This window comes from Lysinibacillus sp. CD3-6, assembly GCF_006351725.2.
Taxonomy (GTDB): domain Bacteria; phylum Bacillota; class Bacilli; order Bacillales_A; family Planococcaceae; genus Lysinibacillus.
Genome location: NZ_CP085880.1, coordinates 115,343 through 173,013, shown reverse-complemented (window position 1 = coordinate 173,013; position 57,671 = coordinate 115,343). Strand labels below are relative to the sequence as shown.

Here is a 57,671-nt window from a genome sequence, read left to right as displayed (position 1 = left end):
CAATTTGATAATTCTTCTTCCATTTAAAGCAAAAAACCCATTTAGTCTCTAACATCTAAGAGACTAAATGGGTTTTATACATTATAAAACTTTTTCTAAAAAGTCTTTTGCTCGTTGTGTAGAAGGCGAAGAGAAAAACTCTTCTGGTGTTGCATCTTCGATAAGCTTGCCACCATCAAGGAATAAAATGCGATCTGCCACTTCACGCGCAAAGCCCATTTCATGTGTGACGATTAACATCGTCATCCCTGAATCCGCTAGGTTTTTCATAACTGCTAAAACCTCTTTAACCATTTCTGGGTCAAGAGCAGAAGTAGGTTCATCAAACAATATCACTTTTGGGTCCATCGCAAGCGCTCTAGCAATGGCTACACGTTGCTTTTGACCACCTGAAAGGCGGCTTGGATACTCATTACGTTTCTCAAAAAGACCTACTTTCGTTAGCAACTCCTCAGCATTTTTAATGGCTGTTGCCTTGTCTATCCCTTTTACATTAATAGGCGCATAAGTTAAGTTTTCTAGTACCGTTTTATGTGGGAAAAGGTGGAAATGTTGAAATACCATGCCGACTTCTTCACGTATCTTCATAATATTTGTCCCCTTATCAGTAAGGACATCTCCAGCAATTGTAATCTTTCCATTCGTCGGTTCTTCTAATAAATTTAAGCAACGTAAGAATGTAGACTTCCCAGAACCTGATGGTCCGATTATAGCGATTACTTCTTTTTCTTTTATTTCAGTTGAAATACCTTTTAGTACTTCATTTTGCCCATATGATTTGTGTAAATCTTCAATTTTAATCACTTTTTCTCATTCCTTTCTCGATTCGTTTACCAAGGAACGTCAAGACAAGCGTCATAATATAGTAGATTACCCCAGCAAATAGTAATGGTTCAAGATAACGATACGTTGAACCACCCACAATGTAGGCACGGCGCATAATATCTAGTGCACTAATAACCGTTACAACAGCTGTTTCTTTATTTAATGTAATAAATTCATTTACTAAAGACGGTAAAATATTTTTTACTGCTTGTGGAATAATAATATCTTTCATCATTTTTGCATACGGTATACCTAATGCTTGCGCCGCTTCCATTTGACCTTTATCCACGGCATTGATTCCAGCACGGATAATTTCTGAAATATAAGCACCTGAGTTTAACCCGAATGCAATGATTGCTGTTGGAATTGGTTCAATTTGAATATCTAATAATTGTGGAACTGCGTAGTAAATAATTAGTAATTGTAGTACAAGTGGTGTTCCGCGGAAAATGGACGTATAGAAATCCGCAAGCCATCGTAGCACCTTTACATTCCCAATTTTACATAATGCTAATAATATACCAACGATAAAACCGATGATCGATGCACCGATTGCAATTTGAAGTGTAACACCTATTCCTTTTAATATATAAGGAATAGAGGGAATGATTGCTGTAAAATCTAAATTCACAGCGTCCCCTCCTTTCTCTTTTCCTTTTAGTGAAATGGACAAGCGATAGCCCTATATAGAGCTATCGCAGTTCAATTAAATTATTCAGCTTTTTCTAACCATTTTTCTTCAAGCTGTTGAATTTTACCTTCATCAGCTAGTTCTTTTAATGCTTTGTTAATTTTATCTTTTAAATCGCTATCTTTTTGAACAGCAATTGCTTTATGGTCTTCTGGCTGTACCTCTACAGGGAACGACGTTAACTTATCGTTTGTTTTTAAATAACCTTTAGCTACGCCGCCTTCCATGATTGCACCGTCTAAGCGTTTAGACATCATATCTTGTACGATTTCAGGAATACGTGTACGCCCTTCAATTGAAACATCTACTTTTTCAGCAATAGCTTTACCTAAATTTTCTTGAATTGAAGCAGTTTGTACACCGACTTTTTTACCAGCTAAGTCCGCTTCTTTTTTAATACCGCTATCTTTTTTAACTACGATAACTTGTTCTGTTTGATTGTATTTGTCTGAGAAATCTACGACCTTTTCTCGCTCTTCATTTGGTGTCATCCCAGAAATAACAACGTCTATTTTACCTGCTTGCAAAGCTGGAACTAAGCTGTTAAAGTCCATATCTTGAACTTGCATTTCTACACCAAGTTTTTCACCGACTAGTTTAATTAAATCAATATCAAAACCGATAATTTCTTCACCTTTAGCAGCGTCAACATACTCAAATGGTGCATAGTCTGCTGATGTCCCTACTTTTAGTACTTGTTTCTCTGCTGTATCTGAACCAGAATTTGAATTTGTTGCATTATCTTCTTTAGTGCCACATGCCGCAAGTACACCGATAACTAAAACGAGCATAAGCATGAAAATTTTATTCTTCATTTTCTAATTTCTCCTTTTTTTTCATTTTTTATTGTCTATGAGACATTTGCGTCTCGAAAATAGTCGATTGGATATTTATTCATAGAGCAGAATAAAAAATCTATCTGCTAATTAAGATATACTCTTTCAAAATAATTTTCAAGCTATACATGAAATTTTTTAACAAAATATTTTACACAGAATTTTCTAATAAATCAATGTTTTTGTATTTTTCCGTTTTTAAATTATTCTTTTTACATGTACCTTTACTATTTTCATTCTCATCCTCATTTATGCCTGTAAAACATAGGACATCTGTCAAAATGAATGCAATAATACATTTTGAAAAAGAAGTTGGACAAAATAAAAAAGTGTTAGATCGATTGCAGTCAATCTAACACTTTTTCACTTTGGAAGTTCTTCACTAAAATGAATGTAAAATTTATCTCCTCGTCGCCATACGAAAGATATAAATTTCACCACGAACTTTGCTAATTATTCGGCTTTGTCCATAAATAGCTTTGCTTTTAATTCATCCTCTCCCGAGCCCTCTGCTAAAGGTACACGAGATCGGTATGCGGCACGACATATTAAATGCCCTGCTACTGGTGCAGTTACAAATACAAAAAGTATCCCTAAAATCAATCGAACGCTAACATAGCCATCATGTATCCAAAAGTAGACAAATGCACCTAATAGACAGCTTAATACAGACAATGTCGAGCTTTTCGTCGCCGCATGTGATCGTGTATAGACATCTGGCAAGCGTATCATACCAAATGCGCTAATAACACTAACAATAGAACCAACAAGTATTAGGATGACTGCCGCCCACTCAATCATTTGATTTACGTTCAACAATCACACCTCTTTCAATATATTTTGTAAAGGCGATTGTACCGATAAACGCCAATATTCCTAAAATTAAAATGGCTTCTAAATAGGCCTTTGTTTTTAACACGATAGATACAATGGCTATCGCCGAAAGTAAGTTAATCCCTATCGTATCAAGCGCTATTGCACGATCAGGCATTGAAGGGCCTTTTATAACACGATATAGTGACAAGGCAATTGATATACTAAATAACGCAAGTGCTATTAGTAAAACTTTTTCTACCATTAGCGTGTCACCTCCATAATTGCTTTTTCAAATTTCCCTATGGAGCGAACTACGGCGTCTTTTGATTGCTCAATATCCATAGCATGAATATAGAACATATCTCCATCCTCTGAAACTTCCATCACAACTGAACCAGGGGTCAACGTTAACAATAGCGCAAGCGCTGTAATCTCCCAATCTCCATTAAGCTCCGTTTTATACGTAAATATTCCTGGTGTAATATTCAACTTAGGTGTTGTTATTTGTTTTAACACATTGTAGCTCGAGAGTAATAGCTCCCAGTTAAAAAGCCATAGTAGTTTAATAATAGAGAAAACACGGCGCAAATAAAATTGAGTACCGTAAAAGCGATGCATTGCATACAAAATTCCAATACCAACGATAAAACCCATTAAAAATGTGGAAAACTGTGGTGTAATTTCATCCTGCAACAATAACCATAAAGTGGCAATAAATAAATTTAATATAAACTGCATAGCCATTACTTATTCACCTCACCTTGCCAATTTTCGCCGTTCAACACTGCATCAATATAAATAGAGGGTGTGTGAAGCGTTTCTGCCGCATCCTTAACATATGGTGCCATGAATTCAGCGCCAATGCCTAAACCGATTGTGCAAACAGCTAGTAAAGTCAATGGCAACACTACTCGCTTAGGTAGTGGCTTTTCATCTTCAATACTAATAATAGTTTCACCAAAAAAGGATGAAAGAAAAATGCGTAGGAGTGAGTAGAGAACTATTAAGCTGGAAAAGAAACCTAATCCTAGAAGGACAAAATTTCCTCCCTCTATAGCTCCTTGTCCAATTAATACCTTGCCCATAAATCCACTTAATGGTGGAATTCCAGCGAGTGAGCACATCATGATAAAGAATAACCATCCGAAAAAGGGATAATTTCGAATAAGTCCACTCATTCTATCTATAATAGTTTCACCCGTTACATAAATCATCATTCCAACAGCTAAAAACAGCATAGCCTTTACGACCATGTCATGCATTAAATAGTATGTTACACCTTGCAAGGCAGATTCCGTACCGATAGCAAGTCCCGCAACTATAAAACCTACACCAATTAGCACGTTGTATGAAGCAATTGTTCTGACATCTCTTCCAGCAAGTGCCCCCATACAACCTGCAATTATCGTTAATCCTGCCATAATACTGAGGGTTGTATGTGTTACATCTGTATTCGTTGTAAATAATAGTGTAAATGTACGAACAAGCGCATATATACCAACTTTCGTTAATAACGCGGCAAATAATGTAGCAATAGCTGTTGGTGGTACACTATATGAACCTGGCAACCAGAAGAATAGAAGTAAACCAGCTTTTAAGCTGAAAACAATCAAGAACACAAGTCCTACTGTTGTAATGAGTGGATCAGCTCCAGCTTCCATAACACGTAAGGAAATATGGGCCATATTCAACGTCCCGACCGTTCCATATAAAAAAGCTAATGCCACTAAAAAAATCCATGAAGCAACAATATTAATAAGGACATATTTTAGCGCTTCTCGCAGCTGTATTTTGCCACCACCTAAGCTAATAAGTGCATAAGAGGCTAGTAGCATGACTTCAAAGCACACAAACAAATTAAATATATCGCCTGTTAAAAAGGAACCATTTACCCCAGCTACCATCAAAAGTACAAAAGGATAAAAGTACATTTTTTCGTAGTGCTCGCCAATTGTAAAGAAAGCGTATATTAGACAAATTGCTGCGACAATATTCGCTACTAAAACAAGCAGTACCGCAAAAGAATCGGCAACAAAGAGTATCCCAAATGGCGGTATCCAGCCACTAAAATCAATACGCATTACACCTTGTTGATGAACTTCAAGCAAAAGGACGACACTTATAATTACAACAAAGCCAAATGTACATAGACTCACAATGCGTTGTAACAAAACATTTTCTCTTAAAAACACTAGCAAAATGGCCGTAATAACCGGCACGATTAATGGTAAAACGATCATGTTACTCATCAGACGTACCTCTCAATTCATCGAATTCCCCAGTGCCGTTTGTTTTATAGGCACGATAGCCAAGAACTAGCACAAATGCTGTCACGGCAAAGCTAATCACGATAGCCGTTAAAATCAATGCTTGTGGAAGCGCATCTGCGTATGGACCTGGTGATTCACCAATGAGTGGTACATCCCCTTTTTTCAGACCGCCCATCGTTAAAATAAGTAAATGCGCAGCATGTGAAAGTACTGCTGTTCCTAGAATCACACGTAATAATTGCTTTGAGAGGATTAGGTACGTCGCTACAGCAACTAACACACCAATTAATATTAAAATTAAAGACTCCATTGGCTATTCATCCTCACTTATACTTAAAATAATCGTTACAACAACCCCTACAACTGTTAATGCCACACCAGCCTCAAAAATAGTAACAGTTGAAAAGCCCATTTTTCCAAATATAGGGACATCAATATACGTATATGTTTGAGATAAGAACGGCACATCAAAAAACAATGAACCGATGGCCGTACCTGTCGCTAATAATACCCCTAGCGCAGCTACCTTTTTAAAATCAAATGGCATCCCTTTGTGCACTGTTTCAATATCGTAAGCTAAATATAGCAGTACTATTGCGGAAGCAAGCACTAGACCCCCTATAAAGCCACCACCAGGAGCATGGTGCCCAGCAAAGAATAAGTAAATACCAAGCGTTAAAATAATAAATACGACAGCCTTTGTAATAGTACGTAAAATAACGTCATTAATTTTCATGGTCTGCCTCCTTTTTTCGCGGCTTGAGCTTTGTTAGCGTGTACACGCCTAAGCCAGCAATTAAAAGAACGACAACCTCTAGCATCGTATCAAACGCACGAAAATCCCCTAAAATTGTGTTAACAATATTCGATCCACCCGCTAAGTCATAAGCATCGTTAAAGTACAGCGCGACCGTCTCAAAACGGTCATAATGCACGACAGCTAAGCCAACTAAAGTCACTGTAGCCCCTACAAAAATGGCAATAACAGCATTTGATAACTTGACTCTTGTGCGTGACTTTTCAGGCATTAAATCTGGTAAATATTTAAAACATAACAGGAATAATGCTGTTGTCACGGATTCAACAACGAGTTGCGTAAGTGCTAAATCAGGTGCTCGGAAAATGACGAAGAAGAATGCGATTGAATAGCCAAGAACGCCGTTCAATAGCATAGCTGTGATACGTCCCTTTGCAAAGATCATCCATATTGCAGCAAACATCATCACAAATACTAATATGAGCTCATAGGACTCTACTGGGGAGTCCTTTGCAAATTCAAATGCCATTGCATCAGACCATATAAAATATCCTGCAATGAGCGCGACAAAAAATACATATATATAAACAAAATAGTGTGTTAAATTGCCTGACATATAACGATTAGTAAGCTTAATAGAGCTTTTTTCACTGAACTCTATAAGGCGATTATAGTAAGTATTGAATGTATAGTTTGGTGAAAAGACACGATATAGTGGCTTCCAGCTTTTTAATGTTTTAAATAAAATAATACCGATAATAATTACGCCAGCGGTCATTAACAATTCAGGATTAACACCGTGCCATGCAGAAATATGTGGTGTTAACTCACTAGCAGATGGGAATGTTGGGTAAATACTTGCCATTGCAGGCTCTAAAATATAATGGCCAAGGACGTTTGGAAAGAAGAAAATTGCCACTACTAATAAACAAAGTACGATTGGCGAAAGGAGCATCCCAATCGGTGCTTCATGTGGCTTTTTGTCCAACTTAGCAGGCTGTAATTTACCGAAAAAGGTATGAGCAATTAAAATCATGCTGTAAACAAACGTAAAAATACTTGCGACCCATGCCACAATAGGGAATAACACACCCCAACTATCCATAGAAAAGATACCGACCTCACGAATTTGCAATACTGCAGTAAAGAACATCTCCTTACTTAGGAAACCATTAAATGGTGGTAACCCCGCCATTGATAATCCGCCTATGACAGCTATAGTAAATGTCACGGGCATTAACGCCATTAAACCACCGAGACGACGGATATCGCGTGTTCCAACTTCATGATCGACAATACCGACCATCATGAATAATGCCCCTTTAAATGTGGAGTGATTAATAAGGTGGAACAATGCAGCAAAGCTCGCCTGTGTATAAATAATGGAACTTTCAGCATAACCAAAATAATGCCCTACGGAGCCAAGTCCAAATAAGCTCATAATTAAGCCGAGCTGACTAACTGTTGAAAATGCCAGTAATGCCTTTAAATCTGTTTGACGTACAGCATTGAACGATCCCCAGAACAATGTTAAAAGACCAATGCCACTAACGAGCCAGAACCAGATAGCCTCACCTCCAAATACTGGAGAAAAGCGAGCAACTAAATAAATCCCTGCTTTTACCATTGTAGCTGAGTGAAGGTAGGCACTAACAGGTGTTGGGGCCTCCATCGCATCTGGCAACCAAATATGAAAAGGAAATTGTGCTGATTTAGTAAACGCACCTACTAAAATTAACAAAAGCGCTGGAACGAATAATGAATGATCTCGAATTACCTCAACATTAGCTACGATGTCACGAATACTAAATGTTCCCGATGCTACATATAGCATTAGAAAACCCGCAAGCATAGATAGACCACCGAATACAGTAATAGTCATTGCTTTTCGTGCACCAGCACGTGAAGCTTTACGATGATGCCAAAATGCAATTAACAAAAATGAAGATACACTTGTTAATTCCCAAAATGTATACAGCACCATTAAATTATCTGAAAAGACGACGCCGAGCATAGCGCCCATGAAAAGTAATAAGTAGCAGTAAAAATGATGAAGAGATTCTTTCGTTGACAAATAAAAAATTGAATATAAAATAACTAAACTACCTACACCTGTAATCAGCAAACCAAAAATAATGCTGAGCCCGTCGAGATATGTCGTGAAGTTTATATCAAAAGAGGGAATCCACTCATATGTATGAATAAATGTTTTACCCTCGGCAATTTGAGGAATGTACCGTGCGAGTAAAATAAACAATATGATTGGAACGGATAAAACAAACCAGCCTAAATGTACAACACGCCTTAGTCGCCTATATAGCAAGGGGATTAGAGCGGCACATACAAATGGTAAAAGTATCGCAATGAGAACTGTAACCAAATGAAAACCTCCTACAATCAAATTCGTCCAGCGACTTCGCGTCCTAGATTTTGTAATTTTAGGTGTGCATGATACAGCTATTAGTTCATAGATGCATACTATAAACCAACTCCTAAATTATTCCTTACAAAATCTTTGACAACCGCCAGTGCTTTAATGTTGCTCAGTCAGCATTTGAATGCCTACTGAAAAATATAAGCCTGCTATGCCCTTCTTAAAGAAAGTAGATAGAAGACAAAAAGTTGAATGAACATATCAGAACTCTTCTAAATTTGGATGTTATCTGTACTAATTGATGTGCATACCGAACATTCAACATACCTTAGGCACTTAATAAATGTTTCAGTGCATCAACACTTGACTATCCATTTAACTCACTGCATAATAATGTGGCATATGGAAGCTATTCATTTAAATGCACACTATGCATAAACAAAACAATTTTAGAACATGGAGATAAGCCGAATTCCTTGAGGGTTTCCCGTATATCGTCATTAACTTTTTATTCACTTTAAAGTATACAATATAAATAAGCATAATGCACTGTAACAGCCTTCATTTTAGCTGTTTTAGGATATTTTTTTCATAATATGCAGTACAAATAACAAAATAACAATAGGATAAAGAGGTGTATATTTTTAATGAAGCATGTTAAAGGGAGATTAGACGAAAGTATTTTAGTTTGTGTCTACTATGGGCTAAATGGGGAACGCTTAATTCGCCGCGGTCATAAAATGGCCATGATGCTCGATTGCCCACTCTATATTCTTTCGGTCGATTCACAACCCATCGATGCCTTTGATGCTGAAAAATCTGGTTATATCGAACAGTGGAAAGACCTAGCGGAAGAACTTGATGTTGAAAAATTCATTTTACTAGATAACGAAAAACGTCCTATCCAAAAAGTCATTGCTGAAGTGGCAAAAAATTATGGCATTTCTCAAATCATTGTCGGTCAAAGTGCACAAAGTCGTTGGGAGGAAATAACAAAGGGCTCCTTCCTGAACGTCCTATTAAAAGAGGTTCCTTTTGTAGATTTCCACATTGTAGCTGTCCAACGTCCCACGGAAGATGACACCTATGATACATATGAAAAAGGTGTACGTGCCTATTTAATTAAAGATCAGGACAATTTTAAAGTAGCCTTTACTTGTCCGCGCCATGTTTCAATCGAAGGGATTTTCTTTAAGGAAATTGGCACTGATTTTGATAATGGGATATTCAAATTCACTTACAACGATAAAATGCATGAGATTCATATTACAGAGGGCTTGGTGAATGATAAAGAAAAGTTACCTGCTGAATTTACATCTCCATTACAACAATAGTTTGTAGTCACCTAGAAGGGCGACTTGGATTTTGTATTGCAGCGGCAAAGGGATTAAAGTGAAGGGCCAGAAAGAAGCCGTTTAACGGCATTCTTCCCAGTTTAATTATACACCTAGCTAACACGCCTCCTATAGCGAGGCGTGTTTTTTTACAAAGCAGATGCAGGTTTATCTTTCGGTAAGAAAAATGCTACTAATAATAACAAGGGCAATAATGAAACGATTAACATCGTGAAATCAATCCCTTTATGGTCCATTAATACTCCAATGACAATTGCTCCAATTGCCCCCATACCAAACGCAAAGCCAGTCGTTAATCCCGCCATTGTTCCAATTTTAGTTGGCACAAGTTCTTGTGCATAAACAACTGTTACAGAGAAGCTAATCATAATTAATGTGCCGATAATAATTAAAAAGATTGTCGCTGTCCATAATGGTACATAGGGCAATGCTAAACAGAATGGCATTGGCACAACAACAGAAAGTAAAATTACATTTTTTCTCCCAATACGGTCGGATAATGATCCCCCAAAAAATGTGCCAACAACTCCAAAAGCCATAAAAGTAAAAATTAAAATTTGTCCAAGACGCAAACTAACATTGTAGTGATCCATTAAATAAAAAACATAAAAACTTGTTATATTCGTTGTATAAAATGATCGTGCAAAAATAATAGTAAATAATAATGTTAAGGCGATTCCCACTTGTTTCTTTGTCAGTGGAGGCAAAGATGACACTAAAGTACGTTTTTTCTTGGATAGACGTTCTTGCTCCAATTGCTTTTTATACCAACTGGCTATCTTGCTCAATAACAGAATTCCTATCGTTGTTGCGACTAACACAAAAGCGGCTCCACGCTGTCCAAAAATGTCCAGGATGTAAGCACTAATTAATGGCGCAAGCGCTTGTCCAGAGTTTCCACCCACTTGGTAAATTGATTGTGAAAGACCTCTTTTAGAGCCTGCCGCCATAAATGAAACTCGTGAACCTTCTGGATGAAATATCGCTGAACCAAAGCCTAAAAATAATACGGCTATAATAATTACCCAGTACTGCGTTGTGAAAGCTAAAATGGCAATCCCTATAAATGAACTAATCATACCTATAGGCAATGCGTATGGCATTGGTTTCTTATCGCTGACATAACCTACAACTGGTTGCAGAGCTGAGGCAAACATGTTTAATACAAACGAAATAAGCCCGATTTGCGTAAAGGTCAAACCGAGCTCACTTTTCAAAATCGGAAACATCGCAGGTATAACAGATTGCATCGTATCATTGATAAGATGGGCAATGGCAATAGCAATCATAATCGGAAAAACAGGGTTGTTAGAATTCTCTATTTGTTTGTTCATGCTACTACCACACTTCCTAAATTTTTTGAAATCATTAATTAATAAATGATTGTCGCATACAATTCCACTTTTTGCACAAGCTAGTTCTCGATAGCAGTTCAAAGGAGTTGAATTTGTATGACATATGATGAATTTTTTCACGCGAATGTTTGGGAAATGGTTGTGAGGGCTTCCCTTTCCTTTTTTGCACTACTCATTGTTACACGATTGCTAGGCAAAAAACAGCTAGGTCAGCTTACATTTTTCCACTATACAACAGGTATCACATTTGGGTCCATCGCTTCAGAAATTGCGGCACAATCTGAGACACCATTTTTAGAAGGACTTATTGCGCTAATTTGGTGGAGCGTTTTGACGTATCTCATGACCGTTGTAACCATTAAATCTAAAAAAGCACGTGTGCTAATTGACGATAAGCCTACTATCCTTATTCAGAATGGCCTTATTTTAGAGTCGGGATTAAAGAAAAATCGCTTGCATATGGATGAGTTAACGATGATGTTACGAGAACAATCCGTATTTTCCGTTCAAGATGTCCAATATGCCCTATTAGAAACAACAGGTAATTTAAGCATATTGCTGAAGCCAACAGAACAGCCTTCAACAAAACAAGATATAAAAGCCGATGTCACACCACCAACTTATTTACCAACAGAAGTAATTTCCGATGGACAGCTTATTAAAGAAAATATTGTAGAACTTGAGTTGACTGAAGATTGGGTAATGAAAAAGCTGAAAAAACAAAATGTCCAATCCTATGAAGATGTTTACTTTGCACAAGTTCAAACGAATGGTTCCTTATACATTAGCCTGAAAGATAAAGCAAGACGATCAAGCCCTTAATAGCTTGTATCGTCTTGCCTATTCTATTTTCATAATATCTAATGGTGTAATTATGCCAATCAACTTTTGGTGTGATCTCCCATGCTCCGTAATCAATAACGCCTCAAAACGTTTTCCTCTTTCCACACCTTGTTTAAATATTTCTTCTGCTTCATAAATCGTTATGTATCTACTCACAAATTTGTAATTCACTCTATTTTTTTCGTGCAATAATATATCATGCAATGTGGGAACTTGTTTTGGCACATGGTTACCTCCCATTACTGATGCAAGCCAATTTGTAATACCCACAGTCGTGACAAGACCTTTAAATTGGGCTTTATTATATACAGGAAACTGTGTAAACTTCCGTTGACGAATAACTTTTAATACATGCTTTAAGGAATCGTTTTCTTGGAATACAAGCACCCTTTTTCGAAACATTTGTCCTACTAGAGTGGGCTTAGCAAGCGTCGCATCCATATATTCAATGCGCTCTACTACATCTACGTGAGGTTCTGCTATTACATACTCCATAGATGTACGATGATGGACGATTGCATTGCGTAAATCTGCATAGGAGCGCAAATCATCCTCATATTTACGTACTAAAACATCCTTTTTTTTCGCCTGATCCACGAGCCGATAAAAAGGCATAAAGTCTTTCGCACCAATAATATCTCTTAGCCGATGGTCAATTCGATTAAAGGCTGTGAGAAAGCGATCGGAATTTTGTATAGTCAATCTTATCACCTACTCTCATAGCAAGATTTTATATTTTTTAAGTTATTTGACAAATCAGAAGTTATAGCTACATTATATTCCTAAGTTATGGATATTCCAAGAAGAGTTCGTACATATCTGACATTCTAAAGCGTAAAAAATCCACTTCGTTTCTGTGGGCACACTGTAAGCCGCAACCCTCTCTTGCGCGCGGTTTGTTGCGTCTTCCATTGCGTGCGTTCCCACAGGAGTCTTCGTGGATTTTTACTTGGATATATAAAATAACCTACTCGCTGTGCCTTTTGGACACATATATGACCAGTTTCATATGTTGCTCTTTACTTTTTATCGGCTTCCTCATGCGTAAAAATCCACTTCGTTTTCTGCGGGCTCGTTGTAGGCCGCAGAAGTAAAGTGGATTTTTCTCGTTATATTTTCGCCATCGATGCATTCTTTTTCATAGAAAAGACACCTAAACAAATACAAATAATTATAAGAACTATTGTTATCGATAGGCTCCACCAATAATTAGACATCTCCATCGTTCCACGAATTAGCTCAACGCCATATAGTGGTAACTTCCACGGAGAAATTGTCCAAAATGTACCTACAAGCCCATCAATAATTTGACCTCCAAAAATTAAAATAAAGGCGCATGTTGTTGCTACTACTGTTTTAAACATCGCACTCATCATCAGTGTTATTGCTAAAACAAATAACACCCATATAAAATACGTGCAAACACTTGCTATAAGAGTCCCTACCTCAAATGTTCCATACAACACAACTGTGTAATAAACACTTGCCGTAAATCCTGCTACGATACTTACTAAGCCTACTGTACTGATAACTAAAAACTTACTCATAAAAAAGGCTCCAAATGAAATAGGTCGTACATACAATAGAGTTGCCAAACCATTTGAGCGTTCCTTGCTAATGGAGCCTACAAAAGAAGCCATAAGCACGAGTAAGCCGATTAATTGAAACTGACTTATTGTAGATAATATTAAATCAGCAGGTACTAATTCTGGCATCAACATTTCAAAACCTTCAGGCATATTGCCTACAGCATCTAGAATATCCTTCATATAATAATTGGCTAGCGGTTCACTCATCCCTAAAAATGCAAAAACAAGTGGAATCCATAAAAACTTTCTACTACGCCACGCTTCACGATATTCTTTTTGAAGTAGTACGGTAATTCCACTCATGCTCTTTTCGCCACCTTCATGAAAATTTCCTCAAGCGTCGCCGTTTGACGTGCTACGTTTCGCACTAAATAGGGATAAGCAGTAAGGCGTTCAAGTACTTGTTGCATGCTCGGTTCTTCATTTTGCATCGCTACGTATACATAGCAACCGTTAACTGTACACTTAAATGTAGAGTGATTCATAAAATGCTGTGCTTCTTCCACTGTACTAAATTCAACGACATACGCTGGCTCATCAAAACGTTGGCGCACTTCAAGTAATGTTCCCTGTTCCACAAGTTGACCATTACGCAAAAATAATAGCTGGTCAGTCATTTCCTCAGCATCATTCAAAATATGTGTTGAATATAAGATTGTCGTTTCCTGCTGTAAACCTTTTAATAAATCGAGCACTTCTCTACGACCAACAGGATCTAAAGCAGAGACAGGTTCATCTAGCAGCAGTAATTTAGGCTTATGAACAATTGCCTGGGAAATACCTAAACGTTGCTTCATACCGCCTGAAAACGTCGCAATCTTTTTATGAAGGTCATTTCCTAGGCCTACAAATTCTAATGTTTTTTGAGCTTCTTGTTTTGCCTTTTTTGTAGGAACACCACTTAACCTCGCCGCCATTTCAGTAAACTCTAGCGCACTTAGCCAAGGCTGAAACTGTGGATATTGAGGTAAAAACCCAATATTTGATCGCAAATCTCCGCCCAACATTTTAACACTACCTAAAGATGGCTTTAATAAGCCTGTTAACATCGATAAGGTCGTTGTCTTCCCTGCACCATTTGGTCCAATTAACGCTGTTGATGTATGTTCTTCTAACGTAAAATCAATGGCATCTACTACTGTTTTTTCAGCAAAACGCTTCGTCAAACCCGTTACTTGTAGTATTGTGGTCATGATTGTTTTCTCCCCGCGATAAAGTAAGCAACAGGTCCAAGTAGATTAATAAATAATATAATAAATACCCATAAAATTTTCGGTCCATTCGTTGCATGAATTTTTCGAAGATCAATTAAAGCAATAATCATTAAAATAATTTGCACCCCGATTATTGGCGCTATAACCGCCCAAGGGATTTTAGCTAACTCCTCCATGTATATACACCTCACCCTTTTGTTCTAATTTAACTATAACAATTTTGTTCTAATATGTATAGAACAAATTCAAGAGCCAAAGTTTTCAAAAGTATTTTGTTCCGAGTCATTCGCTTTCCATATAGCACTGACACTGCCAGTAAGCACACGTTGCTAACGCTAAATATACGTTTCGTATAAAATAAAAAATGCCCACCATGAAACATGGCAGGCTACATTTATACATATCGATTCGTTTCAATTGAACAAAAAGAGGTACCTTTTTATTCATAGCATTATTTTTCATATAACTTTTTTAAAGCAGTTGCCATATTTGGTCGTATCGTTACTTGTGGGCGTGCCTTTTTAACGGCTAATTGTGCTGACTCAAGCGAATTTGATAAGCCCAGTTCCATTAACACAGCAGTTGCTGCTACACCAGCTCGTCCACCGCCACTTCCACAGTGGAAATAAACCTTCTGTCCTGATTCATAAGCAGAGACTATTTTTTTCGCAACCTTTTCAATAGACTGAGCTACTTCTACTTCTTCATCAGCGATAGGCATATGGTTGTAATTATAGTGCGCTGCTTGCTGTTCTTGTGTTGTTAAACCATTTACTCGAACATCAATTACAACATCTACCTTCTCATTGATATAAGCAGCCTGTGCATCTTGCACACCGCCAAAAAATAATCGATCTTTTACTAACACATCATAGTTTTTTTCCATCATATGCACGCCCCGAACTTTTATTTCTCTAATAAATGTTTAATATCTTCATAATAAGGTAGCGCTGTTAGTGCTCCTGCCTTCGTCGCTGCAAGGGCACCTAGTCGATTGCCAAAGCTCACACAGCGTACAAGCTCTTCTACAGTTGTCGGTAAACCGTTGTAATGGACATCGCGTAATACACCCGCCATAAATGCATCACCCGCACCCGTAGTATCTACTGGGACAACTTTTTCTGTTGGTACGTGAATAACTTCACCGTTTAATACGGCATATGTCCCCTCTTCGCCAACTGTTACTAAAATAATCGGTACTAAGAAACTGTTTAGCTGCTCAATGCCATCTTCTAAATTAGTTGTCTCCGTTAAGAAAAATAATTCATCATCTGTTACTTTCAAAATATCTACATTTTCAAAAAATGAAGTAATGGTTTCCCTACAAACTTCTTCGCTGCTCCAACGTAATGGGCGAATATTAGCATCCATTGCAATAATAGCACCTTTTTCCTTTGCCTTTTCGACAGCGGCTCTCGTAGTTGCTAATGCAGTTGGATGAAACATTGTACCTGAGCACACAATTAATGCAGAAGCATGTTTAAAGGCAGCCTCATCTAATTGTGTAGCTTCAACTTGTAAATCTGGCGTCTCATCGACATAATCTTTGAAAATTCGCTCACAAGCTTCTGTTAAATGCACATAAACTCCACTTACACGTTTTGCAGGATCAAATACTGCAAAATCAAGGTTAACACCTTCTTGTGCAAGACCATCGCGAACAAATTGCGAACCTTCGTCATCACCAGTAATAGTAATAAGTGCAGATGGAGCACCAATACGGCTAATGCCAGCAGCAACATTTACCGTTGCGCCACCCATATATTTAGTAAAAGATCTATTCGTTACATCATCAGCAATATAGTCAATAAAAGCATCTCCATAGACTAAAATAAAATCCTTATCTTCCTTTGTCATTGTTGTCCCCCCGAGAATCTAGTCCTTATAGATTAACACGAAAGTTGATTTCCTATAAAGTTTTAAACTTTCGGAAAAATATCAAATGAATTAGTCCATACGGTTTTTTTCGACCTTATTCGCTAAAATCCGTTAAACAATTATGAACAATATCGCTTAAATAAATGCATCCTAAGTAAATCGCCCACTATAACAAATTCGATGACATGAATCTATTCTTTCAATCGTTATAAAATAATCTACCGTATAGAGGGCTTTTCTAGAGTAAAGGTTGATTTCCGCTACGGTCGGACGCTTTCCGCGGGCACAATGTAAGCCGCAACCCTCGCTGACGCGCGGTTTGTTGCGTCTTACATTTTGTGCGTTCCCGCAGGAGTCACCGCCCTCCGCTACAATCAACTAGTGTTAGCTACTATATAAATGCTATTTTCTTGGCTGGACTTGAAGTACTGATTAAATCCGTCACGCGTTCCCACAGAAATCTACCGTGTAGAGGGCTTTCTAGAGTAAAGGTTGATTTCCGCTACGGTCGGACGCTTTCTGCGGGCACAATGTAAGCCGCAACCCTCGCTGTTGCGCGGTCTGTTGCGTCTTACATTTTGTGCGTTCCCGCAGGAGTCACCGCCCTCCGCTACAATCAACTAGTGTTAGCTACTATATAAATGCTATTTTCTTGGCTGGACTTGAAGTACTGATTAAATCCGTCACGCGTTCCCACAGAAATCTACCGTGTAGAGGGCTTTCTAGAGTAAAGGTTGATTTCCGCTACGGTCGGACGCTTTCCGCGGGCACAATGTAAGCCGCAACCCTCGCTGTCGCGCGGTTTGTTGCGTCTTACATTGTGTGCGTTCCCGCAGGAGTCACCGCCCTCCGCTACAATCAACTAGTATTAGCTACTAAATAAATGCTATTTTCTTGGCTGGACTTGAAGTACTGATTAAATCCGTCACGCGTTCCCACCTATAGGATTCCCCCGCCTACGTTTTTAGCTAATGAGAGTGATGCGCTGACTCCCGCTCAGAATGATGCATAGTAGGAAGCAATAAACCGCATGCTACCGAGGAGTGCTGTATGCAGTTGACCGAGCGGAATGCGTCGCTTGCAACGCAAAACAACGCCATTATTAGCTAGACTTATTTTTTTAAAAGTAAAGTAGTGAATATTTCAAAAGCTTGAGACATCATCTATCTTTGTTATACTTGCCTAAGAAAGGTAGGGATTTTGACAATGAGTATTATAATTCGACAAGCGCAACCTCAGGATGCTCAATCCGTTGTGCCACTAATTATTGATGCGATTGGTGATATTGCCAACCGTTTAACAGGAGAACAAACAGCTTCAAAGATTGAAGAGGAACTGACAGTGCTTTTCAAGCGCGAAGATAACAGACATTCTTATTTAAATACTTTTGTGGCGGTTGAAGGTGAGCAAATATTAGGTACACTTGTTTACTACAATGGTGAACAAGCCATTCAAATGGATGCCAATCTCGTAAAATGGCTTGAAGAAAAAAATGCCCCTTCTATTACTATCGATAAAGAGGCTCATGAGGATGAATACTATATCGATACAGTTTGTGTAGCGCCAGAGGCTCGTGGTAAAGGAATCGGTACAATGTTAATTCAATTCGCTATCGAGCAAACTCAAGAACGAGGCTTTACAAAATTATCATTAAATGTAGAAACACAAAAAGAAGATGCTCGTCGCTTATATGAACGTATGGGCTTTGTTATTACTGAACCATGGTCTATCATAGACGAACCATTTCATCATATGGTGAAACAGATTTAGGATGTGGAATAATTACGCATGAAAACGAATTTAATTTACCCTCTATTGATCGTCATCGCTTCTAGTAGCTATGGCATTTTATCAACAATTGTCAAAGTTGCTATGCAGCATGGCTTTACATCATCAGAGGCGGTATCAAGCCAGTATATTATTGGCTTTATGCTAGTTGCAACAATCTTTATCATAACGCAAAGACAACTACCGAAACTTTCAAAGAATGGCTTACTTATTTTAGTCAGTGCAGGGATTTTCACAGGTATTACTGGTATTGTCTACGGAGAATCATTAAAATATCTACCTGCCTCTCTTGCCGTCGTGATGCTCTTTCAATTCACATGGATTGGTTTATTGTTAGACTGCGTTTTCCATAAACGACTGCCAAGTAGACCAGAAGTAATTTCCATTATTGTTTTATTTGCAGGCACTATTTTGGCTGCGGGTGTATTGAATGTCGATTTAAGCGGTATTGCAATACAAGGTTGGCTATTTGGGTTAGCTGCTGCATTTACCTTTGCATGCTTTATCCAATTTAATTCTCGCCCCGTTGAAGGGATTACAACGACATCAAGGGTTCTAATTGTTTCCTTTGTTGCTCTTATTATGATCAGCATTTTCCTAAACCCTGAAATTGCATGGAACGGCAAATTATTCACTGAAGGGCTATGGAAATTCGGACTAGCACTTGGACTTTTCGGTATTATTTTACCGATTTATTTATTTTCAATTGCAGTACCAAAAGTTGGTGGTGCACTCGCTTCAATTTTAAGCGCCATTGAACTCCCTGTTGCTGTAACGGTTTCCGTTATTGTACTGCATGAATCACTTACATTATTACAAATAGTTGGCATCATACTCGTAATACTGGGCATGTTGCTTCCTACTATGCTTGCTAATCGCAAAATTACAGCTCCTTAAAAATGGACCTATCCATTTTTAAGGAGTTTTTTTTTCACACATATATCATTGATAATCGACATTTTTTTGGATTATGATAATAATAACGTTAGAATTTTTTAATTATTCTAACATTAATACTTTATTTAAGTATTATACTGCACTATGTAAGCAACTCACTATAGGAAGGGGAAGATGATTATGAAAAAGACACGTATTTTCGGATTTTTTCTTGTGCTGATGCTTATCGTTTTAGCTGCTTGCAGCAATAACGACGATAAGGATTCGACAAAAGATGCCACAAATGGCGACAATGCCTCTGACTCAGAAAAGGCAGATGACAACGCATCTCCATCTGGCAAACTGGTCATTTACACAGGACGCGATGAGGAAATGGTGCAAGGCGTAATCGATCAGTTTAATGAGAAGTACCCGGACATTGAAGTGGAGTTTTTAACAATGGGAGCTCAGCAAATATTAGAGCGTCTACGCGGTGAAAAAGCAAATCCTCAGGCGGACTTCTGGTGGGGTGGTACCCAATCTGCATTAATGGTTGGCGCTAACGAAGATTTACTGCATACGTGGCAACCGAGCTTTATCGAAACAATTGATGCCAATTATAAAGATAAAGAAGGTCGCTGGTTCGGTGAAATGCTTTTACCCGAAGTAATAATGATTAATAGCGACTTACTAACAAAGGAAACAGGCCCACAAGATTGGGATGATTTATTAGATCCAAAGTGGAAAGATCAAATTTTAATTCGCGGCGTATTAGCTTCGGGAACAATGCGAACAATTTATTCCTCAATGATTGTTCGTCAAGATGCTACTACACCTGACAAGGGCTACGATTGGCTATTAAAATTAGATGCGAATACGAAAGAATATACGCAAGACCCGAATGCACTTTATTTAAAGCTCACACGTCAAGAAGGCAGTGTTTCTTTATGGAATTTACAAGATATTTTATTAAAGAAATATACAACTGATTATCCGTTCGATTACATTTATCCGAAGAGCGGCGCACCTATTTTAGTCGATGGCGTTGCAGTTGTTAACAATGCTAAAAACTTGGAGAACGCCAAATTGTTCGTAGAATTTTTATTTGAAAAAAATATGGTGACAAAATTAGCGAATGACTACTACCAAATTCCAACACGCTCCGACATTGACCAAGCGGCAATGCCAGAATGGTATCAGGAATTAGATTTAAAAACATTTGATATTGATTGGCAGCTTATGGCGGAAAAAGAGGCAGAATGGATGGAGCACTGGGATACAAACATTAAAGGCAGAGGAAAAAAATAGTGCCAGGCACTCAAACAATTTCCAAACAATTCGGAAGCACATCCATCGTAAGTCGCAACACCCTTCTTTAACACGAGGGCTGCGGCTTACAATGTGCCCGTGGAAAGTGCTACACATAACGGCAATCAACTTTTTGTAATCGAAAATTAACCTTGTCTAATTTTATAGTAATTTGTCTTTTCTGATTTTTCAGTTTATAATAATTACAATTAACCTTAAGCATAGGGATTTTTATAAAAGGTTTTGAGAGGTAGCGTATTGAAAAAATAGAACTGACTGCTCATCAAAAATATGATTATATAGATATGAATTAAAATAAATCCTAAGCATTGGATTAAAAATTAAGTAATTTAATATCCTCTTTTAGAACTTATAAATGTAAAAATTACATTATTTATTATAATTTCTTAAAGGGGTTTTTTAATTTATCTTTTAATTACATTCCCTTCTTAAATGAAGCACATTTCATTTATTTAGACATAGAGACCCGTTTATTTTTTGTAGTCATCCCTTGTCAATTGATGAATAAGTGACCGTATCATTTTAATCGGAGTATAAATAAAATATAAACCATATAATTAGGTGAAGAATCATGAATACAATCTACTCTTATTTCAAACTTACCTTAAAAACCTTCCCTCTTTTTTGGGGTGCTTCAAAGTTATATTCTATTATTTTGTTAATTATTATTCCATTTCAAGCAATACTACCCTCTCTTACAATTTGGTTTTCAAAAGGTTTAATTGATGCCATATCTACTACCGACACTATCATTTATTCTATAATTATTTTCTTTGTACTATCTTGGATAATAGTATCTTTTATGAATGCTATATTAGGTCCCATCGAAATGACCTTTCAAGGCTTGATGACCGATAAACTAATTGCCAACTTAAATAAATCGCTAATGGAGAAATCTTCAGAAATAAAAGGACTATATTACTTTGAAAATCCAGCTTTTTATGATGATATACAAATACTTGAGCAAGAAGCTGCATGGAGACCCGTAAACCTTATCGTTTTTACTTCTGGCATGATTAGTAGTGTCATAACTGGTATTTCTATGCTGGTGCTATTAACGAACTTTAATTTTTTGATTGCATCCATTATTTTTATTGCAATCATTCCACAGGCTATCGTTTCTTATAAATTACAAAAGGAAGCATTTGAAACGCTTGTAATGAATAGTCCAGAATCTAGAAAGATGCAATATTATAGTTCCGTAATGCTTTCAAAAGAACACATTAAAGAAGTGAAAATATATAATACAGCTGCCTTTTTTATTAATAAATATATGGTGTCGTTCAATAAAATTCATACAGAAGTAAAAAAAATTCGATATAAACAAGCTATTTTCTCTGTTGTTTTTGTTGGATTGGGAATAGTAGGCATTGGCATAAGTTTTTGGTGGGTAGTTAAAGGCGTAATAAATAACACCTTTACTGCTGGAGATATACTCATTTTTTCCTCTTCGGTGTTACTTGCACGGCAAAGTTTAGCAGGTTTTATTGAAAATTCGAGCTTACTATACGACACATTACTTTATATGGAGAAATATTTTAAGTTCGCATCGTTACAATCAGACATAAAATCAGGTAAGAAGATTTTATCGTTAGAAAAAAGTAAATTTACATTAGTTTTTAAAAATGTATCTTTTAAATACCCTCATTCTTCTAAATTTACTCTTCAACACATTAATTTTACTATCACCATGGGCGATAAAATTGCACTTGTCGGAGAAAATGGTGCTGGGAAATCTACTATTGTTAAGCTTATTACAAGATTTTATGAACCAACCGAAGGAAAAATAGAATTAAATGGCATTGATATTGCAGAATATGATATTGATAGTTATCGTCAAATAATCGGTATTGTGTTTCAAGACTTTTCCCGTTATCAATTATCATTTAAAGAAAACATTATGATTAGCCATACAGAAGGTACTAATGATTATGAAAAGTTAGCTAGCGTGTCTGAGCAAAGTGCTCTTAATGATTTAGTTGCAAGTTTCGAGCAAGGCTATGAGCAAATTTTAAGTAAAAATTTTGATAATGGTACAGAACTATCTGGCGGTGAATGGCAGAAGGTAGCCATCGCAAGAGCTTACTTCCGAAATGCAGCATTTCTTATTTTAGATGAACCTTCGGCAGCTCTTGATGCAAGGAGTGAGCACCAAATGATCGAAACATTAACTGACCTTTCAAGAATAAAAACATTATTATTAATAACGCATAAACTATCTGCTTTAAAAATGGTTGATCGAATTATTGTATTGCAGCATGGGCAAATAATTGAAGAGGGTTCAATGCAAGAGTTATTAAATCAAAAAGGATATTTTTCAGAATTGTATCAATTACAAGCAAATAAATATGCTACTTAGTCTTTAATGTGCGGAAAGTGCATGCAATAGCATGACCATCTTTTCAAAATAGAAAGGAGCATTTCATTTGAAAAATGTCAAAATCGAAAATGTCTCTAAGCAATTTGGAAAAGTACATGGTGTGAAGGATTTAAATCTTAATATTAAAACAGGTGAATTTTTTACTTTCCTTGGGCCTAGTGGCTGTGGGAAAACGACCACATTACGAATGATTGCAGGATTTTACTACCCTACTGAAGGGAAAATTTTTTTCGATGATCGTGATGTGACATTGCTTCAGCCAAACAAACGCAATATCGGTATGGTGTTTCAAAATTACGCCCTTTTTCCGCATATGACTGTCGACGAAAATATCGCCTTCGGTTTACAAGTACGAAAGCTCTCAAAATTAGAGATCAAACAAAAGGTTGATCGCATTAGAGGATTAGTACATCTTGCACAATATGGAAACAGAAAAATTAATGAATTATCTGGCGGTCAGCAGCAACGCGTTGCATTGGCAAGAGCACTTGTCATTGAACCCGATATTTTATTACTTGATGAGCCGTTGTCGAATTTAGACGCGAAATTACGAGAGGAAACGCGCATTGAAATTAAAAGAATTCAATCGGAATTAGGTGTCACAACCATTTATGTAACGCACGATCAAATGGAAGCAATGGCTATGTCTGACCGCATTATGGTGATGGAGAATGGCTACGTGAAACAAATTGGCACACCACAAGAGATTTATAATCGTCCATTAAACCGATTCGTCGCCGACTTTATTGGGGAAACCAATTTAATTGAAGCGACAACAATTGCTATTGATGATGATGAAATACAAGTAAAAACGAAGAGCGGACTTGTTCTAACTGGGCGAAAGCAACACAGCTCTCCTACTTTAACGCATATGATTGGAGACAACGTGTTTATTTCGATTCGTCCTGAAACCATCAATCAAGGCCCTGGAGAAAACACATTAACAGGAACCATTTCTTTTGTGGAATTTACAGGAATAAGCGTAAATTATATTGTCGATTTCATCGATTTCTCTTTGAAAGTCATGATTATTAATAAAAACGCTCAATTAAAAAGTATTGGCGAAGACATTACATTAAATATAGCGCGTGAATCACTTTATTTTTTAGGAGAATAGGAGGCATACCATATGGAAAAACCACCTGTGCAATCTTATCAAAATAATGCTTGGACACGGCTAACGCAATCAAAATGGTTTGTTTATATTTTAATTTCTCCCTTATTTTTAGTGTTGTTTGCCTATGTGATTTACCCTTTTTATCAAACTTTTGTTCAGAGCTTTTCAGAAGATAATGCACTTCATCATTATCAAAAGTTTTTTAGTCTTGCGAGCCCTGCGAATCTCGAGGCGCTCTGGACTAGTTTATATATCTCGATTATTAGTGTTATTTCCTGTGCAATAGTTGGCGTTACAATGGCCTTTTTGTTGGAACGCTATAATTTCCCTGGGAGACGGCTACTATCCATTTTAGTATTAGTACCAATGGCTCTTCCACCACTTGTTGGTGTACTTTCTTTTACTTTCCTTTATGGAGAAAGTGGCATTTTCCCACGTGCAATTCAACATTTGTTTGGACTAAATCAAGTACCCTTTTCTTTAAAAGGCATATGGGGTGTAATTGTTGTACATACATTTACGATGTACACATACTTCTATTTAACCGCTTCTGCTGCCATTAAAGGACTGGACCCATCATTAGAAGAAGCCGCAACTAGCTTAGGCGCAGGGCGTATACGTGTATGGACAAAGGTTATATTACCGATGCTGACCCCTTCTATCATTGCATCTGCATTACTTGTATTTATGATATCTATGGCGTCCTATACTGCGCCGTTAATGTTTGGCGTTGAACGAACAATGACCATGCAAATATACTTATCACGAACAAATGGTAATTTGGGAATGGCAGCTACACAATCCATGATTTTATCGTTTGTATCCATTTCCTTTTTAATCATAATGCGCTGGTACCAAAACCGCAGAAATTATCAAAATTTGAGTAAAGGAATTAGCGTTCATCGTTCTGAAGTGTCCTCTAAGTGGATGAAAATGTTTGCTACAATCGCTTCTTTTGGCGGAACCCTTGTTTTAATTTTACCTATATTAGTACTTATATTAATTTCATTTTCAGTGGATGGTGCCTGGAAAACTCAAATTCTCCCTACCGACTATACACTCGATCATTATATAGCGCTATTTACGGATGAACGAACATGGAGACCTATTTGGAACTCTATTCAAATGGGCATTGTCGCAACATTCGGTAATGTAATCTTCGGTGTCGCTGCGGCATACGCAATGGTTCGCCTAAATTTTAAAGGTAAAACATTACTTGATATTTTAATTATGGTTCCTTGGGCATTACCTGGGACTGTAGTTGCCGTCAATTTAATTGCAGCCTTTAGTACTGAAAATGTTTTCGCCTTTAACCAAGTATTAATTGGCACATTTTGGATTTTACCGTTAGCTTATTTTATTAGACATTTACCCCTCGTGTTCCGTTCAACCTCAGCCTCCCTTGTGCAATTAGATCAGTCGATTGAGGAGGCATCGCGAAGTCTTGGTGCAAATTGGTGGTATTCGTTTAGACGCATCGTACTACCACTTACTTTTTCGGGAATATTGGCAGGTACTCTGTTAGCACTTGTTCAAAGTTTAGGTGAGTTCGTAGCTTCTATTCTTATTTACAGCACTTCTACAATTCCGCTGTCTGTTGCTATTTTTCAAAAATTATATGCCTTTAAGTTTGGAACTGCGTGTGCTTATGGTGTTTTACAGATTTTCTTAATTTTAATAGTACTCATTATTTCTGAAAAGCTATCAAAGGGCAGTGCTGGCACAGCCATTTAACTGTCATCCTATAGGAGGCCATTCATATGTTTGAAGATTTCCGCAACAAAATCCAGCAGGAGGATGGAATGATTTTTCCTTCGAATATTTATCGGAAAATTGTTTTGCAACCAGCTTATGACGAAGCTAAAAAAAACTTTTTAACGATTATGCTCCAAATTAATATTGCACATTTAAAAATGTTAGAAGAACAAGGACTAGTAAAAAAAGAAGAAGTGAAACAAATTGCTATGGCGCTAAAAAAGCTAGACTTGAACTATTATCGAATTGAAGATTATAGCCCGCAATATGAGGATTTATTTTTCCGCATTGAAAACAAATTAATAGAACTAGCTGGTGACGTTGCTGGAAATCTCCATATTGGTAGAAGCCGTAATGATATGGGTATCGCCATTTATCGGATGACATTGCGTAAAAAATTATTAATGCTCATGGGAGAATTGCTTAAATTGCGTGGTGATTTAATTGCTTCCGCTGAGGAGCATATCGATACAATTATGATTGGCTATACACATACGCAGCAAGCACAACCAACCACATTTGCCCATTATTTAAAAGCTGTAATCGATCAACTTGATCGAGATTTCGAGCGTATGCAACATTGCTATCAAACCGTTAATCGGAGTAGCATGGGAGCAGCCGCCTTAACGACTACAGGCTTTAACATTAGCCGTGAACGCATGCGAGACTTATTAGCGTTCGATGATATTATCGAAAATGCCTGGGATGCGGTAGCTGGTGCGGACTATATCGCTGAAGCAGCTAGTATTGTACAGCTTGCCGCCCTTAATCTCGGCCGTACATCTCAGGACTTTTTATTATGGGCTACACAAGAATTTAACGCATTTACACTAGCTAGCCCATACGTTCAAATTAGCTCGATTATGCCCCAAAAACGCAACCCTGTTTCCATTGAACATACACGCTCATTACTATCCGCAGTCGTTGGAGACGCTAGTACAGTACTACAAATGGTACATAATACACCGTTTGGTGATATCGTTGATACAGAGGACGATATGCAACCATATTTATGGCGAGCTATAGATCGATTAATAGGTATTTATAAATTATTTGGCTCCCTCGTAGTCACAATGGATGTCAACAAGAAGAAGCTGCGGAACCGTGCGGAAAACAGCTTTGCAAATGTTACAGAACTCGCTGATACATTAGTTCGCTCCGAAGGTATTTCGTTCCGCCAAGCCCATAGCATCGTCAGTAAGTGTATTAAAGTATTGCTTGCTCACGGTGAGGAATCGCTTGCTAGTCTGACATGGGGGCTAGCCAATACACAATCTAAATTGGTTACTGGTAAACCTTTAGGAATTTCCGAAGATGATTTCTATCACACCTTAAAACCAGAGTTTTTTGTAAGTGTCAGAACATTATTAGGTGGCCCTTCGCCTGAAACAATGCGTGCATCCATTGAACGAGCAAAAGTAAAGGCAGACGCCCTATTTGAGTGGGTTCAGCAAAAGGAATCCGCCATTACGGAGGCAGAAAAGCAATTAATAACATTTATAGAGGAATGGGACCAATGAACGAATGGCTACTAATTATTGATGGCGGTGCAACAAAAACGGCATGTGCAATCGTACATGCCGAGTCAGGTGAAATCCAATATACAGCATCATTAGGAGGATCCAATTATCAGGCTATAGGTGTGGAGCCTGCTACGGATATATTACGAGCATTATTAGCAAAGGCTCAAGTATTTTTACAGGCGCAAGCTAACCCGAAAATTACTGTTGCCACGTTTGCTATGGCTGGGATTGATTCTCCTAATGATCATAAAATTGTGACAGAAATTGTCCAACATACAATTACAGCGACACAGCTAAACATCCAGACGCTTATCATTGAAAATGATGCTGAAGCTACCTTATTAGGCGTCACCGCTGGACAGGCAGGTGCTTTACTCATAGCAGGAACGGGTGCCATTGCATATGCATTCGATGGTGAGCATATCGCACGTTCTGGTGGCTGGGGACATCGTGCAGGTGATGAAGGAAGTGGCTATTGGCTAGGGCAGGAAGTTATACGGGCCATTTTCCGCATGGAAGATGGCCGAGGTGAACCGACGATATTGAAGGATGCCGTCTACAACTATTTACGTATTCAAGATGTTACAGAACTTGCTGCATGGCTATTCCGCCCTTCTTATACGAATGCTCAATTAGCAAAAATGGGCGCATTTTTAGCCGATGCAGTTGCTAAAAAAGATGCTTGTGCTACTCATATCTCCATACAGGCTGCCTATGAGTTAGTCCTTCTTGCATGTGCGGTACTTAAAAAAATTAGATATCAAGGAGAGCCATTTCATTTATATTGTAATGGTGGCGCTCTAAAGCATAACCCGCTAATATTCAAAACTTTTTCCCAGGAAATGACCTCCATGTATCCACAAATTCGAGTGTCTTTGTGCCAGCATCAGCCGATCCATTATATTATTCAGCGCACAAAAAGGGCGTATGACAGTCTTTAATGTCATACGCCCTTTTATGGGTCTACCAACATGGTCAGTTGATTGCAGCGCAGGGCGGCGACTCCTGCGGGAACGCACAAAACGTAAGACGCGGGCATTCCGCGCGCTAGCAAGGGTTGCGGCTTACATTGTGCCTGCGGAAAGCGTCCGACCGTAGCGGAAATCAACGCTAAAGTAGTTATTGAAAGGAGCACTATCATTACCTAACTAGTTGATTGCAGCGGAGGGCGGCGACTCCTGTGGGAGCAGCACAAAACGTAAGACGCGGGCATTCCGCGCGCTAGCGAGGGTTGCGGCTTACATTGTGCCCGCGGAAAGCGTCCGACCGTAGCGGAAATCAACGGTACTTAAACTTAAACGCCCATTTACAATCAATAATCCAAAACTATAGCTGCATTTTCTTCAGTTCATCTGTCATGAAATATAAATAGCCATCTTTAATAAATAAGTCCTTCGTGTCTTCCCTATTTAATACTTGTTCACCGCTTCCATCAGGACGAATTTTCGTTAAATAGGCGCCATGCGAATAATTACTAAAATATAGCCATCCGTCAGCATACACAATATATAGTGCACGCGTTTTCGTAACACGCTGAGCTTTACCTGTCGTCATATCAAGCACGTACAATTTATTGTCATCAGAAATACTGCTATAAAATAATTGATTTCCTACTTGCGCGGGGAAATCGATATCTTGATAGTAGCTATAAGTGGTACTTATTGCTTTTGGATAATCATCTGCAATCCATGTATGATCACGTGCCATTGTGCGATCATCCACTAAAAAATATTGGTATCTTATAGCACCGCTCCGATCTGGCACAGGGTCATTCCATGTTGTATCAAGATGATACCATTGACCGTCAAGTTTCACTAAATTCCAAGCATGCCCTTCCTTACCGACATAGCCAACGATATATTGCGTTTCAAAGCCAAGTTTTTGTAATAGTGTATGGGCTAATAATGCATAGCCCTGACAAACACCACCATGCTCTGCAAGCACAGTATAAGCACTATGTGGACTTGACTTCGTTTGTTCTGTATAAGCCGTATTCGCCACAATATAATCATTAACAGCTCTAACCTTCTCCACATCGGTCTTCGCGTCTTTTTCAATTGTAGCCACTATTTCTTGAGCGTTCATCTCAACATAAGCTGCTTGCTCTGGCGTCATTAAATAGCTTTGTTCCCCAAAAATTTTTGCTGTTTTTCTCCCATATTCAAAGCGTATAGAATGCTTACTAATATGCCCATACACATAATCATCTCTTTTAATTGCACTATCATAGGCCTCTTCCACAATCTTCTCGATTCGTTCTGTACTTCCCTTATATTGAATCTCATAGGTTGGTGAAAAGCTACTATAATAGGAGTACATTGCATCCGCCATTTCCTTGGCATTGGTAACAACAAGCTTTGTCTCAGGCTGCTGTACGACTGGAGCAGTAACGGCTAGCTTTTGTTCCTTCACATCTTCAGGGTTTGCTGTTTGTATGGAGGCATCTTCTGAAAATTTAGTGGTAACATCAACAATCTTCTCCTTTGTTGCGAGTAGCACTGTTTCAATGTCATCATTATTTGCCCAAGTAACGACTTGTTTTACTGTCGCTTTACCTACTGTATAAATTGGCTCTAAGAAAATGATAAGTATTGCAATAATAGCTAGCTTTTTCCACAAAAATCTTCACCTCACACAGTTTCACTACTTTCATTATATACAAAAAAAACACAAAGAACTCAATTAGGAGCCCTTTTGTGCTTTTAAATTTATATGCATTGAATATGTGAAATAGAAGCTTTCGGTATATTACCACTATAAATTAGTTAATTTTTAGCTTTTGCTCTTTACCATTAACTTTATATACTAAATATCCGCTATTAATCATTAAGTCCGATACCGATTGCTTAACAACTACACTCGATTTTAATGTTTTCAAATTTAGTTTTGTTAAGTAACCGCCATTACTATAATTGCTATAATAAAGATTTTCCCCAACACCTGTAATATATAGTGCTCGAGTATCCACTACCTTAGTTTTCTTCCCACTGACTAAATCGAGTTTATACAATTTATCGTTGTCTGCTGTGTTGCTAAAGAATAGAGTATTATTAATTTGGTGTGCAAAATGTACATTTTGCATAAATTGATATGCTGTACTTGTTGCGGCAGGATAATTAGATGTAATCCAAGTATGGTCTTTCTTTAGCTGAGCATCTGATACAAGGAAATAATCATAGGAAGATGCCCCTATACGATTTGGTAAAGGATCATTCCATGTCGTATCAAGATGATACCACTTACCATCAACCTCCACCATATTCCAAGCATGCGCTTCATTGCCATTCACATAACCTACTACATATTTTGTTTCAATGCCAGCTTGCTCTAACATTTTATATGCTGTTAATGCATAGCCCTGACATACAGCTTGTCCTTCAAATAATAGTGCGTACGCGCTATGTGGACTTGCTTTCGTTTTTGAACCATAACTAGTATTTGACACGATATAATCATTAACTGCTTTCACTTTCTGAAATTGTGTCATAGTTGGTTTAATAATCGTTTTTAATATACCATCAATCTTTTTCTGAACGGCCGTTTCTTGCGCTGAAGTCGTAAAATACTTCACTTTATAAGTCACGTTTCCTGTAGAGTCCGCAGTCATTGTCATTCCTTGAAGATGACCACTTGCATAAGTAGACTTTTGCTGTGCCTTCTCAAATGCTTCCATTAGCTTTTTATCAAAACCCGACATTGAACCACTATATGTAACTTTTATTTCTGTAGCAAAATTATTAAGTTGTTTTGCTATTTCATTTGTAAGCTGATCCAACGTTTCTATCTTTGTGCTTGCCACCACATTATAAGCAACAGGTGCTTGCATGTTTAAAGACTGACTTTGTGCACTGGCTACAGTTGGACTTAACATCAACAATGCGGCACTACTTAACAACCATTTTTTCACAATTATTCACCTTCTCTTTTACAATATCTTTATACTAATTATAAAAGAGAATATTACTTTAAATCCATCATACAAGTTCACTACATGTGACCTTTTTCTAATTTTTTCTATGTAAGTGTTTAGGTGTTTAAACCTATCTAAATCATAAATCTAATAATTAAAAGTATTTTTTTGCATACACATTACATTTAAACAAAAAAACGGAACAAGCCCCGCTATCATAATTTCTATCGGAAACAAAGACAGGTAGGCCCTCCACAAAGGAGGCTTACGATTATCCGATAAAAACTAAAGGTAGCGAGACTTGTCGTTTAACTTTTCTATAAGGCAAGAGCTCAAAAGGGTACTAACGGCTTTTGACAACTAAATTTACAGCTTCCTGAATTACTTCATTCATTTTCTCGCCGTCACCCTCAGCATTTTGAACACATTCTAACAAATTTGTACTAACAATTACGCCGACCGTACGATCTACCGCTGAGCGTACAGCAGATAATTGTGTAATAACTGCTTTACAGTCCTTTTCTTCCTCCATCATTTTCAAAATACCACGTAACTGGCCTTCCATTCGCTTTACACGATTTTTCACTTGATCTGAATATTCCACATTCATTACCCCTTCGTTTATACTCGCTGCGTCAAGTTGAGTAATTATTATTCTTATCCTAGCACAAAATATTAAAAATACACGTGTTGCATTACGCTTACTACGGTTTCAAATATTTTAAAAGCATTTTAGTCATTACTGTACCTGCATTTGTTAATTCATCGTATTGAATAATCGAATTCTTTTTTAAACGTAGCTGACCAATCTCCACTTCGAATATTGGACATTTTCTTTTTAAGGCCATGATGAGCATGTTTGTATCGTATTCAAAACGATCCCCTTTTACTTCTATGAGCCATGGTAACTCTTTGATCTCTATGTAACGTAATCCTGTTTGTGTATCCATTAGTTTTTTATGAAACAATAATTCAAACAATAAACTCGTTGCTCGATTTCCCCAATATGAAAAGAACGTACTATCAGAAGAATGAAAATTGCGTATTCCTAAGACAATGCCTTCTGAAAATACTTTGGTCATGGTCAATACTAATTTAATATCCTCTAACGTATGCTGTCCATGTGCACCTACTGTTAGAACACCCTGAACATTCTCTCGTTTAGACCATATATAAGAGAAAGCTGTTTTTAATGCTCTGCCCTTCCCAATATTCTGTTCGTGTTGGAGCACTTTACATCTATCTATTTTCTTTAACTCTTCAAATATAGTTTCATATTTTTCATCGCTACCATCATTCACAATAACAACTTGCGTAATTGAGGTAGCTAATAATTGATGTACAAATGTTATAAATGATTGTTGCGGATTATATGTTGGAATAATAGCTGCAATTTTTTTCATCCATCAATCCCCCCAAAGACGATAAACTAACTCTTAAATCAAATAGTATCATACTAGAGACAATTCAACTGAGGAATTCTGTGGAAAATAATCAATAACACTAATAATTTCCCGATATATGAAAAAAGACTACTTTCGTTATTTAAGAAGAGGTGAGTACAATCGTCATACAATACGAGATCCTTCACGAACAATGTGAAAAATTACATTTACTATCGTTCACACATATAGCGCAAAACTTACAGGATGCTAGTGGCTCTGCTATTACACAGCCCTCGGTTGCTTTACAAAAGTCACGCCTCGTTCTTGAGGAAATAATCTATGACTTTTACGAGCTGGAAATGCACGCAAAACCGAAACTAAAAAATATCCGAACACTTTTAAATAATCGTAACTTTATTTCAAAAATTCATCCACGTCGCATTTATTTATTAATGGAGCTTGTCTTTAAAATGACAAGTACTAGCAACAATGACATCGTTGAAGCAAAGGCAGCCAAAATTGTTCTCGATTATGTCAGCGATATCGTAGAATGGTTTATTCACCGTTATGATCGTAGCCTGAAAGCATCTATATCGACTCGAAAAATTCCTAAATTTGAAGATATATTGCCACCACTTGATCCGAAGATGCTCGATCAGTATTCAGCGAAGGATTATGAACATATCGCTAGTTGGTTTGAGTTTTCCGCGAATAAGGGCAATGCAAGTGCACAATACAACTTAGGCTTCCTCTATAACCACGGTCGCGGTGTCCAAAAAGATTATGTGACAGCCAAAATATGGTATGAGAAAGCAGCTGCTCAACATGATGCCAATGCACTTTATAGTCTTGGAGTGCTTTATCATTTAGGACAAGGTGTTGAACAAAATTATCAAGAGGCTGCTCATTATTATAAGGCTGCTGCGGATTTAGGAAATGCCGATGCACAATATAATCTTGGTGTCCTTTACAATCAAGGGCTTGGCCTTGCTATTGATTTTAAGGAGGCTGCAAAATGGTATATTTCAGCAGCCAATCAGGGCAATACAAGTGCACAAAATAATCTTGGCTTTCTCTATCATAATGGAACGGGTGTACAACAAAGTTTTGAGGAGGCGATAGCCTACTTTGAAATGGCAGCACTTGCTGGAGATGCCAGTGCACAGTATAACCTCGGCTATATGTATCTCAAAGGTCGTGGCATCACACAAAATGCTGAGGAAGCTGCGAGATGGTTTCACCTAGCTGCACTTCAGGACCATACGAATGCAGAGTTTCAATTGGCCTTGCTCTACAATACAGGACAGGGCATACAGCAAGATTCCATTGAAGCAATAAAATGGTTTAAACTTGCAGCACATAAAGGTCATACCAATGCTCAATATTGTCTCGGCCTACTTTACCAAAAAGAAAAAGACAACACGCGCGCGGAAAGATGGTTTCAGCTTGCCGCTGATAATGGACATATTAGTGCAGGCTATGAACTTGGCCTACTTTTCGTCTATCAGCTACATCAGCCTGACAAAGCATTACAGTATTTTATAACTGCTGCTGAAAAAGGCTATGCTAATGCTCAATTCGAGCTTGGGCTGTTATATGCTAACGGTGTTGGGGTTGCATTGAATTATGCCAAGGCAGTTCAATGGTGGAGAGCTGCAACAGACCAATCTCATATTCAAGCTGAATATCAATTAGGGTTATTGTATGAACAAGGATTAGGCGTTTCCCAAGACTTAGATGAGGCTAGACGTTGCTATAGACTTGCGGCTATTCAAGGGCATGCTGGTGCACAATATCAACTTGGTAATTTATTTGATAAGGGCAAAGGGGTGACCCAAGATTTCACAGAGGCAGCTAAATGGATTGAACAAGCCGCTTCTAAAGGACATGCTAAAGCCCAATACCAGTTAGCCCAAATGCATAGCCATGGACAGGGTGTCCCTAAAGATTTTGCAAGGGCTGCCCAACTTTATCGGCTTGCTGCAAATCAGGGTCACCAAAAAGCTCAATTTCAGCTAGGCATGCTTTATAAGAAAGGACAGGGCGTTGCTCAAGATTATAATGAGGCAACACGTTGGCTTAAAAAATCGCTAGAATATTTAACTTAAAAGATGCTTAGACGAGCTATTGATTTAAAGTTGAAACTAAAAAATGTAGGCAAACTCAAATCTCTTTGAATTTGCCTACACGCTGACCGCGTCAAAAATAGGCGCGGTTTTATATTAATTTTTCATTTCCTGTTTTTGATTTACCATAAATGTCACAATAATAAATAGTGCAAAACTAATGAGCAATGTTGTGCCACCTACGATAAAGAAAATTAACGTAAATGTATGACCAAAGTTAAAGGGATTAATATTGTAGAACCACATACCAAGTGTTAAACCAAAGACTCCAATAATCGCTGTCCAACCATGTAATGCTACTAATTTTTGCGATTTCACTTTAAAAGCACGGTAAAAGATGCCCCATGCAAACATACTCAACCAACCAACGAGTAAAACGTGTGCGTGAATTGGCCGAAATTCATAGCTACCTGACCCTGACATATGCGAACCTAAGTACGTACCCACTAATGCGAAAATCGCTGCGAGACGAATAAGACGTAAACTCCATTTTTGTTCCATACGATAACTCCTCCAAGTTTTAACTTACCTAGAAGTTTATCGATTGAACATGAACTTTACATGAACTCTATATTACAATTTTGGTAGGTGTATACAGACGCTTGTCCCTACGTTTATAGCACTTTTCATTTGCACTTCACCACCGTGCAATTCAACAATTTGTTTTACAATGGCAAGGCCGAGACCTGTCCCTTGCTTTGTTCTTGACTCATCAGCTCGATAAAAACGGTCATATACCTTTTGTAATTGCTCCTCATTCATACCAATACCACTATCCTCTATTAGCACTTCTATGAAAGTAGAATGTGCTTGAAGATGTATGTGAATTTCTCCCCCATTAACATTGTATTTAATGGCGTTTGTTAATAAATTATCCCATACATTTTGTAGTAGCCCTGCATCCCCTTTATATGTTACAGGCTCAATCTGATACGATAACTGCACATTGGCTTCCTCTAACTGCCATCGATATTTGCGCACAGTTTCCTTCAATTGCTCATCTAAATTGTACGGTTCTCTCTTTAGCAATCTAGTCGATTGATCAAGTGATGTCAGAAGTAATAGTTGCTTCGTTAATGTTGAAAGTCGCTTCGTTTCTAGCTCAATAATCGTCGCATATTCTTGTCGTTCTGGTTCAGAAATTGTAGGATTTTTCAGCAAATCTACATAGCCCTGAATATTCAATAATGGCGATTGAAAGTCATGTGATACATTACTTATAAACTGTTTACGGATTCTATCGTTTTCCTGCAATTTTTCTGTCATCACATTAAAGCTATCCGCCAGTTGCCCAATTTCATCCGCACGATCTATCTCAAGCAACGTATCAAACTTTTCATGTGCCAACTGATGAGTTGCTTCTGTTAATTGTGTAATCGGTCTAATTAGTGCCTTTGCAAATAGCAGCATAGCAAGTAAACTTAGTACGGCCATTCCAAGAATAAGACCACCTAACAGCGTATGGGCTTCAGAGAACAACAAACGAATGTCAGGTCTAATAAACAGTGCATACTGTTCATTTTTATACGTAAAAGGTACACCAATCGTATTAATGAGTTCATTGGCAAAAAAGCCTGTCATAAAAGTCTCTTTTGGGAAATCACGCATACCGTGATAAACTTCCCCATCTAAAACACGCTGGATAACATCTGCTGATAATTTTTTATCTCGGTATTCACCACCAAAGAAGCGATGTTCCTCTCCCGTTGTCACATAAATTTGGTAACCAATCTGTCCAAGCGTTGTTAAATAGCTATCTAAATCCATTTGCTTGGCGGATTCAATATAATCGACAATATCTTCCGCAATTGCAACATTTTTCGCATCATTTTTTCCTTTAGTTACTTGATGATAGTACGTATTCGTCATTAAAAATCCTATGCATAAACTGCCAATCATAATGAGCAATGTTGTAACAACAAACTTACTATATAACGTCTTCATATCGCACTCGCCTCGAGCTTATAACCAACACCGCGCACCGTTGTAATTTCGACGTCTGTTTCGTAGCGATGCAAGCGCTCTCGTATCCGCTTTACATGTGTATTTAACGTTTGCTCGTCCCCTTCATAGTCGTAGCCCCACACTTGCTCCATAATAATGCTACGTGTAAATACTTGATTGGGTCGAGATGCAAGTAATGCCAATAGCTCAAATTCCTTTAAGGGCAAAATAAGTGTTTCTCCAGCAATCGTAACCTCAAAGCTACGACGGTCAATTTCGAGCTTACCAACCTGTATCGTGACCTGATTCTTTTTATCAAGTCTACGTAAAATTGCTGCAATGCGAAACAGCAATTCCTTTGGCTCGAACGGCTTCACAACATAGTCATCTGAACCTGCTAAAAAACCGCGCTCCTTATCTTCAAGCTCTCCTTTAGCCGTTAACAACAGCACTGGAATATCATAGTCCTTACTCAAAATTTCAGTTAGTGTAAAACCATCCATTCCAGGCATCATAACATCAACAACTGCCAAATCGGGCATATTTCCATCGAGTAATTGCAACGCTTTTTCGCCATTCTCCGCCTGTAATACTTGATAGCCTTCTCGTGTTAAATAAATATTGACTAACTGTAAAATATGCACGTCATCATCGACAACTAAAATTTTCATTTATCTTTGCCCCCATTCAATCTATTGCACTAGGAGTTCAGTTCCTAACATAGCTTGCGCTTTATGTAGAAAGGGCTGTCCTATAAGCCAGTCTATCAAAAATATGTACTTGCTATATCGTAAAAATCCACTGCTTGTATTGCAAATTGTTTGAGTGACTGGCACTTGCATTTATACTCGCCCTAGCATTGAAATTGTTTGAGTGACTGGCACCAGCGTAAAAATCCACTGCGTTATCCCGTGGGCACTTCGGAAGCCGCATCCTTCGCCACTACAGCGTTTTTTACGCCTTACGCGCTGTGCGTTCCCGCAGGAGTATTCATGGATTTTTACTTAGTTAACCTTAATACACTGCTATAAATTTCAGAATTGTTTGAGTGACTGGCACTCAAAATGAAAATATTGATATCAATAGCAATATAAGTAGTGGCAAGCCGATAACGATATAGCCTCTTGGATTTGCAAAATTCATTGTCCAGCCTACACCAAAACGCTTCTCTACAAATACTGATGGATCCTGACGATTCATATAAATCAGACCGCCCTTCCAATAACGATCCTCATCTATATCCATTACCTCTGAAACGACATTGTCTTTATAATGTACACGTAACTTTCGCTTTTTCCATACATAAACAAGTACTGAACCTATGATTAAAATGAGAAATGTCATGAAAAATGGTAGTAGTTTTTTTCCATCCGCCATTGAAGGGTAGATATTACTTAACTGTAGCATTGTTAATAATCCTGTTAAACTATAGCTGACCAATGCAATATTCCAGCTCATAAGCTTTCGTGTTTTTAATTCACTTTCCAAAGACTCCTGCTGTCGATTAATAGCCAATCGAATCGCCGAACGCTTTATAGAATCAGCAGTCCCCCACATCATACATTGCATCATTAACATAATTAGTGGCAGTGCAATCGCAGTAAAATACGATTTTTCTTGCCATGCATCCGCCGCTCCGCTTGGACCCCAATGTACCGCAATTGCATTTGGTATTTGATCATAATGCAATATCGTAAATATGATAAGAAAAACCGTGACACCTAGAGGTACCACATAAAATGGCCAAGGTAGTATTTCATCACGGCTACGGGCTGTTAAATCGACTGCTCTTACTTGTTTTATGTTCATGCCCCATTGCTCACGCATTTTTAACTTCATAATTTGTGAATGGTTGAACCAGTATAGCACCATACTGACGGCTAACATTCCAAATAAGCAGCTTAGTAAAAGAATACCTTGAACACTTTCTGAAGGAGCAAGTAACCAATAAAACACAAACATAATCATTAATATTAGCGCACCAAAAAGACCGACTGTTTGCGCATAGCGCTTTTTTGCAATAGCTAATGCTGGATGCTTTACATTTTGTTCAGGTACGGTAACTCCAAATACGATTGTCTCTCGTACGATATAAGGGACAAAAATTTGCATAGCTAATGTCATGATATACAAAATTGTAAAAATTCCTAGTAGCATGCTACACCCCTTCTATTGGTAGTTGCAAATCAGCAAATACCTTTTTCATCATGTGCTCAATTTGATCAACTGTTGCGCCGAGCACCATTCCTTCTGCCACAACAGGCTTTAAGTTTTTTTCAATCTGCTGCAACTGTTCTGGCGTTAATGCACGCTCCTCTGTTGAACGTATAATTGCACCTGATTTAGCACGAATAGTAATAATTCCTTTTGCCTCAAGCTCGTGGTAACTCTTATTTACTGTATGCATATTAACACCTAAATCTGCCGCTAAACTTCGGACAGATGGCAACATATCCCCTGGTCCCATGTCTCCTCTTGCGATACCCTCTATAATTTGCCGTGTAACTTGCTCATAGATAGGCACATCCGAAAAAGGCTCTATTTGAATAAACATCTATATCAGCTCCATGTTTGTTATACAATTAGTATAACAAAATTCCGATTTTATGCATAGAGAAATTGGGTTGTCTCATAATGGCAAAAAACGATTCTATAATGAATTTTTTATCGTATCAATAAACTTTTCTACTAGTATACTTTGCTTCTCATTTTTCCTTGTACAAATAGCAACTTTATGTTTACTATGTATCCCCTGTACATATACTCTAGCCAATTGCCCATTATCTACATACTCTTTAACTGCTAGTGAGGAAATAAAAATCGCCCCATATCCAGCCATAACTGATCGAATCGTTTCATTTATTCCACTAAATTGCAGGGCAATTTTAGGCGGTTTTACTTGATGCGTTTCACATAGCGAAAAGAGGTGATCTCTCATAGAGCTCCCTTCCTCACGCATGATAAAAGGTTCCTTCATCATTTTTTCTATAGAAACAGTTTGATTAGCATACGGGTGTTCAGGTGCCACTACAAACCATAGCTCATCTTCAAAAAGCTCCTCCCATAACACTTCCTCTGGTCTCTCCGAAGTTCCGCCTCCATAAATAGCGATATCCGCCTTATAATGTATTAGCTGCTCAAATGCTTCTTTTGTATTGACTGTTGTAATAACTAAATTAACGTCTTCGTTTAAGCCTTTAAAAGTAGCCGCCCATTTCGGGATTAAAAAATTAGCAGGTAAATACGTAGCTACAATATGTATAGAACCTATCTTGGCAAGGCGATAGTCCTCTATAAATGACTCAATGTGTTGCTCAAGAGAAATAAGATTTTTCGCCTTTTCCGCTAACGCCTCACCGAATTCAGTCAATACGATCCCTCTGCCCTGCTGTTTAAATAATGAGACGCCTATTTCCTGCTCAAACCTTTTAATTTGGCTAGACACTGCAGGCTGACTAATATGCAATATTTCAGCAGCCTTTGTAAAGCTACCTGTTTTAGCTACTTGGTAAAATAATTTTAATGCGTGACTATTCATGCCCTCTCCTTACTCATAACTTTAAGTTATGAACTAGTAATTATTATATATTTTTATTATAGTTCATTTTATCATACACTTTAGTTGCAATTGAAAATCACTATGGAAATGAGGAACTTTACAATGGCAATAAACAACGTATGGCATGACGTAGATGAATATTTTATTGAAAAGCTAATTCCTTTTGATGAAACAATGGAGAACGTATTACAGGCAAATAAAAATGCTGACATTCCAGAAATTGATGTATCCCCTACACAAGGAAAATTACTTTATCTATTAGCAAAAATAAAAGGTGCACAAAACGTTCTAGAAATTGGTACACTTGGCGGCTATAGTAGTATATGGCTTGCACGTGCTCTCCCCGAATCAGGGAAAGTTTACACACTAGAAATCGACCCTGCGTATGCAGAAGCAGCAAAGCAAAATATCCTAAAGGCAGGCTGTAGTAGCAAAGTCGAAGTGCTTGTAGGAAATGCACTAGATTCTTTACCTACCTTTAAAAATTCAGGACCTTTATTCGACCTTATTTTCATTGATGCAGATAAACCAAACAATCCTCAATATTTAAAATGGGCTTTAGAATTAGCGAATAGTGGAGCACTTATCATCGCTGATAATGTAGTGCGTAACGGAGAAGTGATCGATAATAAAAGTAAAGATGAACGTGTACAAGGTGTGCGTCAATTTATGGATTTGTTAGAACAAGAATCACGAATCGAATCTACAGCCATTCAAACCGTAGGGATTAAAGGATATGACGGTCTCGTGCTAGCGATTGTTAAATAACGAAAAGGAGATGTCCTATGCTTTCGCAAGACATCTCCTTCTACAATTACATAGTCACTACCGCTATTTCTTCTTTCAAACGTGCCACCGCTTCCTCAACGTTTACTGCATGTCCTAACTCATTGAGTGATTCACCAATTAGCCTCACTGCTTGTTCAAGCATAGCAGGTGTTGTATTCCCCATATGGCCTATACGGAATGCTTTACCTGCTAAATGTGCCAATGAACCAGCAACAATGACACCTTTTTCTGCAAGCTTTGCTCGGAACTTGGCATCCTCTACCCCCTGAGGATAGAGCATACAACTTAAAGTTGGAGCAGCAACAGTCTCTTCAGCAAGTGCCACCATACCATACGTAGACAATGCGAAACGTACTGCACGTCCATATGCTCTATGACGCACCTCGCGCTTTACAATCCCTTCATCTAAAACTATTTTCATAGCAACATTATAGGCATAAATTAAATTCACAGGTGGTGTGGCAAAGTATTTTCCTGGATCATTCATGACTGGTATCCAGTTTTCAATATCGCAGTAGTAGGCTGGTATCGTGCCAAGTGTTTCGCGAGCTTTCAATGCAGATTGATTAAAAGCGATAATTGCTAATCCTGGTGGTACACCAATAGCTTTTTGTGAGCCAGTTAATACGACATCTAATTTATAGTCAGGGTGTCCATACGCTTTATTCATATTTTCATCCAATGCGGCTGTTGCAACTACTCCATCTAAAATGATAAGCGCTCCTGCTTGTTTAATAATTGGTACTAATGCATCTAAATCTGAAACAACACCTGTAGATGTATCAGCATGAGTAATCGTGACTGCCTTAAAATTCCCCTCTGCTAATTTTGCCTTTACAGCTTCTATTTCAACTTGTTTACCCCATTCTGCTTGCAGCACTTCTACTTGAATACCATAAGCCATTGCTAAAGGTGTAAAACGATCCCCAAAATAGCCATGACTAATGACCAGGATTTTTTCTCCCTTGCCAACTGTATTGACGATCGCCATTTCCATCGCTAACGTTCCAGATCCTGCTAGTACAAACACCTCGCCATCCGTTTGAAACAGCTCCTTAGTTTGTGCTAATGCATTTTTATAAATCGCCACAAATCGTGAATCGGTATGTCCACGTGTCTCACTCGCTAAAGCATCATATATTTCATCAACTACTGGCGTTGGACCAGGAATTAATAACAGCTCTTTATTACCCATTTCGCTTCCCCCTCTAAAATGTTTTTCACTGTATAGAAAAATGCCTTACAAGCCCCCATCTAAGCTCGTAAGACATCTTGCACCCCATTTTTAAATCTCATTACCTTTAATATAAGTAGACCCCTTTTATTAAACAGTGCTCACTTAGTACTAGTAAGGAACAGGGGAACAGACCCCGCTCGTTACATTAGTGGAAGTCGTGGGCTGCATTCGAGTTCAGCCCACTATATTTTAAGAAAGTAGCTATGTTCGTTAGTGATTTCTATCAATTAACTTAATTTTCCGTAACCTGGAAGTGTCAAGAATTCCACGAATTCATCTTGTTCAATTAAAGATTTAAACAGTTCAGCAGCTTCTTCATAGCGACCACTGTTATAAGCTTGTTCCCCAACAGCCTCTTTAATTTTCACAAGCTCTTCTTCCAAAATTTCTAGCACGAATGCTAATGTAATACCACGACCATCATCTAAAATACCTTTTGGATGACGAATCCATTGCCATACTTGTGTCCGTGAGATTTCTGCTGTTGCAGCATCCTCCATCAAGTTGTTAATTGGTGCAGCACCATTACCACGTAACCAAGAAGCGATGTACTGAACCCCAACACTACAGTTAACGCGAAGACCGTCAAGTGTAATTGTACCTTCTGGAACAGCTACTAAATCTTCGGCCTTAACATTCACATCGTCGCGTTTTTTATGAATTTGATTTGGTGTCTCCATAATGGCATCAAACTGCTCCATAGCTGTTGCAACCATACCAGGATGTGCTACCCAAGTTCCATCATGACCATCAGTTGCCTCACGACGTTTGTCTTCCGCAACTTTTGCAAATGCTACTGCATTTGCCTCGTCATCCCCTTTAACAGGAATTTGTGCAGCCATACCGCCCATAGCTGGAGCATTGCGTTTATGACATGTTTGAATACATAAAGACGTATAAGCCTTCATAAATGGAACCGTCATTGTTACTTGACCGCGATCTGGTAAAATGACATCGGGTTGATTGCGCAGCCGTTTAATGTAGCTGAAAATATAATCCCAACGGCCACAGTTCAGTCCTGCTGAATGATCGCGAAGCTCATATAAAATTTCATCCATTTCAAATGCAGCTAATATTGTCTCAATTAGTACAGTAGCTCTAATTGTACCTTGCGGAATACCGATGTAATCTTGTGCAAAGACAAAAACATCGTTCCACAAACGAGCCTCTAAATGGCTTTCTAACTTTGGTAGGTAGAAGTATGGACCCGTACCTTTTGCTAGTGCATTTTTAGCATTGTGGAATAAATACAGAGCAAAATCAAAGAAACTTCCTGAAATTGGCTCATCATCTACAAGGACATGCTTTTCAAGTAAATGAAGGCCACGTGGACGTACTAATAATACAGCTGTTTCTTTATTTAATTTATACGTTTTACCATTCGATGCCTGTGTAAATTCAATTGTCTTATTAATGGCATCACGCATATTAATTTGACCAGAAATCATGTTCTCCCATGTAGGAGCAGATGCATCCTCAAAACAAGCCATGAACATTTTCGCACCAGAATTCAATGCGTTAATAACCATTTTGCGATCTACTGGTCCAGTAATTTCTACTCGTCGATCTTGTAAATCCGCTGGCAGTTGCGCAATCGTCCAATCTCCCTCGCGAATATGCTTTGTTTCTGGTAAGAAGTCGAGTTTCTCACCAGCATCAAGACGTTTTTGACGTTCTTGACGAGCCTCTAAAAGCTCCTGACGACGCGCATCGAACTTTTCATGCAGGGCAAGAACAAACTCAAGGGCTTCTGGTGTTAAAATTTCTTTTGTTTGCTCGTTTTGTTCCCCAACAATAGTAAGCTTACCTGTAGTTACCTGTTCCATTAGTAGTTCCCCCACCTCTCGTGATTGAAGTTTCCCCCGCTTAGGAGGTGCGAGGGAAACTTATCTATGATTATGAATTTAGGAATTAACTTAATTGAATTAAACGAATTGTTCAGTTTCTGTAGATCCTGCCATGGCAGTCGTTGAAGAAGTACCGCCTGAAATAACTTGTGATACATCATCGAAGTAACCTGTACCTACTTCACGTTGGTGACGAGTAGCTGTATAGCCTTTAGATTCAGAAGCAAACTCTGCTTGTTGTAGTTTAGAGTATGCAGCCATTCCGTTATCTTTATAGTCATGAGCTAGCTCAAACATAGAGTGATTTAATGCATGGAAGCCTGCTAATGTTACGAATTGGAATTTGTATCCTAATTTCCCAAGCTCACGTTGGTATTCCGCAATTTCTTCTTCTGAAAGGTTTGCTTTCCAGTTAAATGAAGGTGAGCAGTTGTAAGCAAGCATTTTACCTGGGAATTCAGCATGAATCGCCGTTGCAAATTCGCGAGCTTCTTCAAGAGATGGCTTAGATGTTTCACACCAGATTAAATCTGCGTATGGTGCGTATGCTAAACCACGAGCAATTGCTTGTTTAATACCTGGTTTTGTACGGAAGAAGCCTTCAGGTGTACGTTCACCAGTAATAAATTCAGCATCACGTGGATCGATATCTGAAGTAACCATATCAGCAGCATCTGCGTCAGTACGTGCGATTAAAATTGTATCTACGCCCATTACATCAGTTGCTAAACGAGCTGCAATTAAGTTACGAACAGCATTTTGTGTAGGAAGTAATACTTTACCTCCTAAGTGTCCACATTTCTTCTCAGAAGCTAATTGGTCTTCTAAATGAACACCTGCTGCTCCAGCTTCAATCATACCTTTTACAAGTTCGAATACATTTAGAGGACCACCGAAACCAGCTTCAGCATCTGCCACGATTGGAGCAAACCAATCGAAATCATCTACTCGACCTTCAGCATGGTCGATTTGATCTGCACGTTGTAGTGCTTGATTAATACGCTTTACTACAGCGGGTACAGAGTTAGCTGGGTATAATGATTGGTCAGGATACATTTGACCAGAAAGGTTAGCATCTGCCGCTACTTGCCAGCCTGATAAGTAAATTGCTTGTAATCCTGCTTTTACTTGTTGCACCGCTTGGTTACCTGTTAGTGCACCTAATGCATTAATGAATGGCTCTTCATGTAGGGATTTCCAAAGTCGTGTAGCACCTTTAGTTGCTAAAGTTTGCTCAATTACTACAGACCCCTGTAATTTAACTACTTCTTCAGCTGTATATGCGCGCTCAATACCAGCCCAACGAGGGTTTTCTGCCCATTGTTTTTCTAAAGCTTGGATTTTTTCTTGACGTGTTGACATATTGAAATTCCACCTTCCCCTTTGTATAAAATATACTCTGTTAAAAAACTTTTTAAATTCTGTTCCATAACAGGTTTATTTGTTGTAAATTAATATATAACAGTACATCTGAATTTTCATTATTTTTAGATAAAATACCGAATTTTAATGATGAAACTATCTTTTTAAGCGACAAAATTTGGTAAACTGTTTACAAATAAGGGGGCTACTCACAATGAATAATGAATTCGATTCTTTACAAAAAGATATTTCACAACAATTTATTACGATGTTACAAGACTGGATTCCACCAAATTCGTCCATCGCCATTGCTGTTCAAAACTCCTATATTTATTTTCACTCTGATTCACACAATATTCATTTAGAAACAGGGCGGCAAGTTGAGCCAGGTAGTATTGCAGCGCAAGTACTACAAACAAAAAAACGTACAGATGCAATTTTAGATAATACCTTATTTGGAACACCATATTACGGTATTGGCTATCCAATACATATACAAGATTCTCTAGCTGCATTAGTAGTTGTATTACCTTCAACTTTTACTGTCCAAAAATTAGAACCATATCAATTTTTAACTGGTAAACGAGAGGAAGAATGGAACCCTGTTGCAATTGAGAAAATATCATACCTTGAAAGTCTTCAGAAAAAAACATGGTTTTATGTAGAAAAGGAACAGTTTAAAACGAGTATTACACTCAAAGAGTTACAAATGCGTTTACCACCATTTTTCATTCGTATTCATCGATCATATATTGTGAATATTCATTTCATAAAAAAAATGGCACGGGATCTTACTTCAAATTTTATCGTTACATTAAAAGATGGGACAGAACTGCCAGTCAGCCAATCCTATCTTAATAATCTGCGAAATGCCCTTGAATTTTAGATAAAAAAATGAGTGTATAAAGCAGCAGCATACAAAGTCTATTTGTCGAATAGCCTCAATGCAATTTTAGTGAGGCTTATTCAAATAGACTATTTAAAATACAAAAAAACCTGAGAATAAATTCTCAGGTTTTGGTTTGCCTAGCGACGTCCTACTCTCACAGGGGGAAGCCCCCAACTACCATCGGCGCTAAAGAGCTTAACTTCCGTGTTCGGTATGGGAACGGGTGTGACCTCTTTGCCATCATCACTAGACTATTTACGGCTTTCAATATACATCGTATTTCTTTGTCAGCTTCATTCGTTCAGTCAGTCACGTACACAAGTACGCTCCTTCCTTCTCTCAATCGCTTCCGCGAACTACTCGTATCTTGAAACCCTTTGGTTGAAAGTGTTATTCTTTCAAAACTGGATAAACGGTTCATTGAATGTTTCAAACTTTTTTGGTTAAGTCCTCGATCGATTAGTATTCGTCAGCTCCATGTGTCACCACACTTCCACCTCGAACCTATCTACCTCATCGTCTTTGAGGGATCTTACTTACTTGCGTAATGGGAAATCTCATCTTGAGGGGGGCTTCATGCTTAGATGCTTTCAGCACTTATCCCGTCCACACATAGCTACCCAGCGATGCCTTTGGCAAGACAACTGGTACACCAGCGGTGTGTCCATCCCGGTCCTCTCGTACTAAGGACAGCTCCTCTCAAATTTCCTACGCCCACGACGGATAGGGACCGAACTGTCTCACGACGTTCTGAACCCAGCTCGCGTACCGCTTTAATGGGCGAACAGCCCAACCCTTGGGACCGACTACAGCCCCAGGATGCGATGAGCCGACATCGAGGTGCCAAACCTCCCCGTCGATGTGGACTCTTGGGGGAGATAAGCCTGTTATCCCCGGGGTAGCTTTTATCCGTTGAGCGATGGCCCTTCCATGCGGAACCACCGGATCACTAAGCCCGTCTTTCGACCCTGCTCGACTTGTAGGTCTCGCAGTCAAGCTCCCTTGTGCCTTTACACTCTACGAATGATTTCCAACCATTCTGAGGGAACCTTTGGGCGCCTCCGTTACCTTTTAGGAGGCGACCGCCCCAGTCAAACTGTCCGCCTGACACTGTCTCCTGCCCCGCTAAGGGGCATGGGTTAGAATTTCAATACAACCAGGGTAGTATCCCACCGACGCCTCCTTCGAAGCTGGCGCTCCGAGATCTCTGGCTCCTACCTATCCTGTACAAGTTGTACCAAAATTCAATATCAGGCTACAGTAAAGCTCCACGGGGTCTTTCCGTCCTGTCGCGGGTAACCTGCATCTTCACAGGTACTATAATTTCACCGAGTCTCTCGTTGAGACAGTGCCCAGATCGTTACGCCTTTCGTGCGGGTCGGAACTTACCCGACAAGGAATTTCGCTACCTTAGGACCGTTATAGTTACGGCCGCCGTTTACTGGGGCTTCAATTCGCAGCTTCGCTTGCGCTAACCACTCCTCTTAACCTTCCAGCACCGGGCAGGCGTCAGCCCCTATACGTCACCTTACGGTTTTGCAGAGACCTGTGTTTTTGCTAAACAGTCGCCTGGGCCTATTCACTGCGGCTCTCGTGCGCTTGCACGCTCAAGAGCACCCCTTCTCCCGAAGTTACGGGGTCATTTTGCCGAGTTCCTTAACGAGAGTTCTCTCGCACACCTTAGGATTCTCTCCTCGACTACCTGTGTCGGTTTGCGGTACGGGCACCTCTCACCTCGATAGAGGCTTTTCTTGGCAGTGTGAAATCAGGAACTTCGTCCATACGGACTCGCCATCACAGCTCAACGTTACAGTGTGCGGATTTGCCTACACACACGCCTTACTGCTTGGACGCGCACAACCAACGGCGCGCTTACCCTATCCTACTGCGTCCCCCCATTTCTCAAACGGTGAGGAGGTGGTACAGGAATATCAACCTGTTGTCCATCGCCTACGCCTATCGGCCTCGGCTTAGGTCCCGACTAACCCTGAGCGGACGAGCCTTCCTCAGGAAACCTTAGTCATACGGTGGACGGGATTCTCACCCGTCTTTCGCTACTCATACCGGCATTCTCACTTCTAAGCGCTCCACCAGTCCTTCCGGTCTGACTTCAACGCACTTAGAACGCTCTCCTACCACTGACATCGTAGATGTCAATCCACAGCTTCGGTGAATCGTTTAGCCCCGATACATTTTCGGCGCAGCGTCACTCGACCAGTGAGCTATTACGCACTCTTTAAATGATGGCTGCTTCTAAGCCAACATCCTGGTTGTCTGTGCAACGCCACATCCTTTTCCACTTAACGATTACTTTGGGACCTTAGCTGGTGGTCTGGGCTGTTTCCCTTTTGACTACGGATCTTATCACTCGCAGTCTGACTCCCGTGTATAAATATCTGGCATTCGGAGTTTGTCTGAATTCGGTAAACCGGGATGGCCCCCTAGTCCAAACAGTGCTCTACCTCCAGTATTCTCATCACGAGGCTAGCCCTAAAGCTATTTCGGAGAGAACCAGCTATCTCCAAGTTCGATTGGAATTTCTCCGCTACCCACACCTCATCCCCGCACTTTTCAACGTGCGTGGGTTCGGGCCTCCAGTAAGTGTTACCTCACCTTCACCCTGGACATGGGTAGATCACCTGGTTTCGGGTCTACGACCACGTACTAATTCGCCCTATTCAGACTCGCTTTCGCTGCGGCTCCGCCTTCTAAAGCTTAACCTCGCACGTAATCGTAACTCGCCGGTTCATTCTACAAAAGGCACGCTATCACCCATTAACGGGCTCTAACTACTTGTAGGCACACGGTTTCAGGATCTCTTTCACTCCCCTTCCGGGGTGCTTTTCACCTTTCCCTCACGGTACTGGTTCACTATCGGTCACTAGGTAGTATTTAGCCTTGGGAGATGGTCCTCCCGGATTCCGACGGAATTTCACGTGTTCCGCCGTACTCAGGATCCACTCTGGAGGGAATAAACTTTCGACTACAGGGCTTTTACCTGCTCTGGCGGACCTTTCCAAGTCGCTTCATCTAACTCATTCCTTTGTAACTCCGTATAGAGTGTCCTACAACCCCAAGAGGCAAGCCTCTTGGTTTGGGCTCTTCCCGTTTCGCTCGCCGCTACTCAGGGAATCGATTTTTCTTTCTCTTCCTCCAGGTACTTAGATGTTTCAGTTCCCTGGGTCTGCCTTCAAGACGCTATGTATTCACGTCAAGATACTACGCGATTAAACGTAGTGGGTTCCCCCATTCGGAAATCTCCGGATCAAAGCTCACTTACAGCTCCCCGAAGCATATCGGTGTTAGTGCCGTCCTTCTTCGGCTCCTAGTGCCAAGGCATTCGCCGTGCGCCCTTAATAACTTAACCTACAGCTTCCGATATACATCGTAATACAGCGTCAGCTTCATTCGTTCAATCAGTCACGTACGAAAGTACGCTCCTTCACTCACTCAATCGCTTCCTTGTCTTACTCGTATCTCGAAACCTTTTAATGTTATTAAGCCTATAAAAAAACTTAAAAAAATAAATGTGTTTGTTACAATTTCAATGTCGTTTTATCCAGTTTTCAAAGAACAAATAATAAATTGGTGGAGCCTAGCGGGATCGAACCGCTGACCTCCTGCGTGCAAGGCAGGCGCTCTCCCAGCTGAGCTAAGGCCCCAAGAGGTTATATATGGTGGGCCTAAATGGACTCGAACCATCGACCTCACGCTTATCAGGCGTGCGCTCTAACCAGCTGAGCTATAGGCCCTCTTGGAAGTTTTATAATATTGTTTATAAACCTTCAAAACTGAACGCAAAACGTAATCTTACAAACCCAAGGTTTGTATTCCGAAAATATCCTTAGAAAGGAGGTGATCCAGCCGCACCTTCCGATACGGCTACCTTGTTACGACTTCACCCCAATCATCTATCCCACCTTCGGCGGCTGGCTCCAAAAGGTTACCTCACCGACTTCGGGTGTTACAAACTCTCGTGGTGTGACGGGCGGTGTGTACAAGGCCCGGGAACGTATTCACCGCGGCATGCTGATCCGCGATTACTAGCGATTCCGGCTTCATGTAGGCGAGTTGCAGCCTACAATCCGAACTGAGAACGACTTTATCGGATTAGCTCCCTCTCGCGAGTTGGCAACCGTTTGTATCGTCCATTGTAGCACGTGTGTAGCCCAGGTCATAAGGGGCATGATGATTTGACGTCATCCCCACCTTCCTCCGGTTTGTCACCGGCAGTCACCTTAGAGTGCCCAACTAAATGATGGCAACTAAGATCAAGGGTTGCGCTCGTTGCGGGACTTAACCCAACATCTCACGACACGAGCTGACGACAACCATGCACCACCTGTCACCGTTGTCCCCGAAGGGAAAACTATATCTCTACAGTGGTCAACGGGATGTCAAGACCTGGTAAGGTTCTTCGCGTTGCTTCGAATTAAACCACATGCTCCACCGCTTGTGCGGGCCCCCGTCAATTCCTTTGAGTTTCAGTCTTGCGACCGTACTCCCCAGGCGGAGTGCTTAATGCGTTAGCTGCAGCACTAAGGGGCGGAAACCCCCTAACACTTAGCACTCATCGTTTACGGCGTGGACTACCAGGGTATCTAATCCTGTTTGCTCCCCACGCTTTCGCGCCTCAGTGTCAGTTACAGACCAGATAGTCGCCTTCGCCACTGGTGTTCCTCCAAATCTCTACGCATTTCACCGCTACACTTGGAATTCCACTATCCTCTTCTGCACTCAAGTCTCCCAGTTTCCAATGACCCTCCACGGTTGAGCCGTGGGCTTTCACATCAGACTTAAGAAACCACCTGCGCGCGCTTTACGCCCAATAATTCCGGACAACGCTTGCCACCTACGTATTACCGCGGCTGCTGGCACGTAGTTAGCCGTGGCTTTCTAATAAGGTACCGTCAAGGTACAGCCAGTTACTACTGTACTTGTTCTTCCCTTACAACAGAGTTTTACGAACCGAAATCCTTCTTCACTCACGCGGCGTTGCTCCATCAGGCTTTCGCCCATTGTGGAAGATTCCCTACTGCTGCCTCCCGTAGGAGTCTGGGCCGTGTCTCAGTCCCAGTGTGGCCGATCACCCTCTCAGGTCGGCTACGCATCGTTGCCTTGGTGAGCCGTTACCTCACCAACTAGCTAATGCGCCGCGGGCCCATCCTATAGCGACAGCCGAAACCGTCTTTCAGAATTGTCTCATGAGAGACAAAAGATTATTCGGTATTAGCCCCGGTTTCCCGGAGTTATCCCAAACTATAGGGTAGGTTGCCCACGTGTTACTCACCCGTCCGCCGCTAACGTCAAAGGAGCAAGCTCCTTATCTGTCCGCTCGACTTGCATGTATTAGGCACGCCGCCAGCGTTCGTCCTGAGCCAGGATCAAACTCTCCATAAAAGAAATTTGATTAGCTCAAATTGTTTTGCTGGCATCAATTTTGATGTCCAAAATTTTGTTTCGTTCACTAACGAAGTTAGCTACTAAAAACTATATTGATTACGTTTTGCTTGTTCAGTTTTCAAGGTTCATTTATTGTAATTGGTGGAGCCTAGCGGGATCGAACCGCTGACCTCCTGCGTGCAAGGCAGGCGCTCTCCCAGCTGAGCTAAGGCCCCATATAAAATCATGTATTAAGGAAATGGTCGGGAAGACAGGATTCGAACCTGCGACCCCTTGGTCCCAAACCAAGTGCTCTACCAAGCTGAGCTACTTCCCGTTCATTTATTGGCGCGCCCGGCAGGAGTCGAACCCACAACCTTCTGATCCGTAGTCAGACGCTCTATCCAATTGAGCTACGGGCGCTTACTATTAAAAAAATGGTGCCGAGGGCCGGAATCGAACCGGCACGGTAGTCACCTACCGCAGGATTTTAAGTCCTGTGCGTCTGCCAGTTCCGCCACCCCGGCACATTTGGAGCGGAAGACGAGGTTCGAACTCGCGACCCCCACCTTGGCAAGGTGGTGTTCTACCACTGAACTACTTCCGCATGTGCATAAGATTATTTATCCTGGCAATTATGAAATTAAAAAATAAATGGTGCGGGTGAAGGGAGTCGAACCCCCACGCCTCGCGGCGCTAGATCCTAAGTCTAGTGCGTCTGCCAATTCCGCCACACCCGCATATTATTGTTGGCAATTATAAAAATGGTGAGCCATGAAGGACTCGAACCTTCGACCCTCTGATTAAAAGTCAGATGCTCTACCAACTGAGCTAATGGCTCAAAAAATGGTGCCGGCTATAGGAATCGAACCCACGACCTACTGATTACAAGTCAGTTGCTCTACCTGCTGAGCTAAACCGGCATATGGTGGAGGATGACGGGCTCGAACCGCCGACCCTCTGCTTGTAAGGCAGATGCTCTCCCAGCTGAGCTAATCCTCCTGGGTATTATGCCTAGCGACGTCCTACTCTCACAGGGGGAAGCCCCCAACTACCATCGGCGCTAAAGAGCTTAACTTCCGTGTTCGGTATGGGAACGGGTGTGACCTCTTTGCCATCATCACTAGACTATTTAAAAGACAAGATTCATTATAACATAAAATGTTATAATTACAAGCTTTTTTTAAAGCTTTCTTATTCTTTCAAAACTGGATAAACGGTTCATTGAATGTTTCAAACTTTTTGGTTAAGTCCTCGATCGATTAGTATTCGTCAGCTCCATGTGTCACCACACTTCCACCTCGAACCTATCTACCTCATCGTCTTTGAGGGATCTTACTTACTTGCGTAATGGGAAATCTCATCTTGAGGGGGGCTTCATGCTTAGATGCTTTCAGCACTTATCCCGTCCACACATAGCTACCCAGCGATGCCTTTGGCAAGACAACTGGTACACCAGCGGTGTGTCCATCCCGGTCCTCTCGTACTAAGGACAGCTCCTCTCAAATTTCCTACGCCCACGACGGATAGGGACCGAACTGTCTCACGACGTTCTGAACCCAGCTCGCGTACCGCTTTAATGGGCGAACAGCCCAACCCTTGGGACCGACTACAGCCCCAGGATGCGATGAGCCGACATCGAGGTGCCAAACCTCCCCGTCGATGTGGACTCTTGGGGGAGATAAGCCTGTTATCCCCGGGGTAGCTTTTATCCGTTGAGCGATGGCCCTTCCATGCGGAACCACCGGATCACTAAGCCCGTCTTTCGACCCTGCTCGACTTGTAGGTCTCGCAGTCAAGCTCCCTTGTGCCTTTACACTCTACGAATGATTTCCAACCATTCTGAGGGAACCTTTGGGCGCCTCCGTTACCTTTTAGGAGGCGACCGCCCCAGTCAAACTGTCCGCCTGACACTGTCTCCTGCCCCGCTAAGGGGCATGGGTTAGAATTTCAATACAACCAGGGTAGTATCCCACCGACGCCTCCTTCGAAGCTGGCGCTCCGAGATCTCTGGCTCCTACCTATCCTGTACAAGTTGTACCAAAATTCAATATCAGGCTACAGTAAAGCTCCACGGGGTCTTTCCGTCCTGTCGCGGGTAACCTGCATCTTCACAGGTACTATAATTTCACCGAGTCTCTCGTTGAGACAGTGCCCAGATCGTTACGCCTTTCGTGCGGGTCGGAACTTACCCGACAAGGAATTTCGCTACCTTAGGACCGTTATAGTTACGGCCGCCGTTTACTGGGGCTTCAATTCGCAGCTTCGCTTGCGCTAACCACTCCTCTTAACCTTCCAGCACCGGGCAGGCGTCAGCCCCTATACGTCACCTTACGGTTTTGCAGAGACCTGTGTTTTTGCTAAACAGTCGCCTGGGCCTATTCACTGCGGCTCTCGTGCGCTTGCACGCTCAAGAGCACCCCTTCTCCCGAAGTTACGGGGTCATTTTGCCGAGTTCCTTAACGAGAGTTCTCTCGCACACCTTAGGATTCTCTCCTCGACTACCTGTGTCGGTTTGCGGTACGGGCACCTCTCACCTCGATAGAGGCTTTTCTTGGCAGTGTGAAATCAGGAACTTCGTCCATACGGACTCGCCATCACAGCTCAACGTTACAGTGTGCGGATTTGCCTACACACACGCCTTACTGCTTGGACGCGCACAACCAACGGCGCGCTTACCCTATCCTACTGCGTCCCCCCATTTCTCAAACGGTGAGGAGGTGGTACAGGAATATCAACCTGTTGTCCATCGCCTACGCCTATCGGCCTCGGCTTAGGTCCCGACTAACCCTGAGCGGACGAGCCTTCCTCAGGAAACCTTAGTCATACGGTGGACGGGATTCTCACCCGTCTTTCGCTACTCATACCGGCATTCTCACTTCTAAGCGCTCCACCAGTCCTTCCGGTCTGACTTCAACGCACTTAGAACGCTCTCCTACCACTGACATCGTAGATGTCAATCCACAGCTTCGGTGAATCGTTTAGCCCCGATACATTTTCGGCGCAGCGTCACTCGACCAGTGAGCTATTACGCACTCTTTAAATGATGGCTGCTTCTAAGCCAACATCCTGGTTGTCTGTGCAACGCCACATCCTTTTCCACTTAACGATTACTTTGGGACCTTAGCTGGTGGTCTGGGCTGTTTCCCTTTTGACTACGGATCTTATCACTCGCAGTCTGACTCCCGTGTATAAATATCTGGCATTCGGAGTTTGTCTGAATTCGGTAAACCGGGATGGCCCCCTAGTCCAAACAGTGCTCTACCTCCAGTATTCTCATCACGAGGCTAGCCCTAAAGCTATTTCGGAGAGAACCAGCTATCTCCAAGTTCGATTGGAATTTCTCCGCTACCCACACCTCATCCCCGCACTTTTCAACGTGCGTGGGTTCGGGCCTCCAGTAAGTGTTACCTCACCTTCACCCTGGACATGGGTAGATCACCTGGTTTCGGGTCTACGACCACGTACTAATTCGCCCTATTCAGACTCGCTTTCGCTGCGGCTCCGCCTTCTAAAGCTTAACCTCGCACGTAATCGTAACTCGCCGGTTCATTCTACAAAAGGCACGCTATCACCCATTAACGGGCTCTAACTACTTGTAGGCACACGGTTTCAGGATCTCTTTCACTCCCCTTCCGGGGTGCTTTTCACCTTTCCCTCACGGTACTGGTTCACTATCGGTCACTAGGTAGTATTTAGCCTTGGGAGATGGTCCTCCCGGATTCCGACGGAATTTCACGTGTTCCGCCGTACTCAGGATCCACTCTGGAGGGAATAAACTTTCGACTACAGGGCTTTTACCTGCTCTGGCGGACCTTTCCAAGTCGCTTCATCTAACTCATTCCTTTGTAACTCCGTATAGAGTGTCCTACAACCCCAAGAGGCAAGCCTCTTGGTTTGGGCTCTTCCCGTTTCGCTCGCCGCTACTCAGGGAATCGATTTTTCTTTCTCTTCCTCCAGGTACTTAGATGTTTCAGTTCCCTGGGTCTGCCTTCAAGACGCTATGTATTCACGTCAAGATACTACGCGATTAAACGTAGTGGGTTCCCCCATTCGGAAATCTCCGGATCAAAGCTCACTTACAGCTCCCCGAAGCATATCGGTGTTAGTGCCGTCCTTCTTCGGCTCCTAGTGCCAAGGCATTCGCCGTGCGCCCTTAATAACTTAACCGTTAACGGCTTCCAATCCACTGCGCATTTCGTTGTCAGCTTCACTCGTTCATTCAGTCACGTACGTAAGTACGCTTCTTCATTCACTCGATTGCTTCCTAGAACTGCTTGTGTCTTGAAACCCTATTATTAGTTATTAAGCCTAAAAAACTTAATTTAAAAAATAAATGTGTTTGTTACAATTTCAATGTCGTTTTATCCAGTTTTCAAAGAACAAGTTTTGAAGTGTTTCATCTAATGATGAACCTTCAAAACTGAACGCAAAACGTAATCTTACAAACCCAAGGTTTGTATTCCGAAAATATCCTTAGAAAGGAGGTGATCCAGCCGCACCTTCCGATACGGCTACCTTGTTACGACTTCACCCCAATCATCTATCCCACCTTCGGCGGCTGGCTCCAAAAGGTTACCTCACCGACTTCGGGTGTTACAAACTCTCGTGGTGTGACGGGCGGTGTGTACAAGGCCCGGGAACGTATTCACCGCGGCATGCTGATCCGCGATTACTAGCGATTCCGGCTTCATGTAGGCGAGTTGCAGCCTACAATCCGAACTGAGAACGACTTTATCGGATTAGCTCCCTCTCGCGAGTTGGCAACCGTTTGTATCGTCCATTGTAGCACGTGTGTAGCCCAGGTCATAAGGGGCATGATGATTTGACGTCATCCCCACCTTCCTCCGGTTTGTCACCGGCAGTCACCTTAGAGTGCCCAACTAAATGATGGCAACTAAGATCAAGGGTTGCGCTCGTTGCGGGACTTAACCCAACATCTCACGACACGAGCTGACGACAACCATGCACCACCTGTCACCGTTGTCCCCGAAGGGAAAACTATATCTCTACAGTGGTCAACGGGATGTCAAGACCTGGTAAGGTTCTTCGCGTTGCTTCGAATTAAACCACATGCTCCACCGCTTGTGCGGGCCCCCGTCAATTCCTTTGAGTTTCAGTCTTGCGACCGTACTCCCCAGGCGGAGTGCTTAATGCGTTAGCTGCAGCACTAAGGGGCGGAAACCCCCTAACACTTAGCACTCATCGTTTACGGCGTGGACTACCAGGGTATCTAATCCTGTTTGCTCCCCACGCTTTCGCGCCTCAGTGTCAGTTACAGACCAGATAGTCGCCTTCGCCACTGGTGTTCCTCCAAATCTCTACGCATTTCACCGCTACACTTGGAATTCCACTATCCTCTTCTGCACTCAAGTCTCCCAGTTTCCAATGACCCTCCACGGTTGAGCCGTGGGCTTTCACATCAGACTTAAGAAACCACCTGCGCGCGCTTTACGCCCAATAATTCCGGACAACGCTTGCCACCTACGTATTACCGCGGCTGCTGGCACGTAGTTAGCCGTGGCTTTCTAATAAGGTACCGTCAAGGTACAGCCAGTTACTACTGTACTTGTTCTTCCCTTACAACAGAGTTTTACGAACCGAAATCCTTCTTCACTCACGCGGCGTTGCTCCATCAGGCTTTCGCCCATTGTGGAAGATTCCCTACTG

General features: G+C 40.4%; 44 protein-coding genes, 11 tRNA genes and 6 rRNA genes (2 of these 61 running past the window's edge). 14 read left to right on the top strand and 47 right to left on the bottom strand.

Going from position 1 to position 57,671, the window contains the following annotated elements; translation table 11 throughout:
* On the top strand, window positions 1-27 hold the 3' portion of the coding sequence (locus tag FH508_RS00845; protein ID WP_228134309.1) for a hypothetical protein. It extends 129 nt beyond the left edge of the window; 27 of the gene's 156 nt are visible here — the last part of the coding sequence; its start codon lies off the left edge, out of view; the stop codon is at window positions 25-27.
* Between the two features lie 54 nt (window positions 28-81).
* Here FH508_RS00845 and FH508_RS00840 read toward each other — a convergent pair whose 3' ends face one another.
* The 10 genes from FH508_RS00840 to FH508_RS00795 form a co-directional block, all read right to left on the bottom strand.
* The gene (locus tag FH508_RS00840; protein ID WP_139859995.1) at window positions 82-804 is read right to left on the bottom strand and encodes an amino acid ABC transporter ATP-binding protein; all 723 of its coding nucleotides are present in this window, start codon (window positions 802-804) and stop codon (window positions 82-84) included.
* Window positions 797-1,456, bottom strand: a complete 660-nt coding sequence (locus FH508_RS00835; RefSeq protein WP_139859993.1) for an amino acid ABC transporter permease — start codon at window positions 1,454-1,456, stop codon at window positions 797-799. Before FH508_RS00835 ends, FH508_RS00840 begins: the two co-directional genes overlap by 8 nt.
* An 80-nt stretch (window positions 1,457-1,536) precedes the next feature.
* Window positions 1,537-2,331, bottom strand: coding sequence for a transporter substrate-binding domain-containing protein (locus tag FH508_RS00830; RefSeq protein WP_139859991.1), 795 nt, complete (start codon window positions 2,329-2,331; stop codon window positions 1,537-1,539).
* Between the two features lie 474 nt (window positions 2,332-2,805).
* Window positions 2,806-3,168 (bottom strand): Na+/H+ antiporter subunit G, encoded by a 363-nt coding sequence (locus tag FH508_RS00825; RefSeq protein ID WP_228134308.1) that lies wholly within the window; start codon window positions 3,166-3,168, stop codon window positions 2,806-2,808.
* Window positions 3,146-3,430, bottom strand: a complete 285-nt coding sequence (locus tag FH508_RS00820; protein ID WP_228134307.1) for a Na(+)/H(+) antiporter subunit F1 — start codon at window positions 3,428-3,430, stop codon at window positions 3,146-3,148. Before FH508_RS00820 ends, FH508_RS00825 begins: the two co-directional genes overlap by 23 nt.
* A complete protein-coding gene (locus FH508_RS00815) occupies window positions 3,430-3,912 on the bottom strand; it encodes a Na+/H+ antiporter subunit E (protein ID WP_139860088.1) in 483 nt (160 codons plus the stop codon). Before FH508_RS00815 ends, FH508_RS00820 begins: the two co-directional genes overlap by 1 nt.
* Entirely contained in the window at window positions 3,912-5,417 is a 1,506-nt protein-coding gene (locus tag FH508_RS00810) for a Na+/H+ antiporter subunit D (protein ID WP_139860090.1), read from the bottom strand. Before FH508_RS00810 ends, FH508_RS00815 begins: the two co-directional genes overlap by 1 nt.
* Window positions 5,410-5,748 (bottom strand): Na(+)/H(+) antiporter subunit C, encoded by a 339-nt coding sequence (locus tag FH508_RS00805; protein WP_139860092.1) that lies wholly within the window; start codon window positions 5,746-5,748, stop codon window positions 5,410-5,412. The genes FH508_RS00810 and FH508_RS00805 overlap by 8 nt, the downstream gene beginning before the upstream one ends.
* 3 nt (window positions 5,749-5,751) lie before the next feature.
* A complete protein-coding gene (locus FH508_RS00800; RefSeq protein ID WP_139860094.1) occupies window positions 5,752-6,174 on the bottom strand; it encodes a Na(+)/H(+) antiporter subunit B in 423 nt (140 codons plus the stop codon).
* A complete protein-coding gene (locus FH508_RS00795; RefSeq protein ID WP_228134306.1) occupies window positions 6,164-8,575 on the bottom strand; it encodes a Na+/H+ antiporter subunit A in 2,412 nt (803 codons plus the stop codon). Before FH508_RS00795 ends, FH508_RS00800 begins: the two co-directional genes overlap by 11 nt.
* Window positions 8,576-9,216: 641 nt before the next feature.
* Here FH508_RS00795 and FH508_RS00790 point away from each other — a divergent pair.
* On the top strand, window positions 9,217-9,903 hold the full coding sequence (locus FH508_RS00790; RefSeq protein WP_139859854.1) for an adenine nucleotide alpha hydrolase family protein: 687 nt from the start codon (window positions 9,217-9,219) through the stop codon (window positions 9,901-9,903).
* A 149-nt stretch (window positions 9,904-10,052) separates the two neighbouring features.
* Here the strand turns inward: FH508_RS00790 and FH508_RS00785 are convergent, their stop codons facing one another.
* Window positions 10,053-11,258, bottom strand: a complete 1,206-nt coding sequence (locus tag FH508_RS00785) for an MFS transporter (protein WP_139859856.1) — start codon at window positions 11,256-11,258, stop codon at window positions 10,053-10,055.
* A 117-nt stretch (window positions 11,259-11,375) separates the two neighbouring features.
* On the opposite strand from FH508_RS00785, the gene FH508_RS00780 reads away from it, so the two are divergent.
* Window positions 11,376-12,101, top strand: coding sequence for a DUF421 domain-containing protein (locus FH508_RS00780; protein ID WP_228134305.1), 726 nt, complete (start codon window positions 11,376-11,378; stop codon window positions 12,099-12,101).
* Window positions 12,102-12,119: 18 nt separating this feature from the next.
* On the opposite strand, the gene FH508_RS00775 is transcribed toward FH508_RS00780, so the two are convergent.
* The 6 genes from FH508_RS00775 to FH508_RS00750 form a co-directional block, all read right to left on the bottom strand.
* Window positions 12,120-12,833, bottom strand: coding sequence for a CBS domain-containing protein (locus tag FH508_RS00775; protein WP_228134304.1), 714 nt, complete (start codon window positions 12,831-12,833; stop codon window positions 12,120-12,122).
* Window positions 12,834-13,231: 398 nt separating this feature from the next.
* The gene (locus FH508_RS00770; RefSeq protein ID WP_228134303.1) at window positions 13,232-14,014 is read right to left on the bottom strand and encodes an ABC transporter permease; all 783 of its coding nucleotides are present in this window, start codon (window positions 14,012-14,014) and stop codon (window positions 13,232-13,234) included.
* Entirely contained in the window at window positions 14,011-14,904 is an 894-nt protein-coding gene (locus FH508_RS00765; protein WP_228134302.1) for an ABC transporter ATP-binding protein, read from the bottom strand. The genes FH508_RS00770 and FH508_RS00765 overlap by 4 nt, the downstream gene beginning before the upstream one ends.
* Window positions 14,901-15,101: a PLDc N-terminal domain-containing protein gene (locus tag FH508_RS00760; RefSeq protein ID WP_228134301.1), complete on the bottom strand. Its 201-nt coding sequence runs from the start codon at window positions 15,099-15,101 to the stop codon at window positions 14,901-14,903. Before FH508_RS00760 ends, FH508_RS00765 begins: the two co-directional genes overlap by 4 nt.
* Window positions 15,102-15,376: 275 nt before the next feature.
* Window positions 15,377-15,814, bottom strand: coding sequence for a protein-tyrosine phosphatase family protein (locus FH508_RS00755; protein WP_228134300.1), 438 nt, complete (start codon window positions 15,812-15,814; stop codon window positions 15,377-15,379).
* Window positions 15,815-15,831: 17 nt separating this feature from the next.
* Window positions 15,832-16,782: a carbohydrate kinase family protein gene (locus FH508_RS00750; RefSeq protein ID WP_228134299.1), complete on the bottom strand. Its 951-nt coding sequence runs from the start codon at window positions 16,780-16,782 to the stop codon at window positions 15,832-15,834.
* A 1,227-nt stretch (window positions 16,783-18,009) separates the two neighbouring features.
* Here FH508_RS00750 and FH508_RS00745 point away from each other — a divergent pair.
* The 8 genes from FH508_RS00745 to FH508_RS00710 all read left to right on the top strand — a co-directional run bounded on the left by FH508_RS00745 (window position 18,010) and on the right by FH508_RS00710 (window position 28,512).
* Complete coding sequence (locus FH508_RS00745; RefSeq protein ID WP_139860554.1) at window positions 18,010-18,573, top strand: GNAT family N-acetyltransferase; 564 nt, start codon at window positions 18,010-18,012, stop codon at window positions 18,571-18,573.
* An 18-nt stretch (window positions 18,574-18,591) separates the two neighbouring features.
* Window positions 18,592-19,488 carry an EamA family transporter gene (locus FH508_RS00740; RefSeq protein WP_139860556.1) on the top strand — a complete coding sequence of 299 codons (897 nt, stop codon included), beginning with the start codon at window positions 18,592-18,594 and terminating at the stop codon, window positions 19,486-19,488.
* A 180-nt stretch (window positions 19,489-19,668) separates the two neighbouring features.
* Window positions 19,669-20,775 carry an extracellular solute-binding protein gene (locus FH508_RS00735; protein WP_228134298.1) on the top strand — a complete coding sequence of 369 codons (1,107 nt, stop codon included), beginning with the start codon at window positions 19,669-19,671 and terminating at the stop codon, window positions 20,773-20,775.
* A gap of 592 nt (window positions 20,776-21,367) precedes the next feature.
* Entirely contained in the window at window positions 21,368-23,155 is a 1,788-nt protein-coding gene (locus FH508_RS00730; protein ID WP_228134297.1) for an ABC transporter ATP-binding protein, read from the top strand.
* A gap of 67 nt (window positions 23,156-23,222) precedes the next feature.
* The gene (locus FH508_RS00725) at window positions 23,223-24,293 is read left to right on the top strand and encodes an ABC transporter ATP-binding protein (RefSeq protein ID WP_228134296.1); all 1,071 of its coding nucleotides are present in this window, start codon (window positions 23,223-23,225) and stop codon (window positions 24,291-24,293) included.
* A gap of 12 nt (window positions 24,294-24,305) precedes the next feature.
* A complete protein-coding gene (locus tag FH508_RS00720) occupies window positions 24,306-26,027 on the top strand; it encodes an ABC transporter permease (RefSeq protein ID WP_228134295.1) in 1,722 nt (573 codons plus the stop codon).
* A gap of 26 nt (window positions 26,028-26,053) precedes the next feature.
* Window positions 26,054-27,568 (top strand): argininosuccinate lyase, encoded by a 1,515-nt coding sequence (argH, locus tag FH508_RS00715; RefSeq protein WP_228134294.1) that lies wholly within the window; start codon window positions 26,054-26,056, stop codon window positions 27,566-27,568.
* The gene (locus tag FH508_RS00710) at window positions 27,565-28,512 is read left to right on the top strand and encodes an N-acetylglucosamine kinase (protein WP_228134293.1); all 948 of its coding nucleotides are present in this window, start codon (window positions 27,565-27,567) and stop codon (window positions 28,510-28,512) included. The genes argH and FH508_RS00710 overlap by 4 nt, the downstream gene beginning before the upstream one ends.
* A gap of 385 nt (window positions 28,513-28,897) precedes the next feature.
* Here the strand turns inward: FH508_RS00710 and FH508_RS00705 are convergent, their stop codons facing one another.
* The 4 genes from FH508_RS00705 to FH508_RS00690 form a co-directional block, all read right to left on the bottom strand.
* Window positions 28,898-30,190, bottom strand: coding sequence for a transglutaminase domain-containing protein (locus tag FH508_RS00705; RefSeq protein WP_228134292.1), 1,293 nt, complete (start codon window positions 30,188-30,190; stop codon window positions 28,898-28,900).
* Between the two features lie 142 nt (window positions 30,191-30,332).
* Window positions 30,333-31,478 (bottom strand): transglutaminase domain-containing protein, encoded by a 1,146-nt coding sequence (locus FH508_RS00700; protein WP_228134291.1) that lies wholly within the window; start codon window positions 31,476-31,478, stop codon window positions 30,333-30,335.
* A gap of 346 nt (window positions 31,479-31,824) precedes the next feature.
* Window positions 31,825-32,085: a metal-sensitive transcriptional regulator gene (locus FH508_RS00695; RefSeq protein ID WP_010857552.1), complete on the bottom strand. Its 261-nt coding sequence runs from the start codon at window positions 32,083-32,085 to the stop codon at window positions 31,825-31,827.
* A 100-nt stretch (window positions 32,086-32,185) separates the two neighbouring features.
* Window positions 32,186-32,884, bottom strand: coding sequence for a glycosyltransferase family 2 protein (locus FH508_RS00690; RefSeq protein WP_228134290.1), 699 nt, complete (start codon window positions 32,882-32,884; stop codon window positions 32,186-32,188).
* Between the two features lie 152 nt (window positions 32,885-33,036).
* Between FH508_RS00690 and FH508_RS00685 the strand changes: the two genes are divergently transcribed.
* Complete coding sequence (locus tag FH508_RS00685) at window positions 33,037-34,974, top strand: SEL1-like repeat protein (protein ID WP_228134289.1); 1,938 nt, start codon at window positions 33,037-33,039, stop codon at window positions 34,972-34,974.
* A 114-nt stretch (window positions 34,975-35,088) separates the two neighbouring features.
* On the opposite strand, the gene FH508_RS00680 is transcribed toward FH508_RS00685, so the two are convergent.
* The 6 genes from FH508_RS00680 to FH508_RS00655 form a co-directional block, all read right to left on the bottom strand.
* Window positions 35,089-35,493 carry a hypothetical protein gene (locus tag FH508_RS00680; RefSeq protein ID WP_228134288.1) on the bottom strand — a complete coding sequence of 135 codons (405 nt, stop codon included), beginning with the start codon at window positions 35,491-35,493 and terminating at the stop codon, window positions 35,089-35,091.
* A gap of 72 nt (window positions 35,494-35,565) precedes the next feature.
* On the bottom strand, window positions 35,566-36,936 hold the full coding sequence (locus FH508_RS00675; protein ID WP_228134287.1) for a sensor histidine kinase: 1,371 nt from the start codon (window positions 36,934-36,936) through the stop codon (window positions 35,566-35,568).
* Window positions 36,933-37,607, bottom strand: coding sequence for a response regulator transcription factor (locus FH508_RS00670; RefSeq protein ID WP_228134286.1), 675 nt, complete (start codon window positions 37,605-37,607; stop codon window positions 36,933-36,935). The genes FH508_RS00675 and FH508_RS00670 overlap by 4 nt, the downstream gene beginning before the upstream one ends.
* 388 nt (window positions 37,608-37,995) lie before the next feature.
* Complete coding sequence (locus FH508_RS00665; RefSeq protein WP_139860041.1) at window positions 37,996-39,093, bottom strand: DUF1648 domain-containing protein; 1,098 nt, start codon at window positions 39,091-39,093, stop codon at window positions 37,996-37,998.
* A 1-nt stretch (window position 39,094) separates the two neighbouring features.
* Window positions 39,095-39,490, bottom strand: coding sequence for a GntR family transcriptional regulator (locus tag FH508_RS00660; RefSeq protein WP_139860039.1), 396 nt, complete (start codon window positions 39,488-39,490; stop codon window positions 39,095-39,097).
* A gap of 96 nt (window positions 39,491-39,586) precedes the next feature.
* Window positions 39,587-40,474 (bottom strand): LysR family transcriptional regulator, encoded by an 888-nt coding sequence (locus FH508_RS00655; RefSeq protein ID WP_139860038.1) that lies wholly within the window; start codon window positions 40,472-40,474, stop codon window positions 39,587-39,589.
* Between the two features lie 123 nt (window positions 40,475-40,597).
* On the opposite strand from FH508_RS00655, the gene FH508_RS00650 reads away from it, so the two are divergent.
* Entirely contained in the window at window positions 40,598-41,263 is a 666-nt protein-coding gene (locus tag FH508_RS00650; RefSeq protein ID WP_228134285.1) for an O-methyltransferase, read from the top strand.
* A 46-nt stretch (window positions 41,264-41,309) separates the two neighbouring features.
* On the opposite strand, the gene FH508_RS00645 is transcribed toward FH508_RS00650, so the two are convergent.
* From FH508_RS00645 to aceA, 3 genes are all read right to left on the bottom strand, one after another.
* Window positions 41,310-42,479, bottom strand: a complete 1,170-nt coding sequence (locus FH508_RS00645; RefSeq protein ID WP_228134284.1) for a pyridoxal-phosphate-dependent aminotransferase family protein — start codon at window positions 42,477-42,479, stop codon at window positions 41,310-41,312.
* A gap of 269 nt (window positions 42,480-42,748) precedes the next feature.
* A complete protein-coding gene (gene aceB, locus FH508_RS00640) occupies window positions 42,749-44,347 on the bottom strand; it encodes a malate synthase A (RefSeq protein ID WP_228134283.1) in 1,599 nt (532 codons plus the stop codon).
* A gap of 99 nt (window positions 44,348-44,446) precedes the next feature.
* Window positions 44,447-45,730, bottom strand: a complete 1,284-nt coding sequence (gene aceA, locus FH508_RS00635) for an isocitrate lyase (protein WP_228134282.1) — start codon at window positions 45,728-45,730, stop codon at window positions 44,447-44,449.
* 214 nt (window positions 45,731-45,944) lie between these two features.
* On the opposite strand from aceA, the gene FH508_RS00630 reads away from it, so the two are divergent.
* Entirely contained in the window at window positions 45,945-46,616 is a 672-nt protein-coding gene (locus FH508_RS00630) for a LytTR family DNA-binding domain-containing protein (protein ID WP_228134281.1), read from the top strand.
* 138 nt (window positions 46,617-46,754) lie between these two features.
* On the opposite strand, the gene rrf (FH508_RS00625) is transcribed toward FH508_RS00630, so the two are convergent.
* The 17 genes from rrf (FH508_RS00625) to FH508_RS00545 form a co-directional block, all read right to left on the bottom strand.
* A 5S ribosomal RNA gene (gene rrf, locus FH508_RS00625) occupies window positions 46,755-46,870 on the bottom strand.
* A gap of 188 nt (window positions 46,871-47,058) precedes the next feature.
* Window positions 47,059-49,986: ribosomal RNA gene (locus FH508_RS00620) — 23S ribosomal RNA — on the bottom strand.
* A gap of 219 nt (window positions 49,987-50,205) precedes the next feature.
* Window positions 50,206-50,281: transfer RNA gene (locus FH508_RS00615), tRNA-Ala, on the bottom strand.
* Between the two features lie 13 nt (window positions 50,282-50,294).
* Window positions 50,295-50,371 (bottom strand) — tRNA-Ile (locus FH508_RS00610).
* A gap of 96 nt (window positions 50,372-50,467) precedes the next feature.
* A 16S ribosomal RNA gene (locus FH508_RS00605) occupies window positions 50,468-52,019 on the bottom strand.
* 142 nt (window positions 52,020-52,161) lie between these two features.
* Window positions 52,162-52,237 (bottom strand) — tRNA-Ala (locus FH508_RS00600).
* Between the two features lie 24 nt (window positions 52,238-52,261).
* Window positions 52,262-52,338 (bottom strand) — tRNA-Pro (locus FH508_RS00595).
* Between the two features lie 9 nt (window positions 52,339-52,347).
* Window positions 52,348-52,424: transfer RNA gene (locus tag FH508_RS00590), tRNA-Arg, on the bottom strand.
* A 15-nt stretch (window positions 52,425-52,439) separates the two neighbouring features.
* Window positions 52,440-52,528, bottom strand: a tRNA-Leu gene (locus FH508_RS00585).
* 5 nt (window positions 52,529-52,533) lie between these two features.
* Window positions 52,534-52,608 (bottom strand) — tRNA-Gly (locus FH508_RS00580).
* A 48-nt stretch (window positions 52,609-52,656) separates the two neighbouring features.
* Window positions 52,657-52,741, bottom strand: a tRNA-Leu gene (locus tag FH508_RS00575).
* Between the two features lie 25 nt (window positions 52,742-52,766).
* Window positions 52,767-52,842, bottom strand: a tRNA-Lys gene (locus FH508_RS00570).
* Window positions 52,843-52,848: 6 nt separating this feature from the next.
* Window positions 52,849-52,924 (bottom strand) — tRNA-Thr (locus FH508_RS00565).
* Between the two features lie 3 nt (window positions 52,925-52,927).
* Window positions 52,928-53,003, bottom strand: a tRNA-Val gene (locus tag FH508_RS00560).
* A 10-nt stretch (window positions 53,004-53,013) separates the two neighbouring features.
* Window positions 53,014-53,129, bottom strand: a 5S ribosomal RNA gene (gene rrf, locus FH508_RS00555).
* Between the two features lie 114 nt (window positions 53,130-53,243).
* Window positions 53,244-56,171: ribosomal RNA gene (locus FH508_RS00550) — 23S ribosomal RNA — on the bottom strand.
* A 310-nt stretch (window positions 56,172-56,481) separates the two neighbouring features.
* Window positions 56,482-57,671 (bottom strand): 16S ribosomal RNA (locus FH508_RS00545); it runs 362 nt beyond the window's last position.
* The 16S, 23S and 5S rRNA genes sit together here with 11 tRNA genes alongside, the layout of an rRNA operon.

Bases quoted from the DNA above. Each gene is read 5' to 3' on its own strand.
- FH508_RS00830 (WP_139859991.1), bottom strand. From the start codon at position 2,331: ATGAAGAATAAAATTTTCATGCTTATGCTCGTTTTAGTTATCGGTGTA.
- FH508_RS00820 (WP_228134307.1), bottom strand. From the start codon at position 3,430: ATGGTAGAAAAAGTTTTACTAATAGCACTTGCGTTATTTAGTATATCA.
- FH508_RS00815 (WP_139860088.1), bottom strand. From the start codon at position 3,912: ATGGCTATGCAGTTTATATTAAATTTATTTATTGCCACTTTATGGTTA.
- FH508_RS00810 (WP_139860090.1), bottom strand. From the start codon at position 5,417: ATGAGTAACATGATCGTTTTACCATTAATCGTGCCGGTTATTACGGCC.
- FH508_RS00805 (WP_139860092.1), bottom strand. From the start codon at position 5,748: ATGGAGTCTTTAATTTTAATATTAATTGGTGTGTTAGTTGCTGTAGCG.
- FH508_RS00800 (WP_139860094.1), bottom strand. From the start codon at position 6,174: ATGAAAATTAATGACGTTATTTTACGTACTATTACAAAGGCTGTCGTA.
- FH508_RS00790 (WP_139859854.1), top strand. From the start codon at position 9,217: ATGAAGCATGTTAAAGGGAGATTAGACGAAAGTATTTTAGTTTGTGTC.
- FH508_RS00785 (WP_139859856.1), bottom strand. From the start codon at position 11,258: ATGAACAAACAAATAGAGAATTCTAACAACCCTGTTTTTCCGATTATG.
- FH508_RS00780 (WP_228134305.1), top strand. From the start codon at position 11,376: ATGACATATGATGAATTTTTTCACGCGAATGTTTGGGAAATGGTTGTG.
- FH508_RS00770 (WP_228134303.1), bottom strand. From the start codon at position 14,014: ATGAGTGGAATTACCGTACTACTTCAAAAAGAATATCGTGAAGCGTGG.
- FH508_RS00765 (WP_228134302.1), bottom strand. From the start codon at position 14,904: ATGACCACAATACTACAAGTAACGGGTTTGACGAAGCGTTTTGCTGAA.
- FH508_RS00760 (WP_228134301.1), bottom strand. From the start codon at position 15,101: ATGGAGGAGTTAGCTAAAATCCCTTGGGCGGTTATAGCGCCAATAATC.
- FH508_RS00755 (WP_228134300.1), bottom strand. From the start codon at position 15,814: ATGATGGAAAAAAACTATGATGTGTTAGTAAAAGATCGATTATTTTTT.
- FH508_RS00750 (WP_228134299.1), bottom strand. From the start codon at position 16,782: ATGACAAAGGAAGATAAGGATTTTATTTTAGTCTATGGAGATGCTTTT.
- FH508_RS00745 (WP_139860554.1), top strand. From the start codon at position 18,010: ATGAGTATTATAATTCGACAAGCGCAACCTCAGGATGCTCAATCCGTT.
- FH508_RS00740 (WP_139860556.1), top strand. From the start codon at position 18,592: ATGAAAACGAATTTAATTTACCCTCTATTGATCGTCATCGCTTCTAGT.
- FH508_RS00735 (WP_228134298.1), top strand. From the start codon at position 19,669: ATGAAAAAGACACGTATTTTCGGATTTTTTCTTGTGCTGATGCTTATC.
- FH508_RS00730 (WP_228134297.1), top strand. From the start codon at position 21,368: ATGAATACAATCTACTCTTATTTCAAACTTACCTTAAAAACCTTCCCT.
- FH508_RS00720 (WP_228134295.1), top strand. From the start codon at position 24,306: ATGGAAAAACCACCTGTGCAATCTTATCAAAATAATGCTTGGACACGG.
- argH (WP_228134294.1), top strand. From the start codon at position 26,054: ATGTTTGAAGATTTCCGCAACAAAATCCAGCAGGAGGATGGAATGATT.
- FH508_RS00710 (WP_228134293.1), top strand. From the start codon at position 27,565: ATGAACGAATGGCTACTAATTATTGATGGCGGTGCAACAAAAACGGCA.
- FH508_RS00690 (WP_228134290.1), bottom strand. From the start codon at position 32,884: ATGAAAAAAATTGCAGCTATTATTCCAACATATAATCCGCAACAATCA.
- FH508_RS00680 (WP_228134288.1), bottom strand. From the start codon at position 35,493: ATGGAACAAAAATGGAGTTTACGTCTTATTCGTCTCGCAGCGATTTTC.
- FH508_RS00675 (WP_228134287.1), bottom strand. From the start codon at position 36,936: ATGAAGACGTTATATAGTAAGTTTGTTGTTACAACATTGCTCATTATG.
- FH508_RS00670 (WP_228134286.1), bottom strand. From the start codon at position 37,607: ATGAAAATTTTAGTTGTCGATGATGACGTGCATATTTTACAGTTAGTC.
- FH508_RS00665 (WP_139860041.1), bottom strand. From the start codon at position 39,093: ATGCTACTAGGAATTTTTACAATTTTGTATATCATGACATTAGCTATG.
- FH508_RS00660 (WP_139860039.1), bottom strand. From the start codon at position 39,490: ATGTTTATTCAAATAGAGCCTTTTTCGGATGTGCCTATCTATGAGCAA.
- FH508_RS00655 (WP_139860038.1), bottom strand. From the start codon at position 40,474: ATGAATAGTCACGCATTAAAATTATTTTACCAAGTAGCTAAAACAGGT.
- FH508_RS00650 (WP_228134285.1), top strand. From the start codon at position 40,598: ATGGCAATAAACAACGTATGGCATGACGTAGATGAATATTTTATTGAA.
- FH508_RS00645 (WP_228134284.1), bottom strand. From the start codon at position 42,479: ATGGGTAATAAAGAGCTGTTATTAATTCCTGGTCCAACGCCAGTAGTT.
- aceB (WP_228134283.1), bottom strand. From the start codon at position 44,347: ATGGAACAGGTAACTACAGGTAAGCTTACTATTGTTGGGGAACAAAAC.
- aceA (WP_228134282.1), bottom strand. From the start codon at position 45,730: ATGTCAACACGTCAAGAAAAAATCCAAGCTTTAGAAAAACAATGGGCA.
- FH508_RS00630 (WP_228134281.1), top strand. From the start codon at position 45,945: ATGAATAATGAATTCGATTCTTTACAAAAAGATATTTCACAACAATTT.